The sequence below is a fragment of the Paenibacillus wenxiniae genome (genome assembly GCF_039822605.1).
Lineage (GTDB): Bacteria > Bacillota > Bacilli > Paenibacillales > Paenibacillaceae > Saccharibacillus > Saccharibacillus wenxiniae.
On the sequence record NZ_JBCGUH010000001.1, the window covers coordinates 1 to 57671 of the forward strand.

General features: G+C 44.9%; 42 protein-coding genes and 1 pseudogene (1 of these 43 running past the window's edge). 9 read left to right on the top strand and 34 right to left on the bottom strand.

Annotation, left to right across the window (positions count from 1 at the left end):
- The 6 genes from AAHF22_RS00005 to AAHF22_RS00030 form a co-directional block, all read right to left on the bottom strand.
- Positions 1 to 367: SWIM zinc finger family protein (locus tag AAHF22_RS00005; RefSeq protein WP_347323529.1), on the bottom strand; the 367-nt coding region annotated here is incomplete at its 3' end.
- A gap of 24 nt (positions 368 to 391) precedes the next feature.
- Positions 392 to 3952 (bottom strand): DUF4132 domain-containing protein, encoded by a 3561-nt coding sequence (locus AAHF22_RS00010; protein WP_347322920.1) that lies wholly within the window; start codon positions 3950 to 3952, stop codon positions 392 to 394.
- A gap of 151 nt (positions 3953 to 4103) precedes the next feature.
- Entirely contained in the window at positions 4104 to 5348 is a 1245-nt protein-coding gene (locus AAHF22_RS00015) for a VWA domain-containing protein (protein ID WP_347322921.1), read from the bottom strand.
- Between the two features lie 144 nt (positions 5349 to 5492).
- Positions 5493 to 8090 carry a DUF5682 family protein gene (locus tag AAHF22_RS00020; RefSeq protein ID WP_347322922.1) on the bottom strand — a complete coding sequence of 866 codons (2598 nt, stop codon included), beginning with the start codon at positions 8088 to 8090 and terminating at the stop codon, positions 5493 to 5495.
- Between the two features lie 211 nt (positions 8091 to 8301).
- Positions 8302 to 9402, bottom strand: a complete 1101-nt coding sequence (locus tag AAHF22_RS00025) for an ATP-binding protein (RefSeq protein ID WP_347322923.1) — start codon at positions 9400 to 9402, stop codon at positions 8302 to 8304.
- Between the two features lie 429 nt (positions 9403 to 9831).
- Positions 9832 to 11184, bottom strand: coding sequence for an MATE family efflux transporter (locus AAHF22_RS00030; protein WP_347322924.1), 1353 nt, complete (start codon positions 11182 to 11184; stop codon positions 9832 to 9834).
- Between the two features lie 372 nt (positions 11185 to 11556).
- Between AAHF22_RS00030 and AAHF22_RS00035 the strand changes: the two genes are divergently transcribed.
- Positions 11557 to 13257: a methyl-accepting chemotaxis protein gene (locus tag AAHF22_RS00035; protein ID WP_347322925.1), complete on the top strand. Its 1701-nt coding sequence runs from the start codon at positions 11557 to 11559 to the stop codon at positions 13255 to 13257.
- A gap of 396 nt (positions 13258 to 13653) precedes the next feature.
- Positions 13654 to 13845, top strand: coding sequence for a hypothetical protein (locus tag AAHF22_RS00040; RefSeq protein ID WP_347322926.1), 192 nt, complete (start codon positions 13654 to 13656; stop codon positions 13843 to 13845).
- On the opposite strand, the gene AAHF22_RS00045 is transcribed toward AAHF22_RS00040, so the two are convergent.
- The 11 genes and pseudogenes from AAHF22_RS00045 to AAHF22_RS00095 all read right to left on the bottom strand — a co-directional run bounded on the left by AAHF22_RS00045 (position 13839) and on the right by AAHF22_RS00095 (position 29303).
- The gene (locus AAHF22_RS00045) at positions 13839 to 15458 is read right to left on the bottom strand and encodes a sensor domain-containing diguanylate cyclase (protein ID WP_347322927.1); all 1620 of its coding nucleotides are present in this window, start codon (positions 15456 to 15458) and stop codon (positions 13839 to 13841) included. The genes AAHF22_RS00040 and AAHF22_RS00045 overlap by 7 nt on opposite strands.
- A gap of 257 nt (positions 15459 to 15715) precedes the next feature.
- Positions 15716 to 17230 carry an efflux RND transporter periplasmic adaptor subunit gene (locus AAHF22_RS00050; RefSeq protein ID WP_347322928.1) on the bottom strand — a complete coding sequence of 505 codons (1515 nt, stop codon included), beginning with the start codon at positions 17228 to 17230 and terminating at the stop codon, positions 15716 to 15718.
- A 60-nt stretch (positions 17231 to 17290) separates the two neighbouring features.
- Positions 17291 to 18814 carry a DHA2 family efflux MFS transporter permease subunit gene (locus tag AAHF22_RS00055; protein ID WP_347322929.1) on the bottom strand — a complete coding sequence of 508 codons (1524 nt, stop codon included), beginning with the start codon at positions 18812 to 18814 and terminating at the stop codon, positions 17291 to 17293.
- A gap of 18 nt (positions 18815 to 18832) precedes the next feature.
- On the bottom strand, positions 18833 to 19486 hold the full coding sequence (locus AAHF22_RS00060) for an HlyD family secretion protein (RefSeq protein WP_347322930.1): 654 nt from the start codon (positions 19484 to 19486) through the stop codon (positions 18833 to 18835).
- 212 nt (positions 19487 to 19698) lie between these two features.
- Positions 19699 to 20349, bottom strand: coding sequence for a TetR/AcrR family transcriptional regulator (locus AAHF22_RS00065; protein ID WP_347322931.1), 651 nt, complete (start codon positions 20347 to 20349; stop codon positions 19699 to 19701).
- A gap of 493 nt (positions 20350 to 20842) precedes the next feature.
- The gene (locus AAHF22_RS00070; RefSeq protein ID WP_347322932.1) at positions 20843 to 22420 is read right to left on the bottom strand and encodes a GGDEF domain-containing protein; all 1578 of its coding nucleotides are present in this window, start codon (positions 22418 to 22420) and stop codon (positions 20843 to 20845) included.
- Positions 22421 to 22861: 441 nt separating this feature from the next.
- A complete protein-coding gene (gene dhaK, locus AAHF22_RS00075) occupies positions 22862 to 24628 on the bottom strand; it encodes a dihydroxyacetone kinase subunit DhaK (protein WP_347322933.1) in 1767 nt (588 codons plus the stop codon).
- A gap of 125 nt (positions 24629 to 24753) precedes the next feature.
- Positions 24754 to 25410: a M48 family metallopeptidase gene (locus AAHF22_RS00080; RefSeq protein ID WP_347322934.1), complete on the bottom strand. Its 657-nt coding sequence runs from the start codon at positions 25408 to 25410 to the stop codon at positions 24754 to 24756.
- Between the two features lie 692 nt (positions 25411 to 26102).
- Positions 26103 to 27389, bottom strand: a complete 1287-nt coding sequence (locus AAHF22_RS00085) for an NAD-dependent epimerase/dehydratase family protein (protein WP_347322935.1) — start codon at positions 27387 to 27389, stop codon at positions 26103 to 26105.
- Positions 27390 to 27593: 204 nt separating this feature from the next.
- Positions 27594 to 28697: an NADH:flavin oxidoreductase gene (locus tag AAHF22_RS00090; RefSeq protein ID WP_347322936.1), complete on the bottom strand. Its 1104-nt coding sequence runs from the start codon at positions 28695 to 28697 to the stop codon at positions 27594 to 27596.
- A gap of 79 nt (positions 28698 to 28776) precedes the next feature.
- Positions 28777 to 29303: pseudogene (locus AAHF22_RS00095) on the bottom strand (histidine phosphatase family protein).
- Between the two features lie 456 nt (positions 29304 to 29759).
- Between AAHF22_RS00095 and AAHF22_RS00100 the strand changes: the two are divergent.
- A complete protein-coding gene (locus AAHF22_RS00100) occupies positions 29760 to 30242 on the top strand; it encodes a DinB family protein (protein ID WP_347322937.1) in 483 nt (160 codons plus the stop codon).
- A 263-nt stretch (positions 30243 to 30505) separates the two neighbouring features.
- Here the strand turns inward: AAHF22_RS00100 and AAHF22_RS00105 are convergent, their stop codons facing one another.
- Together AAHF22_RS00105 and AAHF22_RS00110 are read right to left on the bottom strand one after the other, a co-directional pair.
- Complete coding sequence (locus tag AAHF22_RS00105) at positions 30506 to 31402, bottom strand: SDR family oxidoreductase (protein ID WP_347322938.1); 897 nt, start codon at positions 31400 to 31402, stop codon at positions 30506 to 30508.
- A 260-nt stretch (positions 31403 to 31662) separates the two neighbouring features.
- Entirely contained in the window at positions 31663 to 31827 is a 165-nt protein-coding gene (locus tag AAHF22_RS00110; RefSeq protein WP_188775005.1) for a hypothetical protein, read from the bottom strand.
- Between the two features lie 289 nt (positions 31828 to 32116).
- Between AAHF22_RS00110 and AAHF22_RS00115 the strand changes: the two genes are divergently transcribed.
- A complete protein-coding gene (locus AAHF22_RS00115; RefSeq protein WP_347322939.1) occupies positions 32117 to 32848 on the top strand; it encodes an aminoglycoside 3'-phosphotransferase in 732 nt (243 codons plus the stop codon).
- Between the two features lie 161 nt (positions 32849 to 33009).
- Here the strand turns inward: AAHF22_RS00115 and AAHF22_RS00120 are convergent, their stop codons facing one another.
- From AAHF22_RS00120 to AAHF22_RS00175, 12 genes are all read right to left on the bottom strand, one after another.
- A complete protein-coding gene (locus AAHF22_RS00120; protein WP_347322940.1) occupies positions 33010 to 33630 on the bottom strand; it encodes a hypothetical protein in 621 nt (206 codons plus the stop codon).
- A 276-nt stretch (positions 33631 to 33906) separates the two neighbouring features.
- On the bottom strand, positions 33907 to 34659 hold the full coding sequence (gene truA / locus AAHF22_RS00125) for a tRNA pseudouridine(38-40) synthase TruA (RefSeq protein ID WP_347322941.1): 753 nt from the start codon (positions 34657 to 34659) through the stop codon (positions 33907 to 33909).
- A 395-nt stretch (positions 34660 to 35054) separates the two neighbouring features.
- On the bottom strand, positions 35055 to 36443 hold the full coding sequence (locus AAHF22_RS00130; RefSeq protein ID WP_347322942.1) for an amino acid permease: 1389 nt from the start codon (positions 36441 to 36443) through the stop codon (positions 35055 to 35057).
- 922 nt (positions 36444 to 37365) lie between these two features.
- Positions 37366 to 38319: a hypothetical protein gene (locus tag AAHF22_RS00135; RefSeq protein ID WP_347322943.1), complete on the bottom strand. Its 954-nt coding sequence runs from the start codon at positions 38317 to 38319 to the stop codon at positions 37366 to 37368.
- Positions 38319 to 39914: an ArnT family glycosyltransferase gene (locus AAHF22_RS00140; RefSeq protein WP_347322944.1), complete on the bottom strand. Its 1596-nt coding sequence runs from the start codon at positions 39912 to 39914 to the stop codon at positions 38319 to 38321. Before AAHF22_RS00140 ends, AAHF22_RS00135 begins: the two co-directional genes overlap by 1 nt.
- Positions 39915 to 40302: 388 nt before the next feature.
- Positions 40303 to 41073, bottom strand: a complete 771-nt coding sequence (locus AAHF22_RS00145; RefSeq protein ID WP_347322945.1) for a hypothetical protein — start codon at positions 41071 to 41073, stop codon at positions 40303 to 40305.
- Positions 41057 to 41725 (bottom strand): RNA polymerase sigma factor, encoded by a 669-nt coding sequence (locus tag AAHF22_RS00150; RefSeq protein WP_347322946.1) that lies wholly within the window; start codon positions 41723 to 41725, stop codon positions 41057 to 41059. The genes AAHF22_RS00145 and AAHF22_RS00150 overlap by 17 nt, the downstream gene beginning before the upstream one ends.
- Positions 41726 to 42244: 519 nt before the next feature.
- Positions 42245 to 43063, bottom strand: a complete 819-nt coding sequence (locus tag AAHF22_RS00155) for a protease inhibitor I42 family protein (protein WP_347322947.1) — start codon at positions 43061 to 43063, stop codon at positions 42245 to 42247.
- A 235-nt stretch (positions 43064 to 43298) separates the two neighbouring features.
- Complete coding sequence (locus tag AAHF22_RS00160; RefSeq protein ID WP_347322948.1) at positions 43299 to 44117, bottom strand: protease inhibitor I42 family protein; 819 nt, start codon at positions 44115 to 44117, stop codon at positions 43299 to 43301.
- Positions 44118 to 44352: 235 nt separating this feature from the next.
- Positions 44353 to 45231, bottom strand: a complete 879-nt coding sequence (locus tag AAHF22_RS00165) for a protease inhibitor I42 family protein (protein ID WP_347322949.1) — start codon at positions 45229 to 45231, stop codon at positions 44353 to 44355.
- 509 nt (positions 45232 to 45740) lie between these two features.
- Positions 45741 to 46892 carry a carboxynorspermidine decarboxylase gene (gene nspC / locus AAHF22_RS00170; RefSeq protein WP_347322950.1) on the bottom strand — a complete coding sequence of 384 codons (1152 nt, stop codon included), beginning with the start codon at positions 46890 to 46892 and terminating at the stop codon, positions 45741 to 45743.
- Positions 46893 to 46909: 17 nt separating this feature from the next.
- Positions 46910 to 48109 (bottom strand): saccharopine dehydrogenase family protein, encoded by a 1200-nt coding sequence (locus AAHF22_RS00175; RefSeq protein ID WP_188775015.1) that lies wholly within the window; start codon positions 48107 to 48109, stop codon positions 46910 to 46912.
- A gap of 972 nt (positions 48110 to 49081) precedes the next feature.
- Between AAHF22_RS00175 and AAHF22_RS00180 the strand changes: the two genes are divergently transcribed.
- The 5 genes from AAHF22_RS00180 (at position 49082) to AAHF22_RS00200 (ending at position 55953) form a co-directional block, all read left to right on the top strand.
- The gene (locus AAHF22_RS00180; protein ID WP_347322951.1) at positions 49082 to 50692 is read left to right on the top strand and encodes a phospholipase C; all 1611 of its coding nucleotides are present in this window, start codon (positions 49082 to 49084) and stop codon (positions 50690 to 50692) included.
- A gap of 161 nt (positions 50693 to 50853) precedes the next feature.
- Positions 50854 to 52182: a multicopper oxidase family protein gene (locus AAHF22_RS00185; RefSeq protein ID WP_347322952.1), complete on the top strand. Its 1329-nt coding sequence runs from the start codon at positions 50854 to 50856 to the stop codon at positions 52180 to 52182.
- A gap of 14 nt (positions 52183 to 52196) precedes the next feature.
- Positions 52197 to 53537 (top strand): multicopper oxidase family protein, encoded by a 1341-nt coding sequence (locus tag AAHF22_RS00190; RefSeq protein WP_347322953.1) that lies wholly within the window; start codon positions 52197 to 52199, stop codon positions 53535 to 53537.
- Positions 53538 to 54412: 875 nt separating this feature from the next.
- Positions 54413 to 55006 carry a GNAT family N-acetyltransferase gene (locus tag AAHF22_RS00195; protein ID WP_347322954.1) on the top strand — a complete coding sequence of 198 codons (594 nt, stop codon included), beginning with the start codon at positions 54413 to 54415 and terminating at the stop codon, positions 55004 to 55006.
- A gap of 188 nt (positions 55007 to 55194) precedes the next feature.
- The gene (locus AAHF22_RS00200; protein WP_347322955.1) at positions 55195 to 55953 is read left to right on the top strand and encodes an SDR family oxidoreductase; all 759 of its coding nucleotides are present in this window, start codon (positions 55195 to 55197) and stop codon (positions 55951 to 55953) included.
- A 164-nt stretch (positions 55954 to 56117) separates the two neighbouring features.
- Here AAHF22_RS00200 and AAHF22_RS00205 read toward each other — a convergent pair whose 3' ends face one another.
- The 3 genes from AAHF22_RS00205 to AAHF22_RS00215 form a co-directional block, all read right to left on the bottom strand.
- The gene (locus AAHF22_RS00205) at positions 56118 to 56351 is read right to left on the bottom strand and encodes a ferredoxin (RefSeq protein WP_347322956.1); all 234 of its coding nucleotides are present in this window, start codon (positions 56349 to 56351) and stop codon (positions 56118 to 56120) included.
- An 83-nt stretch (positions 56352 to 56434) separates the two neighbouring features.
- Positions 56435 to 57004: an SF0329 family protein gene (locus AAHF22_RS00210; protein WP_347322957.1), complete on the bottom strand. Its 570-nt coding sequence runs from the start codon at positions 57002 to 57004 to the stop codon at positions 56435 to 56437.
- A gap of 293 nt (positions 57005 to 57297) precedes the next feature.
- Positions 57298 to 57671, bottom strand: partial view of an NRAMP family divalent metal transporter gene (locus tag AAHF22_RS00215; protein WP_347322958.1) — the final stretch only. It continues 1261 nt past the right edge of the window; only the last 374 of its 1635 coding nucleotides appear in the window; the start codon falls outside the window, past its right edge — the gene reads right to left on this strand; the stop codon is at positions 57298 to 57300.

Below are 57671 nucleotides of genomic sequence, written 5' to 3' on the forward strand. Positions count from 1 at the left end.
AACCAGAACCAGAACCAGAACCAGAACCAGAACCAGAACCAGAACCAGAACCAGAACCAGAACCAGAACCAGAACCAATCAAATGGTGACGTTGTTCATATATAATAGCAATCAATATATGTTTGCATAGCTGCTCGGCTGGGCACGTACAGGTGCATTGCTCGATGTCATCGGCTAGATGAACGATATGGTCATCGCTGAGTGTACATGTTACAGTTCCCTGCTCTGTCCACTCGTATTGTGCAGTTATGCCTTTGTCGATATCTTTGTTTGCCCGATTATAAAGCCCTTTGTTAGCATACCGGATCAGATAATCCTCTGTACAACCAGCGATAAAAGCGCTCAGACGTGTCGCAAAGGACTCCATTTTCACATCCACCTCCAGCGTCGATTACTCTGTCTGTCCAGCTGCGCGCAAAATATCATAGATCGTTTCACTGAACATACGTGCAGGCACGTCTTTTAAAAGCAGGCCGGTATCGTTGGAATAGTCTTTATACCATGTTCCTTTATCTGTGGTACGAATAAATCGTAGTGCTTCCAGCGTAATATCGTCCAGTTCTCCATAATAAGAAATGCTTGTACCGCTGAACTGCAATTCGGCAACGATACCATCATACTGCTTAAACAGCTCGTAATAAAAGCCGCCATCCTCTGCGCGCCCTTTATACCAGCCATAGCGCTCCAGCGCACTCGGGAAACCTGTAGGCGAGTATTCTTCCTGTGGCAATGCTGCCCATTCTCGCTGATTCTCTTCTTCGTCGCTTGGCTTATACATGCGGCGCTCTAACTGCTTGAACGGTTGTACAACCTCATAATCTTCCAGCTGCGTTTTCCAAGCAGTAATTTGCTCCGTCGACAGCTCTAGCGGATGCACCAGACTAATCTGCGCCCCATCCATGAATGCATATTCATCTTCATCAACGGTATTAAACGTTCCATCTTCCATGTAGCGGAATGTATCTGTAAGCTCACCATTTGCATATACACCCCATACCAGACCAATCGCAAACTGACGCATAATGATATTATCGACAAACAGCGTCTTCCACTCTGCTCCCGTCCACAATCTGCGTTTGGATAGCGACTCTTCCAAACGCTGCGATTGCAATGCGACCATCGTTTTCAAATCTTTTTTAAGCTGTGTGAAGGTAGCCTTTGCTGCTTTTGCCAGGCTAGCATCATCTTTTTGATTGGCAGCAGGCAGACTTTTCGCTGGTTTGCCTGTTTCATCATTAATGACTTGCAGTTGCAGATCCATCCCTACTTTTACGGTAAACGAACGCTCGCCATAGCTTAACTGCATTTCGCCCTTTTCATCCAGACCAAGCGTAGTCACAAGACGATCGGCAAGCTGCTCTGGCGTTAGGTTCATATTTTCCGCCGCAAGCTGAAGCGATTCAGTCGCCGCCGTTTTGACCTGACGGTTTTTGATCGTGCGGGACAGCTTATCGATAACCATTAAGGCAGCAGGATCATTTAAATAGGCGAGTACACGCACCGATTCTGCGGCAATCGCACCACGACTATTCTCCGTCCATTCCTTAATCTGACCACCTAGCAGATTAATGATGCGGCGGTCGCCGAACATGCTCGCCAGATAGAGCACCCATTTCTCCTTCGCTGATGCGCCTTGCTGTAACCATAGTTCTACCAGTGCGGCAGACAGATCTGCCAGCGATTGTGCTGACGCATACTGCTCCACCTCGCGCAGTCGTTCATTAGGCGAGCTATTATAATCAATCGATTGCAGCAATAGATAGCGCTTCAGATCGTCATTGTTCGCCAGCGTTTCACCGCTGGTAGAGCTCAGCTGAGGTAGCTGTTCCACTGGCAACCACTCGATCTGTTTCAACTTTTTGGCATCTGCACGTTCTGCCAGCGCAGCATGAGCGATTTCTGGACGTTGATCAGCTGTATGGATCAACACTTCCAGCAACGAACGGAAAGCGTCAGATTTTTCTTTTTTCAATAATTCTTCAAATAGAGGACGTGCATCCGGCAAGCTACGAATCGCATTCAGCACCATTTCTTTGATGCCTGCTTTCTTTTCCTGCGTATAAATAGCGGTATATAGCTCTGCATTAGCAAGACGGGCAAATTCCGTCCGGGCAAGGCTGCTGATGCGCTTAGAACTGTCGCCCATACCCAGACTGAGCACCTGAGCCAACCGCTTTGTGTCGAGCGACTCGTTCAACAATGTTTCGATAACGAGTGCACGTCCATCTACCATCAGCTTATTGTACTGCTTCAGCACCTGATCAACATCACCTCGAATCAACGCACGATATTCCAGCTCTGGAATCGAAATATAGTAATATTCCTGATGCCCTTGTAGCAGTAGCATTTCATTTAGCATATGCTCCGTATTGATCTCTGGATCATCCCCATACACTTCCAGCACCTGACTTCCTTTGAAAAAGGGAGAGCGGTACAGATTGGAGAGTACATTCATCGTGCCGAGATCCAGCTGTGCCACCAGCATGAGAAAACGACGCATGAACTCGGATTCTATCGGCAAATACGAAAGCACATACATCATTTTGAACAGCTTTGGGTCCGAGTTTTTACCCGACCAGATCGAATGCATTTGTTGATCACGACGCATACTGTCTACCCTAAATTCGCCGCGCAAGTACTTCGCCAGCTTATGAGCAGTACCATTGCTCTCATACTTGTCTTCCAGCACGTCCAACACATATTGTTCCAGCAATGCGTCATTGCGCTCTATCTCACCGCTATCCATTAATATTTTGACAATCAATACACGGATAAAAGAGCTTTTACTAATCTCATAAGCACGTTTAGCATGTTCAGGATGGGCTGCAATCGCAGATTGAATCGTTCCCCAGGCAACACTACGACCGAATTGCGAACGAATCAGCTCGATTAACCCAAATGGTTCATCCAATGGTAAAATGCCTTCTACAGCCGTATCCGCATTTCGGTTACTTGAATCTAGCTGTGTCAACGATTCCCGAATTTCTAATGGCAATGCTTCATGCAACGCTCGTAAGGTGTTCAATACAGCCGTTACTATACGATTATTCTGTTCCAACAGCTCTGTTTTACCGCCATATAATTTAAGCAAATAGAAAAAAGCGATATTGACATAAGCAAGCTCACGATAACGATCATCACGGCTAATACGCCCGGTCGCCTGGGCAAACGGCTGATCGGGAAAGGTTTTATTCCAGATTGCTTCACGCCTTGCAAGCAACCAGTCTTCTTTCAGGTCAAGCTCGCTGGCATTGTCCTTCGTTTGTGTCGTTGTTGGCAAAAGGAACTGCAAAATGTTACGGAGTTCATGTTCTAATGCATCCCCATCATGTTTTAGTAAGGCTTGCAGTAGTGGGGGGAGTGTATCTATTAATGTGTTTATGTAAACCGGATCATGCTTGCTGTAAAAGCGCATCATTAGCAGTAACTGTATGGAATGATCCAATCTTGCTGCTGTCTCGGATCGATGCTTGGGCTTCGCTCCAGATGGCTGTAGATAACTGCTAGATAGCAGTGCTTGAAATGCGCGATGTATAACGTCCTCACCGCTATAACGAGAGATCAGCCCTAGCACCTGTTCGGCATGCTGTTCATTTAATTCGGAAGAAGTGCGACTACTTAAAGTCATCTTTTCAATGCTAGATCCGAGCATCTGCTCCATCACATACCAGTTACCAAAATAATATTGCGTCCAATTGTTCGATACGTACAGGATAAGGGAAGCAGCGCGATAAAAAGCGTCTGTATGTTTCTTTTGAGCAAGCTTATCCAATGTATCCATCGTGCGATACGAACGGTCGTTAGAACCACGCAGCACATCAGGCAGTTGATCGGTCACACCTGTAATAAAATCAAGCACTTGCTTAGAACGGTCGGTCGTTTTGGAATATTCATCCGAGAAGTGGGTAGCAAAGCGTTCTAACAAAGGATCAATCGTTTGGCTAATAGACATTATAATTCCTCCTGTCGTTGCTAAAATAAGGGGCAAGCACAGTTAGCATCATTACATCGTATCGATATGGTATTTAAGTTAGGATAGCGATATCGCCCATACAGCTACACATGTAAACAGCTACTTATTCCGTTCAAGACAATTGTTCTCACTAACGAATAATCTCGCCAATCCAGTCCGCTAACCGATGAGGTGTAATCGCCGCTACATCGGCACCCATATCCGTCAGTCTGCGAGCAGCGTTACGATCATAGACCGCTGTACCTTCATAATTTAAAGCGGGCAATACGATCAGACGGCTTCCGGCATCAAGAATATCTTTGCATGCTGCATACATGCTCTGAATCGGATAGCCCTCTTCCAGATCACTCACGAGCACGACGATCGTTCGTGCCGGATGGTCGATCAATTTTTCGCTATAGCGCAGCGCTTTGGCGATATGGGTACCGCCGCCAAGCTGAACACTCATAAGCAGATCTACTGGATCTTCCAGGCGTCCGCTCAGATCGACCACCTCGGTATCAAACAAAATCAAATGCGTGCGCAGCGTCTCCAATCGGTAGAAAATACTCGCCATGACCGCGCTATAAATGACAGAATCAAGCATACTGCCGCTCTCATCGACTAGAATCACAATATTCCAACGATTATGCTGCTGTAGATTGCCGTCAAAATAAAGCTTGTCGATGACCAGCTTGCGCCGCTCACGGTCATAATTTTTCAGATTGCGCTGAATCGTTTTTTTGAAATTCAGATTGCGGATCGAGCGTGTCCGGCTCGCTGTGTAGCGATGACGCTTACCGATAACGCTAACTCGTACATCCTGCTCCAGCTGACGACGCAGTTGCTCCACCACCTGTCGCACAATCTCGCGTGCGCTACGCAGCACGTCGCCTTTCATCCGACCTTTGAATTGCATAATATTTTTGAGCAATGCCATATTCGGCTCCAGTGATTCCAGCACTTTTTTATCGAATAAAATCTGACTCAGTCCGTACCGATCGAGTGCCTGCTTTTCCAAAATTTCGACCGTTTCGGCTGGAAAAAGATGCCGTACACGATCCAACCAGCGAGGGACCGTTAATTGGGATGCACCGCGTCCACCGCCACTTCCCCGTTCTCGATAACCTTGATCTTCTCCATATTCACGGTCGTACAGATAACCAAGCACTTCATCCAGCTCCTGATATTGAAAATGATCGGCATCAGAACGACTTCCACCCGCCCCGCTTAACGATTGCTCTGCTGCTTCACCAAGCAATAACCGCCAGCGATTCAATGTTTGGCGATCATGCTGTGCATCCCCCTCCTGATGTGATCGGGTATCCTGCTGGTCAGCTTTATGCTCTACTCCATCATGCTGTTTATCCGTTTCATGATCTGCTTCATTATCCATCTTGTGCCTCCTTTCCCCCGGAATCGACTACTATCACGAATCGACTGTTCACGGATCGGCAGTTCATACAATGACTGTTCATGGATCGACTATTAATTGTTCGACGCACGTTCATTGTTCTCGATATCATGCTCATTATCGCATCTACATCAATCCCCAGCGTACTAGTTCTTGGCGAATCGCTTCATCTGTCGCTCGCGCATGCAGCAATACCGATTCATCAACGCCTTGCTCATCCAATACGTCCTGCGCGGAACCGAATAAATCGGCTGCGCGCGTTGCAATCGTCCTCGTCTCCGCTGGGGTGAAAAAAGTAAACGCCATTCGCAGCTCCGGAATCATACGCACAAAATCTTCATGCGACAAACGAGACAGCATACCATTCAGCTCACTCAACAACTCTCGATCATACAAAAAAGCGTCCCGTGCTGCGGCAAATACGCCTTGCAAATATGCTGCTGTATACGCCATCTGTTGCGGTGTTCCGCGCATATAGCCTTTTGCGCGCTCTGTAATTTCCGACATAGGCAGTATACCTGCTCGCGATAAAATAGCTACCGATACGCCTTCTAAGGCAGCTGGTAATCCAGTGCGCTCCAGCAATTCTTGCAACCGATCATATAACGGTTCCGTTGCAAAGCTGGCTGAGCCTGTCATCGCAAGCATATGCAACTGCTTCAGCGCCTGCACAACTCCTGCCTGATCATCTGGATGCACATGTTCCAGCGTGTCCATTGCAGCTACCGTATGTACATAAGCTTCTTCCAGTAGATCCGGTAAGCCTGCATCTCCATCTAAACCTAATAAACGTCGATGCTGGGTCATGCGTTCTAATAATACAAGCGCCCCTGCAAGCGACAAAAAGCTACCATCCTGACGCAGTGCATGCCGTGTATGCTGAATCAACTCGTCCGCACTGTGCTCTAAACCCATCAGCAATGCTCGTAATAACCAGCGAGCCGCCTCTCCGCTATGTTGCTCTGGTAACTCTGCCGCAATCTTTTCCAATCGTCTCGTCGCTGCCGCTACAATGGTACCGCCGTAGATCGAATTTTCAATCAGACGGGCTTCGGTAAACGAAGAATACGAGTAAGTCCACGTTTCACGCATCAGATTCATATCACGATAAGCGACCCAATCCGGGCCAGATTCAAACACGGCAAGTTCCGTCCCAAGAAAAGTCATACAATGAAACAAGCGGCTCATCTGCCGATGCTGTGGACGTGTATACAGATCAAGCATCTTCTTATGGCGTCCGGTAAATTGTAGTTTTAATTTACAAGCGTTTGCCTGCTGTTTAAAGTCCTCGACAATCGGTACAGCAAATGGATTGCTTGCCACCTCGCCGATTTGATTACCGGTTAACAGCTGTTGCAGTCGCTCCACCGGTTGCACCGATGTAAGCGTACTTTCTCCTTTGATAAAGCAGGATGTTACACCATCCAGCAGTTCATACACACTACCTTCTGATTTACCGCGAAGTACAGCCAGACCTTGCAACATGCTATATGCCTCAATCGCATCACTGGTCGATACTTCCGCTTCTGCACGGCGCAGCTCTCGCGTTAATACAGATAACAAGCGAATCGCTGCCTGCTGGCCAGGCTGCTGAATACCCTTTTGCATCATCGTCCAGACCTCGTCGTAATAAGCAACATATGGCATTCCGCTTGCATATCCATTAAGCCGATCCGCTTCTTCAAACGTGTACACCATCGGATAAATTTGCTCCTTGAGCGGCTTTTCTGCCTTGTTGCGCTGCATACCTTGCTTATGTGATGCTCCAGTAAATATCGCTTCGTTCGCCCACTCCTTTGATCCGGCTGCACTAGCTTTAGACAGGGTACTAGGTTCCTGCTGAAGCTCAAGCAAACCTAGTGTATGAAAGCCACCAGTAATCACAAGCACACGGCTATATTGCTGACGCGCCGCTTCGATATGCTTCAGCATATGACGCTCGCGCGCCAGCGTCCCATCCCGCTCCAGTTGCTCGGTCGTATAACAACGTCTGGACAGCGAGCAATACAAAAAGATTTCTTCGACATAGCGCTCTGTCACCGCATCCACAGCTCCTGCTTCAAACCAGCGATCCCATAATTCATCAAAGCTGCGACAATGAAGCGCAGCGCACAGCCGATTCATAAACGAAGAACCGGTTAACAGCGTCTCATCCTGATAAGAGCTTCCCTGTTCAGTTCCCTGTTCGTTCGGTTGATCCTCCTCTGATGATCGCTTCTTATGTACCGCTTGTGGGGCACGATAATTCAGATCGATAAACGATGCAGGTATGCCGCGCCTTACTGCTTCACAGATGGCAATATATTCTGGTGAATACGCAAGCAATGGAAAATAAAATGCACCTCGTTCTTCTCCCTGCTCATATGTATAGTATAAACTGACAGGTGTACGAGTCGCTGGATCAGCCAGTACAGAGAGGAGTGGATTCCCCGCTTCCGGGCCTTCAATCAAAATCACCTCTGGCTTATAATCGGCAATCGTGCGTAGCAGATGGTACGCACAGCCCGGACTATGGTGGCGAATCGGCATATACAGCACACCTGCATCTGCATTAAACACCTGTTGCCGAAACAACGCCTCCAAACGTTTTCGTTCATCCGCAGAAGTGAGATCATGATCGATCATGTCCTGTTTCGACTGTAGCTTGTCAGGGGCATCTTTCACCGATTCCAAACGATCATCCCGTACAGACTTATAGACCTGCTGAGATTGTAAGCCATCCATTCGCATTCACCTCCACCTTACGATCCATGATCATAATGTACATTTTTCCCACTACGATTGTATTTTCCGAAGACGTAGTTTCAGATATATAGCTGTCTGCTTATGATGATTAGATCATCCAATCATCTAATCAAACGATACATCGTTTATATATCTGTTCCATATGGATACATGAGATCCATTTCGATATATTCGATCCATATTTGATACATCAAATCCACTTTTTCGCTTCATAATAAGCAGCCCACATGGTATCCTGTCCGGCACGTTCCTTCACAACTCTGGAAAAATACGTTTTAAGTGCGCCCAGATCCTTTTCATCTTCTTTAGCTACTGTACCGAGCATATTTTGCACAAGCCGATCCATCGTTACTCCGCCATCCTCATAATAGTAAGAAGTCATAGCGCTCTGCACATAAACGGATACCGCTTCCGCTGTACTCATTACCGATTGTGGAATATCGATCTTATAACCTTCTTTTGTTTTACCTGTACGTAGCTCCATAAAAGTGGTTGCCAGTAACTCCACCACTTCACGTTCAATCGGAATATCGATACCGCTATGCAGTAGTAAATTATGCGCCTGTGCTGCGATAATCTGCGCTTCCATTTTCACATTGCCAATCGGCTTAATCGTCTCAAAGTTAAAGCGGCGCTTAAGCGCGCTACTCATCTCATTGACACCTTTATCCCGAATATTAGCTGTGCCGATCACATTAAAGCCCGGCTTCGCAAATAATACGCCGCCTTCCAGCTCGGGAATATTCATCACTTTATCACTTAACATACTAATCAGACTGTCCTGTGCTTCAGATGGACAGCGTGTAATTTCCTCAAATCGGGTGATGACACCATGTTTCATACCGTGATACAGGGGAGAGGGCACAAGCGCCTGTTCAGAAGGTCCTTTGTCCAGCAGTAATGCGTAATTCCACGAATACTTGATCATATCTTCGGTCGTCCCGGCTGTGCCTTGAATCGTATTCGTGCTTGTACCGGAAATTGCCGCTGACAATAGCTCACTTAACATCGTCTTCGCTGTACCGGGTTCACCGACCAGCATTAATCCGCGATTACCCGCCAGCGTAACAATCGCGCGTTCAATCAAAATATCGTTACCGTAAAACTTACGTGTGATCGGCACCTGCTCGCCATTCAGCAGCGCAGGTCGATCTCGTCCAATAATAAAATCTCGTATGTATGGGGGCGATAACTGCCAGTTCGGTGGACGCTTCCCCTTATCTTCCTGACGTAATGCGTGTAATTCCTGTTCATACAGCACCTCTGCCGGCGGCTTCATCATCTCGTTCATGATCACATTCCCCTCCAGTAACAAGATCATATGTTCCCTTTTTTGTTCTTATTTTATCATATCTAACATGGCAAAGCGAATAACCGTCCGCAGTCATGGCAAAAATAAGCCGAAAGACCTGAGCTATTTTTTTATTTTATGTTCCTATTAGCTGTTCACCTCTCATGATTCATTGCTCATGGCTTACTTCTAATGGTTTACTTTTTACTTTTTACTTCTTACCTGTCACTTCTACTTTTCCCCATTCATCCTCATTTCCTGCTTCATTAACCTCAGCGCTTACTATGACCCGTATCGACGATTTAGCTCGCCCGCTCCAAAATCAATTATTTGCACTACGCAACATACTTAACTCAAAAAGGCTATCGAGCGCTCCCGATAGCCTTTCCCATATTTACATCATTTTGTACTGTCTTTCCAAACGCTATATCATCCCGTTGATTCGGCACGCTCTGCTGTATGTCCAGCAAATCGTTTCTCCAAACCAGGCACATACATAACGAGAAACAGAGACCGCCCAACCGCAAACAGTAGAAAGCTTACCCACAACCCATGATTACCATACAACGGCACCAGAATCAGACAGGCTACGATATACAGCAGCAAAGCGAGCAGCATCGAGTTACGGACGGGCGCTGTTAACGTCATACCTGTAAATATTCCGTAAAATACTAGACCGAAACCGGCACAGATCGGAAATAGCAACAGCCACCCATTATAAGCAAGCGCCAGACGAATCACAGCCTCATTATCGCTAAATAAACGAACAAATAATTCACGGCCTGCACCATAAATGAGCGTAAGGAGCAGCGCTGTTAACAACGTCCATGTTCGAGCAAGTTGCACGCTCCGACGCAACAAACGTATATTTCCAGCCCCTTTGGCACGCCCCGCAAAAATCGAGCTTGCATTAGCAAAACCGTCATAGAAATAAGCCATCATATAATGAAGCTGAATCAAAATTGAATTGGCTGCCAGTAGCTCCGGTCCAAAAGCGGTACTTTGTGCAGTGAAAATATTAAACATCGCCAGCAAGCAGATCGTTCGCACAAGTAGATCGCGATTCGCGCGGAACATAGGCAGCAAACTGCTCCATGCAAATAACCCTTTCCAGCGTACAAATGCCAGCTGCATATATGGAGAACGCCATACAAACCATAATCCTACCAGCAACGCAATGCCTTCAGCAAATAACGTCGCCGCCGCTACCCCTGCTACGCCAAAATGTAAGCCCTGCGCAAACCAGATCGCCATTAGCATATTCAGCACATTCATCGAAATCTGTGTAATGAGTGTTTGACGAATATGCGCCATGCCCATCAACCAGCCGATTAACACATAGTTAAGTAGTGTAATCGGTGCGCCCCAGATACGAATGTGGAAATATACCCCTGCCCAGTGTGCCACATCAGCATCCGGACGCATTAACAGTAAAGCCCCTTTAAAGATCGGCACCTGCAATGCAATAAACATCAATCCAATGACGAGCGCAATCGCCAGCGGTCTTAGCAAATCATCTGCTCCTGCTCGAAGATCATCCTTGCCTCGTGCCTGTGCCGCAAACCCGGATGTACTCACACGCAAAAAGCCGAATAGCCAGTACATCGTATTAAAAATTAACGCCCCAATCGCAGTCCCACCTAGATAAGCAGGATCAAACAGATGTCCAACTACAGCGGTATCGACCAAACCGAGCAACGGTGTCGTAATGGTCGATACGATCAGCGGTAAGCTAAGCAGCAAATAATCACGATGTGACGGTAATTGGTGTGTAGTTATCATATCCAGCTCCTTTTTTTATATCTATGTAAACAAACAATCCATATCGAGTATACCTGATTCATTTTCATTCGACAAAAGTATATGTCATACTTTAAAAATTAGACATGGATATACAAAATGTTACAATTTGTTAACTAAAACTATACACTTTCTTTCCGCCACACCGAAATATAAACTAATCGTAAACTGCATTCCATAATAAATAGTTATAAAGTCTTGATTCTTATTAACTAGTGTCGTTTAATAATTATGGCTACATCTTCAATTATTTAGGATATTTTAGACATAACAACGAATGGATAACACCGATCTATATCCAGAAAGGAGTTTAATGATATTGCTTTTTTATTCTAAAACTGGAGTTGATCATCATTGAAAAATATATCCGTCCGAACAAAAATCGTAACCTTTATCGTTATCAATCTACTCATTATGGCAGTGTTAGGTGTCAACAGCTTTACTTCCACAAGTCGTATGGCTAATCTTGCCTCCGATATGTATACCAAGCATTTATCTTCGATCGTGCTGTTTGATCAAAACATTACTAATTATGGTCTAAATGAAGTTCGTCTTTTGCGGATGCTGGATGGTTCCTTTGATGAAGATCAGTCGGCGTTAATCCAGAGAATTAATTCAACTACTCAAAACACGGACCAAACATTCGCGATTCTGGACAGTATGTCTTTTGATGCAACCAATAAAGCTCTTTACGACATAGTAAAAGCAGAAGATGCGCGCTTTGATGCCGCTCAACAAGCTATAGTGGACGCAATCAACAACAATCAGATCGCAACCGCACGTCAAGCCTATGCTGAGCTGCGCAAAATTCGTATGGAACTGAGTACAACTACAGATAAACTTCGCCAAAATATGGTAAATGGAGCAAGTGAAAGCAAGGCAGATGCGGATGCTACCTTTGAACGTTCTCTGATTGTAGCAGGTATTATTGTGGCAGCAGGCATTATTCTCGCACTAATTATTGGAATCCGGATCATCCAATTGATCGCCAAGCCGCTTCGTCATATTCAGGAACTAATGGCGCGTGCTGCCGATCGAGACTTTACCGTGATGTCTACGTACCAGTCCAGAGACGAAATTGGTAAAGTATCCGCTGCATTTAATATATTAATGACTAACATTCGTAACTTGATCAAAAATATCGATGAAAGCGCAATGACATTATCTGCTTCCTCAGAAGAACTAACGGCTAGTGCCGATCAGACAGCACGTGCTTCTTCGCATATCGCTTCCTCATCCGGCGAGTTGTCTACTGGCTTTAATTCGCAAACAACTACCGTTATTCAGGTGAATGAAGCGATCACACAGATGGCTACCCGTATGAACAATATCGCTGGAGCGGCTTCCCGTGTAGAAAGATTGACCGATACGATGAAGCAGACTGCTGCTCATGGACAGCAGGAAGTTAGTGGGATTCAAACGCGTATTCAGCAGTTATCCAGCGATATTCATGATACACTGCACGTGCTGACCAATCTGAATGGCAAATCGGAACAGATTGGTCTCGCTTCCTCTACGATCCAACAAATCGCTCGCCAAACGAATTTACTTGCACTCAATGCCTCGATCGAAGCTGCACGTGCAGGCGAATCCGGTCGTGGTTTTGCCGTCGTGGCTGATGAAATCCGTAAACTTGCTGAAAGTGCGGCTGATGCTTCGACCATGATCAGCGGACTGGTGGAAGATGTACAGGTAGAAAGTAAGCAGGCGGTAGGGCAAATTCAGGAATCGGTAGAAAGTGTACAGGCAAGTGTCCACAGCAGTCAGCAGGTGAGCGAAGCATTCACAGCGATTGAACAATCGGTTCTGCATACCGCAGAGCAGGTAAATACAGCAGGCAAACTTATTCACGATACGAACTATCAATCCCAATCGATTGCCGAAGCGATGGAACATCTGAGTGCACTGTCCCAGCAGGGCGCTGCTGGTATTGAGGAGATGAATGCGGCGAGTGAGGAGCAACTGTCCACGATGGAGGATGTAGCTTCGTCTGCGCGTCATTTATCTACACTGGCTGAACAGCTGCAACAACTTGTAGCTAATTGTAAAATATAATAGTATGAACCCCTTCATGCAGACGATATTTTTTTCAATAACGATGCTTAAAGTTAAAAGCCTGCTTTTAACTTATTTACAAGTAAAAGCAAGCTTTATCTTTATATTATATTGAATATCCATTCAGCTTCGCTCGTATTTGTAGGCGTTTTATACGTGCCTTTGCATATTCATGTAAATGAATTTAGATAGAGATTAACGCAACTCCCCTATACTATTAATTATATGTAAAAATAATTAGTTAAAATTTAGTAACCCCTGTTTACTATCTCGTCAAACGGGTAATAAACAGGGAAATCATGTTTCTTATTGATGAAAAATGTAGAATTTTGTCGTATCAACAGAGCATATCAACTAGAGCGATAACTCAACTTAATGAAGTAAGGAGAATGTCAAGTGAAACCAGCCATTCAGGAAGCGATGCATAATCAAACTCCGTTACATGTTCATTTAATTAGTGGGGAAACGTATATCGGCATTTGTGAAACTCATGATAATCCAAACTTCTTCGTTATTCATACCGATTGCGGTGATCTTACTTTTCCATATTGGACCATTAAACGTATTAAAACCGCAATGACTCATTGATCACCGGCGGAAGCAACATCCAGTCCTTCATAGACAATCATTCGATTTCTGCCGGTTTTTTTTGCATGATATAAGGCGGAATCCGCCTGCTCCAACAGCTCCTCCATACTACTCTCATCCCCATCGTACAGCGTCATGCCAAGCGACACCGTTACCGACTCACCAAATGGAGTAGGGGATTGTTCAGACACCCTCCTGATCTGCTCACCTGTCTTCATCGTCATCATTAGATCCGTTTCAAACAGTAAAATGACAAATTCCTCTCCACCGTAACGAAAGCACAAATCTGCCGATTGAATTTGTCCTTCAATTAGCGTGGCTGCTCTTCGAAGCATTTCATCACCCATCGCATGCCCATACGTATCATTGATTTTTTTAAAATAATCAATATCCAGCATAATGATCGCAAATGGATACCGATTGTTCAGCCAGTTTTGCATAATCGCTCGGAGCGCACGTCGATTTAACACGCCGGTTAATGCATCATAATGAGCTTCCTGCTGTAACTTCCGTTCCTTTTCCCGCGTTTGCTGTTCCAGTGTCATAATTGCATAGTGCAGTTCGTACGCTTCATAATTCCACATATTTTGCTCCGGTCGAAAAGAACCCTTCGATTCGCCTGCGATACTATGTGCATAATCCGCCAGTTCTTCTAACGGACGAGATAAGCGGATCGACAGCTGATATATAATCATCAACATTAAAATAATGACCGGGATCAGGTAAAAGAGCATACTTTTAATCAATTGTGCCGAAAAGATCGTTGTATTGTACACTGGCGTCTGAAAAATTACCCCCCAGCGAATACCCGGTATCGACGCAAAGCCCGCCAGCATCTCTTGATGTTCCAAATTGATGACTAATCGTTTGCCACTTTTGCCATCATGCAGCTCCCCAATAATCGGGTTATCTGCATCGGTAAGATGTCGCCCGATTCGTTTAGCGACAGGATGATAGACGATATTACCTTCATTATCAACCACATAAAAGTATGAACCGTCTTCCTTTTTGCTTCCTTCTCCAAACAACTCGCTCAGGCGGTTCGCTTCTTCCAAATATAAAATACCTGCCAGAATGCCGCGATAATTCCCTTGATCCGTAAACAGTGGATAACTAATCATCAGTACAAGACGATGGTTCGTATCCCGATACGGTTTTGAAATATACGCTTCACGCTTTTGCAATGCCGTCTCAATTTGAATCGTTGTTGGCACTGCACCACGTTGATAACTACGGAGTGGTGATGCCATCCGTACAGTGCCTTTTTCATTCACAATTACTACCGCATTAAAAAAGCTATTCGATTGGCGAAAATAATCCAATACCTGTTGACCAGCCTCCTCGCTCGCTTGATCCTGATTAGCCATTATGTATTTTGATGTGCGTGCAAGCGAGGACTGCATCGAATAGATAAGCGTTTGAGCGATTCTGCTCAGTTCCTTCGCATGAATTTCATTTAATTTTAGTGTCTGTTGTTCGATCGATTCCTTTTGACTCACATAGCTAATCAACAGACAAGCAGTAAGAATTAGAAAAAAACCACAAAAAGCCAGGCCACAGGTTAATGTCGACAGCTTGTATTTACTAGCTTTGTGTTTCAAAAAAAACTGCATCGCATACTCCCCTTGCTTTACGTCGTCGATTTATATATCGGTTAGTGTAACTTAGTTTATAAGTTATTGGACATGTAATACAATATTGTAATTTTTGCCCTTTTCCAAAATTATTATAATTATACAGTATACGACACCAATTCTTATATTATCGCTCATATACAGGCGCAAGTCAGCCCTTGATTGTAACCATTTTATGTACAACAATAGCTCCGGTAGAAGATACCGGAGCTATTGTACGTATAACGTATTACATTTTAGTATTGGGACACGGTAACAGGTGAGTTGTCGCCGAGCAGGGCGAGATTGTTCTCCGCTACACGATCACCGCTTTTCAGACCGCCTGTGATCAGTGCTTCTGAGCCTGCTTCTGAACCGATCGTCACTTCTTTACGAACAGCGTGACCATTCGTCACAACATATACATAGTTTTTGTCGCCCTCTTTTTGAATTGCTTTGCTTGGGACGATTAATCCTTGCTTCGCATCTTTGCCTACAAAGCTAATATCAGCCAGCATACCCGATTTTAATTTACCATCCGTATTGGATACGGTCACTTTGACCGGATACCCATTACCGCTAGAATCCATTGGACTGATACTTTTTACTTTGCCGCTCGTTACGATATCAGACGATGCTACACGTACCTGTATTTGATCCCCTGTTTTCACCTGGTTGATCTCGTTAGCCGGTACATAAATCAGCATGTTGACCGTACTCAGATTAGCGATCACGATCGATGCGGCGGATGGACCTGCCATCTCGCCCACTTCTGCATTTTTCGTTGTCACAATACCGTTGATGGGCGATTTCACTACCGCATCATCCAGCGCATTTTGAGCAATTTGTACGTTCAACTTCGCTTGCTCCAGCTTTTGCTGACTTGCCTGGATGCCTGCTGTACTTTGAGACACTTCAAGCTGACGTTGTGCATTACTATAACCCGAATTTGCATTGTCATAGCTGCTTGTTGCATTGCTGTATGCTTCTTTGGCTGTGGACAATGCCGTTTGTGCTGTTTGCAGTGACTTTTGCGCGCCTGCCAGTTGATCTTGCGCATTAGCTCTGGCATTCACTGCATTTTCATAAGCTGTTTTCGCATTAACAGTAGCCGCTTGCGCCTGTTCCAGCTCTGCCTGTGTCGCAAGTGAATTGTCGAACAGCGATTGTGTACGAGTCAATGTTTTTTGGGCATTGGACATTGCTTCCTGTGTTTGTTTAATCGTATTGGTAGCTGTCGACACAGCCGTTTGTGCTTGTTTGACACCAGTTTGCGCCTGATTCACTGCGCCCTGTGCAGAGTTAATATTGCCTTTTGCCTGTGTGATCGCGCTCTGGGACGAAATAATTCCGTTTTTCGAGCTAACGACACCAGAGTTGGCAGATACCATACCAGATTCACGGGAATCTTTCGCTGTATTCACACCGGCAGAAGCTGCATCCACATTCGATTTGGCAATATCCAGATTGTCGCGAATATCGCTATCTTCCAGCTTGAGCAGTACCTGTCCTTTTTTCACTTCGGTGCCGACATCGACAGCGATAGCGGATACTTTACCAGAGATTTTCGGCATAATGTTCACCGTTTCAGACGGTGTAACCGTACCGGTATAAATATCGCCCTGACCGATCATGCCCTGTTGCGCACTGGCGACTTTTACATTTACGCTCATTTCCTGAGCAGCTTCACTGCCTGCTGTAGAGCAGCCGGCCAGCATAACCGAACTGAGCAGCAAAGCGCTGGCGGTAACTTCCCATTTTCTAATTTTCATTGCATGTTCCCTTTCTTTCATGAGAATTTCGATTCGTCGCGTTTGTCTAGCGAAGAAGGCTTAGACTTTCGTTTCCTGTAATACTTGCTTTTTGCGTCTAGTAATAAACAGGAATACAAACGGAATGGAGCAGAATAACGGGATCGAGGATACAAGGAATGTATCGGCGATACCACGTGAGTAAGCATCGAGTGTGATCAGACCGGACACCGTCGATGTCCATGAACCGCCCAGCATCGCTTGAAACGATTGTGCCGCATCCGGCGTGATCGATTCCGAAATTTGCTGGCTGTGCAGTGCTGTACGACTTTGCATCAGGAAGGTTAGAATCGCAATCGCCATCGAACCGGCAATGGTACGCACTAGATTGGATGCGGTCGAAGCTTTACCGACCTTTTCCTTAGGTACAGCGTTCATGCCGACCGTCGATAATGGCATCATACAGATCCCGATTCCCATCCCACGGAACATAAGCACAATTTGCAGCCACAGATGCGGCGTTTGTGGTGTCAGTGTGTGCAGATGATACGTCATCACACTGGTGAGTGTCAGACCGACCAGACCGATCGGCACAATACCAATTTTGTCAAACAGCTTACCGGCAAATGGCATCATGACCGCCATCGCAATCGCCTGTGGCAATAGGATAATCCCGGTGTGTACCGGAGATACGGACTGGATGTTTTGCAGGAATAACGGCGACAGGAATGTACCCCCGTACAACCCCATCATGACAAAACTGGACGTGATCACACTGATCGCAAATTTATAATTTTTAAATAGTGAAATATCGATAACCGGATTTTCCTGTCCGCTCTCTACAAAGATCAGGAATACGAGCGCCCAGAAAGCGATGAAGAATAGTCCGACAATTTTGAACGAACCCCAGCCATCCGTCGAGCCACTGGACAGTGCGTATAGCAGTGTACCCGCACAGGTTGCTGCTAACAGGAAGCCGAGTAAGTCGAACTTGACCTTAATACCTGGAGGCGGCTCTTTAATTAGCAAAATCACCATCAAAATCGCAAACAGAGCAACCGGCACACAGACGATAAACAGGAAGCGCCAGTCAAACCATTCGATCAGATAACCACTCAGTGTCGGTCCAATCGCTGGTGCGGCCATAGCGGCAATCCCCCAGATGCCGAGTGCCATCCCGATTTGCTCACGCGGGATAATTTTGTACACGATCGTCATACTTAGTGGCATAATTACGCCACCGCCCAGACCGGCGACAATACGTGCAGCGATCAACGATGTATCACTCCACGCAAAAATGCAAAAAACGGTTCCGAGCGTAAACACGCTCAGTGCGGCAATCAGAAACTTTTTGTACCCGATGCGCTGTTCCATAAATCCCGTAATCGGTACGATAATACCGGAAGCGAGCGTATAGCCAGTAATGACCCACTGGATGCGCGACGTTGTCGAGCCCAGATCGGTCGTCAACTGCGGAATCGCCACATTGATCAGACTGTTATTCAGGATCGCCACGAAGGCGCCCAATACAATGGCGAAAAAGGCAAGCCATTTCTCGCGGGGCGAATCAGCAGGAGGAGCAGCGGCAATAACTTCGGAAGCCACCATCGACCCCTCCTTTAATTAAGATGTGTGAATTTTCACTTCAACGTTCGTACCTGGAATAAGCGTCATGCCGTCTGGCACGTTCAGCGCAATTTCTACTGGAATCCGCTGTGTAACTTTGTTAAAGTTACCGCTTGTATTTGTTGCTGCAATCAAAGCAAAGACGGAGTTAGACGCCTGTCCGACTTTACGAACTTTACCTTGAATGACATGATCTCCGTCTGCATCCAGCGTAACGTCGACCAGCTCGCCTGGTTTGATTCGGTTAATGTCTGTTTCTTCAATATTCGTCGATACATACAAATTTTTCATATCTGCCACAATTGCAACCGCAGAGCTTGGTGCAGCAATTTCATGTTCTTTGGAATAAATTTTGATCACCGTACCATCAATCGGCGCACGCAGGACGGATTTGCTAATCACACTAGAGTCGAGACCGGATACGTTTTGCTCCGCAATCGGCTCATTGCGCTTCAGCACATCGCCTTCCTCGACATCGATATGATCAATCTCAGCTGTAATTTGCGGCATCACTTTATATTGATCCGCAGTGATGCGTGCATCGTCACTTTTCACATAATGAGCGCCTTGATACCAATAGTAGTAACCGATCGTTCCGCCGCTTACGACGAGCAGCACAACCAGTATCGACAAAATAATCTTTCTTTTCAACGTACTCCACCTCTGCAGTTCTAATAAAATGGGCCAACCGGTAAAACCATATTGCTGTTGCAACTTCACATATAGATAGCTGCACAAAATAATACAATGCCAATTTCTCAAGTTCGAGAGATCAGGCACAAAAAAAGTAAGGAACGGTACGCAGACACATGGCAGTTAGGGGACGCTTGGATCGCGCGCAATAGCCGCCGGTCTTTCGCTCCTTACGTTTCGTTACTCTTTGAGGTATATAAGCCTCTTTTTAACAATTCCAGTTCCAGCCTGAAGCTATGCAGCACTTCTTGCTCATCCGCTTCTCCGGCGAAAAACTGAATAAAGTTCTGAATTAGAATCGCACGTAAAATTTTGATCAAGTGCAGTAGCTCTTCCTCACTCTGGATATTCAGACCGCTTGTATCGATCACACCCATATAGTTGCGGTAAAACTCACGAATCCGTTCTCTCGTCGTGGGGTTTTTCACATCGAGAATCAGCTTGTACTCAATCTTGTAATTCATATTGAGAAAAATGTTACGTGCAAACTCGCGGGTCTCGCTACGCTCATCATGGATATAGCGATGCAGCGTAGTTTCAAAAAATTCTGCCGATGAGGTGAACAGATCGCCTTGATGCTTAATCGCTAGCACCATCATTTGCTCACGATTACGGGCGCTGTGCTCCTCCAGAATGTAGAAAAACAAATCCGCCTTATCCTCAAAGTACTGATAAAAGCTGCCTCTTGGAATGCAAGCATCCTTGATAATATTCGCGATCGACGCATCTGCAAGCGAAGCACGCGAAAACTCGCGTAACGCTGCATCAATCAAGTTTTGCCGCTTTTCCTCGGGCAGGTTAAAAAAGGTTTTTGTTGGCATACATTCACTCCATTGCCCTCCTGCAACCTCGGGCTATTGATTGACGTTGAGATGTGAGTATGAACGCTAGTACGAATAAAATACAGCTCTCAGATGTAGGCAGGCTTGATTCGTTGTCAAAAGTTACATAGAGAATTATATGTGACACGGTGTCATGTGTCAATCTTATTATTAAAATTTATACATATTTAGTTTCAGTCTATTGTTAGTTGAAACGTAAGCCACTACCGAAATGACGACTTGAAACGCAAAATAGGCCTGTACGCGTCTCCTTGAAAGGATAAAGCGACAGACCTAAAGGGATAGGGTTAGCAGTTATTCATAGCAGTCATTCATAGCAGTCATTCATAGTCGTTATTTATAGTAGTCATTTATAGTCGTTTTTTCACTCCGCGATCTTCAGACTTTTTCGTCCCATGACTTTCAGACTTTTACATACATGCACTTGGATATTTGATACGTATGAGCATGATGTAGTATGGCAAACATATATTTATAGTTCCCGAATAAGCAGCTCGTGCTTCTGGCGCTGTTCACGTTTACGACGATACATATCCTCATCTGCCAAACGCAGCAAGGTGTTGCCATTTTCGCCATTCGCAGTGTACACACTCATCCCAGCAGCAAACGATACCGTAATATCGCGATCGCCATACCAGAACATCTGACCATCTAGTAAAGTCAGGCGATTCTCCACCAGCTCAGCCGCGCCAACATAATCTGGAATGCTGAGCAGTAAAATGAACTCATCGCCCCCGATGCGTCCGACCACATCGCCCGGCTTGTGCATCAGTCCTTGCAACAATTCGGCAATAAACTTCAAGTACATATCTCCGACTGCATGTCCATACGTATCATTGATCGGCTTAAAATGATTTAGATCGATCATAATGACAGCAAACGGCTCGGTGCCTTCTGTCCGTACACGTAGCTCTTCTTCCAGTGCAGTGCGATTATACAATCCAGTTAACGGATCATGGTAAGCACTATGCTTGTAGTTTTGCTCTGATTCTATCAATCGCCGCTCCGTGTCTTTGAGTGAAGTGATATTGGTTAAATGCAATACAAACAAATCCTCATTCGCTCCCTCAATCCGATCGATGCCTACGATCAAATCCAGATGCTCTTGGCGTGAATCATGCATGCGTACTTCCCAGTGCGACTGTTTACGAGGCTGAGCAATATAAGATGAAAGCAAGCCTTGCAGCCCCTTGACCTGCTTGAACTCAAATTGCTTGGGAATGTCTGCGGCGGGTATGCCTTCAAACCAGCTCTGCGTCCGTGGATTCATCTCTTTGACCTCTCCATGCGCATCCAGCAGTAAAATAGCGTTGGGCGCTGTCTCAAACAACAATTGAAACAGCTTACGATAATCCGGCATAATATTATATTTTCCAATCAAATGACGCAGTCGTACTGCCCAGATCAAATATCCAATAAAATAGCAGATCATCGCCACTCGCGTTACGATCACACCCGCTTGCAGCAATGTCGTAATCAGCGCAAAGCTGCCAAACAGCAAAAAACCGCTGGCGAGCAATGAACGTAAAATCGTCCGTTGCCTGCGTTCTCTAGCGCGCAACCAACCGAAAGCGAGCAATACGACCGCCAGCAAAATATACCCGATCACAAACACAATCGTGGCCAGCAAATAGGTCGGATGCAGCGGACTTCGTCCATCTGTAATATGCACATCATACAGTATATTATGATCCCATGTGACGATAAACCATAACCACAGTGTATAAGGTGCCACATAAACGAATGGCAGTAGCCGTTTAAACGGACGGGTGACCTCCCCACCGAACAATGTACACAAATGAACGAGCGTACTAATAAACAGCAGCAACGATGGTGCACTTCCATATAGAACGAGCTGCATCTGATATTCCGGCAGCAATGATGTTTTCAAATATTCAAACATAAAATAAAGCACAAGTGAACCCATGAGCAATGCCGCTATACGATTAATCATGCTGCGTCGATTGCGATAAATCAACGTGATGGCCATATAGAAGAAAAAATAAGTGGGCAACTGGATCGTTATAAAATCCATAAAAAGTGCATTCATCGGCAAGGTCCTCTCCAAATTCAGGTACATTCCACGTAAAGCCTATACCACTTTCCGATTTACACCTTAATTGATGCCACTCGTAACAACGACAGTATAAGTTCCAGTACTCTTATCGTAAGAAAATGCGCCTCATTTGACAACAGAAAATAGCGAAAAATGACGAAATTTGAAATATTTTTTATGTAAACTTATGATTTTGACCTCTTGTAGCAAGGAATAAACGTTTTTAGAGTCTATTTTCACACAATATAAACCCCCTATTTCTCTACTGTAGAAGAGAAATAGGGGGTTGTAAATAAGCGATTATACTTACATATAATTATTTTTTAAGAATTTTGTGGAATATGTTACAATATTGACCATTTCACGCTATCGGAATGGTTTTCGGTTGCCTATTATTTTAGTTGCTGCATGATCATCTCTTGTATACAGGCTCCATTAGCTCTGCTGGCGCAAGCTATCAGATAATGCGGTGAAAATAACACCCAGTGCATGCGCCCCAGCATCAGGATAGCCGAGACTACGTTCGCCCACCGCTCCAGCTCGGCCCATACGAGCTACAATATCGGCTGTGCCTTTCGCTCCTGCAACGGCTGCCTCTGCACCTTTACGGAATGCAGTCCGCACATCATCACCAGCCTGCGCACTTGCTGTCCAGCTATCTGCACACGGAACAAGTGCATCGATCAATGTTTTGTCCCCGACGACGGCACCACGTCCGAAGGAACGTTCGCCCGTTGACTGAATGCCTGCTACTGCCGCTTGCAGCATATCGGCAAATTCACGTACCTTCACTTCGGTACGCTCCCCTGCCTCTTTGCCTGCGGCACGGAATGCCGAACCCCAGATTGGTCCGGATGCACCGCCACACGATTCCATAATGATCAGCGACACATCATGCAGGAAACTACCTATCGTCAGCGGTTCATGCGCCAGCATCGTCTTCCATTCACGCTTCAATTGTCGGAAGCCTTTTGCAACACTCATGCCAAAGTCGCCATCACCAGCATGTGAATCCAGTTCACAAAACGGAACTTCATTTTCAATAATGACTTCGCTCATGCGATCAATCAAATAGATCAGATTGTCGAGTGTAATCGTTTCGCCGCTCACAACAGCCGCTGCTTCATCGGTCTCCACCGTATAGGATACGTCTGCCTGTGCCTCTGTTTCCTCCGTAATCTCGCGATATGGAACGGATTCAACTGGACCGGAAACTTTAAATGCAGGTGTATCGCTCTCACGAGATAGCAATTCTTTTAATTCATCATCCAGCTTCATCAAAGTTACTGACAATCCGGCCATGTCGATACTCGTCATATAGTTACCGACAAAGCTACGATGCACGACAATACGGTGCTCGGCTAGCTCACGACTAACCGCATGATGGAACAAATACAATTCTTGCTGCGGTGTCGCGCCAAAGCCGTTAATGAGTACAGCTACTTCGGCATGATCGCCCTCCAGCTTCATATCTCGCCGCAAGTCGGCAATCATACGATGGGCAAGTTCATCTGCTGATATCAATTCGATACGTTCTATACCTGGCTCACCATGAATGCCTACACCATACTCCATCTCATTTGCACCGAGCGAAAAGGTCGGCGTTCCTTTAGCTGGCACTGTACAGGAGGTGAGCGCAAAACCGATACTGCGTACGCTAGCAGCTGCCTTTTCGGCGGCGGCTTTTACGCTTTGCAGGTCGCGTCCTTCCGCTGCGGCTGCACCCGCAATTTTATGTACCAGAACCGTTCCAGCTACACCACGACGTCCTACCGTGTACAGGCTGTCTTCCACTGCAATGTCATCATCAACTTTCACATAATCTACTTCAATGCCATCCTCACTGGCAAGATGGGCGGCGTTTTTGAAATTCATCATATCCCCGCTGTAATTTTTGATGATCAACAGCGCCCCTTTTGACCCAGCGGTTGCCTTGATCGCCTGATACACTTGAATCTGCGAAGGTGATGCAAAAACATCACCACATACAGCAGCGTCCAGCATCCCTTTGCCGATATAACCAGCATGCGCAGGTTCATGTCCGCTACCGCCGCCGCTAATGAGTGCTACTTTGTTAGGATCGATATGCTTGCTTTTAATAATTTTATATTTCGGAATCAGCTCTAATTCAGGATGGGCAAGCACCATACCCTTCGCCATTTCCAGCACCATATCTTCCGCACGATTCATTACTTTTTTCATCCGTCTTCCTCCTGTTCGCAAGGTATAGGATTGTTCGGTTACATCCCGTAGTTAACCATATTGATGCTTGCGCTAATCAGGTTTGATGATCACGGCGACTTTATCAGGCAGGCGAACGGTATAGGTTATAACGTCATATAACGTCCGTATTGCGCCAAATATCGCTCCTTTTCCTTGTAATCCGGCATCAAGCTACCGACCTTACGCCAGAATGAACGATCGTGATTCATATGCAGCAAATGGCACAGCTCATGCACAATCACATAATCGATCACTTCGACCGGTGCCATCGCCAGACGATAATTAAACGTCAGCTTTTTGTTGGAGCTACAGCTTCCCCAGCGTGTAGTTGACTCCACAATCTCGATACTGGCAGGCTTCACGCGTAGCTGTTGCTGATACGAAACGATACGCTCATGGATAATACGCTTGCATGTTGTAAAATAGTAGCGTTTCAACCGTGCACGCAGCTCCTGTTCATCTGCATCGTTCACATCGATCAGCTGTTGCAACGGTTGCTCTTTGCCCAGCAGCATAAACGTACCATAATCGTCGTATGCTCTCGTTTCTGGTACAGAGCGACGATTGGCAAGACGTTGCTGTTGCTCGGTGATCCAGTTACGATGGCGCTGGACAAGGCGTATAATATCTTCTTCTGTCGTTCCATTAGGCGCTTTGATCGTAAGCAGTCCATTGCTTTCCAGCTGGATCGATACTTTACCGCGGCGCGAATATTCGATATGACAGGCGATAGTGTGATCGCCGAGTTGGATGTTCATCATCGTTGTGGGATCTCCTTGAGTTCAATAAGTGTTAAGTGTTGATTTAATTATACTACAATACTCTATACTACCTACTGCTTACCTGCTGTTTACCTACCGCTTACCAACCGCTTCCCTAACACTTACCTGCTGCTCAAAAACCTGCGTTTCAATGATCAAAGCCGCTCAAGCGTTCTATTGGATTTTATTGGATCGTAAATGTATAAACGGATGAATAAGCGAATTGTAATGAAGTAGTTTATATAAAGCTGCATGTTTGTTTAGTCTTACAACCGTTCCAATAGCCCATCGTATACATAAAAACCGTATACATAAAAAATCACTTTTACTATGAATAAAAAAGGCAGCTTTGCTCGTAGGATCGCGAGTAAAGCTGCCTTTGTACTATATTTTACCGACATGACTTTGCAAATATTCTATCTAGGACAGCATGAAATTACATTCGTATACGTGTACGCAGTACAGGACAGAGGGAAAGAAATAAAGATAAGGGTGACCTATAATCTTAGCGGTCTTCTCACACGATGTTCAATAAAAAGTAATTTTTACGAAATAAAATATTGTACGGGTTACGAGCATGGTAATCTAGCCTGTATTCCGACTCTGTAGATTTCTGTACGAAACTAGAGTCCATCCTCTTATTTCTTTCTGGAGTGGAATATGCGCCAGCAAAAACCGTTTAAATACATGCCCTAGCGCACAGATTGTTCTTGTTTGTCTGCTGTTGGCTCGATCGATGGAGCTGAAATCGGTAGGATTGGAATGCCTGGTTGATGGTTGCGTGTCCATGTGCTGCGGGCTGGGATTTTGCTCCAGTCGGCACGATGGGCGTAACCTTTGGCGATGCGAGTCACTTCTTGCAACAAGCCTTCGTTTAGTGTAATCGGCTGTAAGCCGTGGGACAGAAACAATTCATTTCGTACATGCAGATCATTTTCCGCTGCTTCTTTGCGCGGATTGGATACATAGGCAATCTCGGCGCCGGTCAGCTGACTGACGAGTGCGGCGAGATCACGGATACGATGGGTTTCAGTCATCTGATTGAAGATCATCACACGATCTCCATGCACAGGCGGATGCTCCAGTGCCAGCTGGATACAGCGCACAGTATCTTGAATATGGATAAAGGCACGTGTTTGTCCGCCTGTACCGTGCACAACGATCGGATGTCCAACAGCTGCCTGCATTAGAAAACGATTTAGCACCGTTCCATAATCGCCATCATAATCAAAACGATTAATTAGTCGCTCATCTAGCATCGTTTCATGCGTATTCGTGCCCCAGACGATGCCCTGATGCAAATCGGTAATGCGTAATCCATCATTTTTATTATAATAATGAAATAATAGTTGATCCTGTGATTTGGTCATATGATAGATCGAGCCAGGGTTAGTCGGATACAAAATTTGCTGTTGTACACGTTCGCCTTGCTCGGTCTGCACTTCGATATCCAGATAACCCTCTGGTATTTTCATACCGGATGTGCCATAGCCATACACGCCCATCGTACCTAGATGCAATAGATGAATGTCCAGTCCAGATTCAGCGATGGCGCACAGTACATGATGAGTCGCATTCAGATTGTTGTTTACCGTATAACGCTTATGACGTGACGATTTCATTGAATACGGGGCAGAGCGCTGCTCGGCAAAATGGATAATCGCATCCGGCTTTTCCTGTAGGATCAGTTGCAAAAAGCGTTCATATTCCAGCGCCAGATCCAGTCGTTCAAAGTTAATGTTGCGCCCACTCCACTGCTTCCATACGTCCAAACGAATGCCAAGCGGTTGAATAGGTGTTAAGGAGTCTGCTTCCAGTTCAATATCGATTGTACGGCGGGACAAGTTATCGATAATGGTCACCTGATGACCGAGACGGGACAGATGCAAACTCGTTGGCCAGCCACAAAAACCATCTCCGCCCAATACAAAAATCTTCTTTTCCTGCCCGTTCCACGCCTGTCCAGATGTAGTGTTCAATAGAAACCCACCTTTTCCGTAATGTGATGCTGTCCATCGATACGTCATTGTTATACTGAACAGCAAACCCATTTCTATTGTAAAACTACACTGTCAACGCAATCGTAATCTATAGCCCTATCTTATGTAAAAATAAGCCAGCGTGCACAATGGGATCAATCCCATTGTGCACGCTGGCTTTGTTTAATTGTTGGTTCATACGATTTATACGAGTGTCTGCAATGCTTCACGACTGAACATCTGGATATCATCGCTACGCTGATCACGGACTTTGTTCGGCCATTCTGGATCGCTAAGCAGTGCACGACCGACTGCAATCAGATCAAACTCATTTTGCTCCAACTTGTGAATCAGCTCCTCCAGATGAGCCGTTGGATCGGTTTCCTCCGTCTGACGCGCACCTGGTGTAAATTCAGCTTGCAGTCCAACCGAACCGACTGAGATGGTTGGTTTGCCTGTCAGCTTTTGTGTCCAGCCGGCTAAGTTTAGCTCAGAGCCTTCAAATTCCGGCTCCCAGAAACGACGTGTCGACGCATGGAAAATGTCCACGCCTGCATCAACGAGCAGACCAAGCAATTGTTCAAGCTCTTCCGGTGTTTGAGCCAGACGCGCCTCATAATCGTACATTTTCCATTGCGAATAGCGGAAAATGATCGGATAGTCTTCACCGACAGCGGCACGGCATGCACGAACGACCTCTACAGCAAATGTAGCCCGTCCTGCCAGATCACCGCCGTAACGATCAGTACGCTGATTCGTCCGTTCCCATAGGAACTGATCGATCAGGTAGCCATGAGCACCATGTAGCTCGATCGCATCAAAGCCAAGCTTTTTCGCATCGGAAGCTGCCTGTGCATACGCTTGAATCAGATCAGCAATTTCACTTTCGGTCAGCGGCTCACCGATCTTCTCGCCTTTTAGATCCAGACCGGAAGGGCCTACAGGCTGAGCGTCCACATTCGGCTCATCTCCAACTTTGCGTGCCATACCGACATGCCATAGCTGAGGAGCAATTTTGCCTCCTTCAGCATGTACAGCATCGACAACCTTTTTCCAGCCAGCAAGTGCTTCCTCACCGTGAAAAACAGGAATGGTCGCACCGCTAATCGATGCCGGATGATCAATTCCTGTTCCTTCGGTGACGATCAAGCCTACGCCACCAGCCGCACGGCGGCGATAATATTGTGCCACATCGTCGCCTGGAACATTACCTGGAGAAAACCCACGTGTCATCGGTGCCATCACGACACGATTATCAAGCTTCAACTTATCGCTATGAAACGGTTGGAACAAAGGTGCAGTATTCATAAATGAGCCTCCTCGTATATGATGTACTATTTAATTATTATTCGTAACGACAATACTTTAACATAGTAGTCTGTTCAAATCAAACTGGCACCCGTTCCATTGCAGTACCGGTCTTGTTGAACGTCAACCGATACACGTCCGGATTGGTTAGTCTCTCCCATTCTGTAAAGCCGATCCGTGTGTCATATGCACGCAGCAATAAAGAGATCAGATTTCCGTGAGAGACGAGTGCAGCATGTTCTGCCTCACTTGCTTGTAATTCATAAATAACAGCAAGGACGCGCTCGGTTGCCTGTCGACTTGATTCTCCTCCTGTATAGCATAGTTCCATATCGTCAGCATGTCGCGCCATTCTGGTTCATTCGTATTGCATAGTACGCGTTCTATCAAGCGTTCATCGGTATGTATAGGGATCTGAATCTGATGCGCTAGCGGTTCAATCGTCTTGATCGCTCGTACATACGGGCTGGAAACGATCCGATCCAGCGGAATCGAAGACAATTGCGTAGCAAGACGCTCTGCCTGTTGCCGTCCCAGCTCGGTCAATGGTGCATTCGGTTCCTGCCCTTCGGCCTGGCAGTGACGGATGATGTATAGCTCTTTCATATGGATGTGCTCCTTTCTACATTCGTGATACTAAAATATGTACACAAACGATTTGGCTGGAACAGACCCAGCTCCGAATTACAACTATACGAGTTTTCGTACAGGCTCTAAATGGCTATAGCTAAAAAAAGCCTTGCTAAATTGTCTCATGATTTACACGTTAACTGCAAACTTGGAGCCGAGCAAACTCAGTACTACTAACGCTATCGCTATCACTATCACTATCACTATCACTATCACTATCACTATCACTATCACTATCACTACTAAAATTATCTACAACTCATCTGCCTGCAATACATGTAAATATTCGGATAAGCTTTTACTTACCATATAAGTAACTTTTACATCAAGACAGGATTACGTTATGATCAAACATAACTTAAGATGTTCCAACATAACCATCCGCTTCACAACAAAAACAGATAACTATCACTGGAAGTTGGAGGAGATATAATGGATCAACACGAATACGAATGGATCAGGCAGACACGCGCCATTCTACTTGATTTTTGCAGTGAGCTAAGCCCACACGATTTCACTCGTTCGCATGGATTTGGATTTCAAAGTATTCGAGATACGCTCGTTCATATAGCAGACTGTTATTGTGCGTGGATAGGCTCCTATCTATTATTACAAACCAGGACACCGATTACTGCAAAAGAACACTTATCAACAATGGACATAGACCGTATCAAGCATCGCTTTGCACAAGTCGATCTTTATGTAGCTGAGGCATTGAATAGACTACAACAGCAGATGGATGAACCTATTGAACGACCAATTCCCTGGAGAACAGGCGGAGAACCGATATCGATGACACCTCGTAAATTGCTCTTACATACGATCACTCATGAATTTCATCATAAAGGACAAATTATGGCTATGGCACGGCAAACGGGACACGAACCGCCAAATACAGATGTATTAGGTGTATGAGATGACATCGTATGAGATGATATTAAATGAAAAAGCCCGAACCATGCAGCTTATGCTGCTCCTGATCCGGGCTTGATTTGATCCGATGTTAGTTCGTTCAAGTCTAGTATGCTTGACTAATAATGAGCACAAATTCAACAATTGAAGTGAATTTCACATCGTATCGTTCTATTAAAGTTAGCGCATCAGCCTGCACATATGCTTGCACTCACACTCTTATGGATGATCGTACACGATCACCGATGTGATGCCAGATATGCTCGTTACGGTGTTGGCATACCACCGTTAGCATTCAGCGTTTCGCCGCTCACGTAGCTCGACTCCTGACTTGCCAGATATACGTATGCGGAAGCCATTTCAACCGGTTGACCCGGGCGACCAAGCGGTGTTTGCTCGCCAAATTCTGGCAGTACATCCGCAGGTTGTCCGCCGACGATTTGCAGCGGTGTCCAGATCGGTCCTGGTGCTACAACGTTAACGCGGATACCTTTTGGTGCTACCTGTTGAGCCAGTGCTTTACTGAATGTGTTAATTGCCGACTTCGTTGTCGCATAATCCAGCAAAATTTCAGATGGGCTATATGCTTGAATGGACGACGTGTTTACAATGCTGCTACCCGGTTTCATATGCGGAATAGCTGCTTTGCACACCCAGAATAGTCCATATACATTCGTTTTAAATGTGTGGTCAAATTGTTCTGTCGTCAGATCGGCGATATCTTCTACATATTGCTGTTTACCCGCAACATTAGCCAGAATATCAATACCGCCCAGCTCACGAACTGCCGTTTCAACGAGCTGGATGCAGTATTGCTCGTCTTTCAGATCGCCTGGTACGGCTACCGCCTTACGGCCTTCTGCTTCGATTAATTGAACTACTTCACGTGCATCTTCTTCTTCCTCAGGAAGATACGCCAGCACAACGTCTGCGCCTTCACGTGCATAAGCGATCGCTGCTGCGCGTCCGATCCCGCTATCTGCACCAGTTACGATTGCTTTACGCCCTGTAAGTCTGCCTGTGCCTTTGTACGACTCCTCGCCGCAATCCGGTACAGGTGTCATTTTCGTTTGCAAACCCGGCTCGGGTTGTTGTTGCTTGAATTCCGGACCTGCCTTTGTAAATTGTGTTGTTGGATCTTGCATTGTGTATTGATCTGCCATGATGAATATCCTCCTCTTGTGTAGATGGATGTGTACATGCTGTTCTTGCATCAGTCCCAACTCTTTTTATGTAACCGAGATTTGTGCATTTTAAACGAACATGCTTTATAGGACATCTTATCGTTCCATATGAGCACATTATGTTCTGTAACTATCCAATATCAAAAACACCAAAAAGCCTAATCTACCGAATACGCTGTAGATCAGGCTTTTCGTGTTCTTTTCCATTGTTAAGTCGTTACTATCTTGGAATATGACGATCAGAACATTGGCAACAGATATTTGATCACAAACCACAATACGATGGCCAGAATAATAATATAAGCTGCATATTTAATAAATGTCGAAGCTACCATGCCGGAATCCGATTTGCGTTCTACCCGTACTTCCCGTTTATCGACATCGACATTACGATTTTCGTTCATGATCTTTCGCTCCCTTTCAGGCATTATGCCTCTGGTTGTTAAGTGATTTGAGTGTTATTAAACGGTTTTATTACTTGTGAATCGCCTGGAATCTGGAATGGGCTAATTATTAAAATAGAGCTTAAACCGTGCATAATGGAACGATACCTATGCTTCCAAGTTGATGCTACACGTAAAATCTATTATGCTTATCGCAAGACTGCACATATAGATGATGAAACCATTTACTACACTAAGTTAGACGATGGAGTACAACCAAACTACATATTATTGCACAGGAGCATCGAACATGAAACAAACCCAAATCGAATACGATCTTTCTACATTACCGTCTTCATTATTAGCCTATTTGGATGGAGCAACTATCTACGATAGCAGTTCATCAGCACAGGCCAAAACGCTTTTTATCGATGGTGCTCAGCGCTTATTTCTGAAAATCGCTGCCGCGCATACACTGGAACGCGAGTATCGGATGAATGCCTTTTTGCATAAACATGAACTTGCACCTTTATCACTAGTGTACACTACCTACGGTGAGCAAGATTATCTGCTCACCGTTGCGGTGTCCGGCGATGATGGGATTGCTGAGTCGTTCTTACAGCAACCTGAACGTCTTGCCACAGCATTGGGTCAGCATCTGCGCAAATTGCATTCGTTACCATTGCATGGATGTCCTTATCGTGAGCGGAGTTCAGAAATTCTGCTTGAAGCCTCTCCTTCAGTGCAGATCGAGCTACAAACGGACACACGGTATCAGCCTGTAGATAAAACGATTATTCACGGCGATTATTGTCTACCTAATGTGATGATGAACGATTTTGAGCTGTGCGGCTTTATTGATAATGGCGATGGGGGTATCGGTGATCGGCATTATGATCTTGCATGGGGGCTATGGTCGTTGCAGTTCAATTTGGAGACCGATCGCTATCATGATTATTTTCTAAATGGGTATGGAAGAGACGATGTCGACCCAAATGGGATCGTCTATTTCCGTCAAATTATTGATAGTCTCGATTTCTAGCTACTGCTAGTCTCGATTTTTAACTACTGCCCCGTTGCTACCTTGCTACAACAAAAAGCTATACTAAAAAAGACAAGCCGTGTGATACAGACACAGCTTGCCTTTTTTTAATTCGAATAGGCTACTTCCTATTACTGAACTACTCGCTCCTGCTGCTTCACTCAAGCGAGCGGATACCTAATCTCTGCAATATCTTCCTGTAGTTCTGCCCACTCTAGCTCATTATTCAACTGCTCTGCCAGTTCACGTGTAAGCGGCTCCTGCTGAAATATACGTTCTACGAGCGTATAATCCAGCTCTATTTCATAATATTCCTTTGCCCATGTATGATAATAGGCAGCACCTTCCAGCAACAGTCGGAACCATTCACTGCCCGCCTCCTCCTCTGCCCCTATGGCATGCCAGTGATTAGCCGTACGCTCACGCCAGAGCAGACAGGTCACTTCCTCGGTTATAAATGCAGGCTCGCTCAGAAAATGGGTCATGGATTCCGGTATTTGTTCCGCCGCAGCTTGCATTCCCTGCTGCATATGCGGATGGATGATTCCACCCTCAAATATTTTGATCATCAAACCATTAATCGTAAACAGCGCAAAATAATGATCACCTTCGCCATCTCGCATCGATGCCATTTCTTCTCCAGCATCCCAGTGCGCATTGTACGAGTAATAACGATATTCCCATTCGGGCATAATCATCGCATCCAGCATGGCTGCTGCTCGCAACCGTTGCTGACATTGCTGGATAGATGGTAATTGAGGCAGTAATGTTGTTGCATTCATACTGTATCGCTCCTTGTCTATACTTCATATTCGCTAGCGTTGGTATACAATACTTGTGTAGATGTGTAGATGATATGTATAGAGTCGATTGGAGCAGAATGTCCAGACTTTACTCCTCATATGGACATTCATTCCATTTGTTTAGAAATTCTAATAGATTAGAAATTATAATAGAAATGTTGGTTTAAAAGTAATTTAGAAACGATACAAAAGTAATGAACTAAACATATTGAAAAGGCTCCGCTAACGGAGCCTTACTTGAACTGCTCCCATTGCTCAACCCATTTCATTTTTAAAACGAATACTTTCCAAATACAAGCCTTCTGCATCTGCCATACCGCCAGTTTGTGAGCGATCTTTGCCCAGAATCAGACCGGGCACGTCATGAGGTTGCTTGTCGCCAAGTCCTACCGCGATCAGTGTACCGACCATTTTCCGCACCATATTGTAGAGGAAACCGTTGCCTGTTACACGCAGCTCAATGATCCCATCCTGTTCGCGCAATTCCAGCTGATGAATCGTGCGTACCGAATCTTTTTTCTTCGACTTCGCATTCGCATAGGCGGTAAAATCATGTTCCCCAATAAAATGAGCTGCTGCCTGCTTCATTTTCTCCATATCCAGCGGCTTCACCACATGCATACTGTATTTGCGCAGAAAAGGCTGGCTGTATTCACGATTCCATATTTTATACAGGTACGTCTTATCAGTCGCATGGAAACGCGCATGAAAACGCTCGTCTACCTGCTCCACCTCGATCACGCTAAGATCTGGCGGCAAATAATGATTCAAAAAGCTCATGATACGTTCAGTCGATAGCTCTTGTGATGTTTTAAAATTGGCTACCTGTTGCAATGCATGCACACCAGCATCCGTGCGACTGGAACCGATAATCTCGATCTGCTCGCCGGTCAGCACAGAGATCGCTTTTTCAATTTTACCTTGAATCGTGCTGTCACTATCGCCTAGACGCTGCCAACCTTTATACCGGTTGCCATCATATTGGATCGTTAATTTGTAATTGTTCATCTACTTTGCTCCCGAATTGGTAAATTAAGCGGTGGTACTGAAATGAATTGGAGGTTCGTGCTTGTCGTTATATCACTATGGACGAAGTTGCCAATTCTTTGAGTGGACTGCCTGTTTCTTAGCTTAACAAAAATGGGATTTGAATGATAGCGTAAGGGTAGAAAATATACTTCATTGGGATAGGAATAGTACAGCTTTGTTAAAAAGCTCAACGGTTTGGCTAAACAAAAAGCCAGCCTTGTAATAAATTACAAGAAACTGGCTTAAGTTTATTTATATTGCTGGTGTAGAAACTTATTCCTTGCCTTCGCTATGTGCTCCTCGCAGTAGTGTATATCCGAATCACCCTATATGCCTGCTTCCATACATCTCTGCACCTTAGCTCTCTCCCCGTTTCACTTCTGCACTGTCATCCGTTCATCTCGCTTTTCACCTTTGCCGATACGGAAAGTAAAGTAGCCGATTATCACGATGCCGATAAATACCGCTCCTACGATCAGCGGAACACGGGTGTCTGGATTGAAGCACATGCCGATTAGCACGCAGATCAGATAGATAATAACGATATAATTGCTGACCGGGAAGAAGAAAGATTTGAAGGTATGTCCGCTGAGTTCTTCGCGGTTTTGGCGACGGAATTTAAACTGGCTGATCGCGAGTGCAAACCAGGGAATCATCCCTGGCAATATGCTGGCGCTGTAGATGTACAGGAACAGCTTGGAATCCGGGAACAAATAATTGAAAAGTACGCCGATGAGCAATAGCGCAATTGTAGTAATGATACTGTTGCGTGGCACACCCGTCTCAGCCGATACTTTGGCGAAAAATTTCGGTGCCTGTCCATTTTCCGCCAGTGTATACAGCATGCGTCCGGCGCTATAAATACCGCTGTTACAGCCTGACATCGCGGCAGTGAGCACGACAAAGTTAATAATACCTGCGGCGGCTACGATGCCGACTTTGGCAAAGGTGAGCACGAAGGGGCTACCATTTTGCCCAACTTCATTCCACGGATAGATGGTCACGATCACGAAAATTGCACCCGCGTAAAAAATAAGAATACGCCAAATAATATTTTTGATCGAACGGCGTAGTGTTTGCTTTGGATTTTCGGCTTCACCGGCTGTAATTCCGATCATCTCAATGCCCTGATAGGCAGCGGTGACGATACAGAGCGCAAACAGGAAGCCTTTTAATCCTCCGGCGAAAAATCCGCCGTGACTGTAAAGGTTCGACAATCCAATCGGTACGCCCCCATTACCAAGACCGAAGAAGATCATAGCGGTACCGAGCACAAGCATCGCTACAATCGCGACGATTTTGATCATAGCGAACCAGAATTCGAATTCACCATAAAATTTAACTGCCGCTAGATTAGCAGCAGCAATGATCGCTACGCCTGCCAGCGCAGGTAACCATTGTGGAATATCCGGGAACCAGTAGTTCACATAAATTCCGATAGCTGTCACTTCGGCCATGCCGACCGTTACCCACAGAAACCAGTAACTCCATGCAGTGACAAATCCAGCCAGCGGCCCGATATACCGATGGGCAAATGTAGCAAAAGAGCCTGTGACCGGCTGCACAATCAACATTTCCCCCATAATACGCATAACAAACAGCATAATGATTCCAGCCAGCAAATAAGCGAGCAATACCGATGGCCCTGCCCATTGAATCGTGCTGGATGAACCCATGAACAGACCGACGCCAATCGTTCCGCCCAATGCGATTAGCTCAATATGCCGCGATTTTAATCCCCTGTTTAATTGCTTTTGTTCCACAACAAGCTCCCCTTTATACGAACAACTTTCGTTCTGACAATCAACCGCGTTAATGTAATGCAGAACGACACTGTGCCAGTGTAATGTAAACGTTATGTAATTTCAATAGTATGCGATACACTCCACTGGAGACGGATGTACCAGCTGTTCGGACACTGTTTTTATGGGGTGGACATCGTATTTTCTTTTTATACGTTACTATATATTAGATACCAGAGCATCGTTTGAGTTGAGTATTCATTCCATTCTGTATTTTTACATTTTTTAGCGTATATTAGAACAATACTCAGATTAAAATAGACCCTTTTTTATTCTTAATTGTCATATTATTTGTAGTGAAAATATTTCGTAGTTACAAAATCGTATGTTCCGAAAGGAACTTGTCCACTACATACGGACTTTTTGAACAAATTGTGACAGAGTTCATTAAAGCGTTTTACTACATTTGTCTATCTTGTATGAACAACCTGCCATCGTGATGTTGGTTTTATGCTTACATTGCTTTAGTCTGTACATGTCATTCGATATGTATCATGTTTTGTTAACGTAACGAAGGTGTGTACGCAAACTTTTTTGATGGCACATACACTACGGTGGCTTGCATATGTATACGAGTTGGCATCCATGTCCTAATACTTTGATGGGATTAAATATTAATTGTAATCGTGTAATGATATCGCTATAGTTTAGCTTGGATTACCCGACTCACCAATCTGTACAATGCAAAAAAGGATGCATCCGCAGATACATCCTTTGCTTCTATACCGATCCACTTTACCTATCTGTTTTCTACTTTACCTATCCATTTGCTGCTTATTTTGCTGTCACACCTGTCTACTTTAAAAGTAAATGATAACATTCCATACAGCCTCAGCTTCGTATCCTGCATCATGTTCATTATACACTGATCATCTTCATCAACTTATTGCAGCGGTAAAATCACAATACGCTTAGCCAGCGCTACGCCTTCTTCATACCAGATCATCACAATATCGCCTGCTTTAAGTTCTGCCTCGTTTGCAGCCATATCGCTACCTGCTGCACCTTGTTCATGTTGCGTGCGATCTGATAAAGAACCGTCACCAGACGTATTGCCAGGCACGCCACCCGTCGGATCACCTGGCGTAGCTGGATTGCCGGTACTCCCCATCACTCCCGTACTAGCTGGATCGTTGGCATTTCCCTGCTGACTCGTTCCTGTAGCTGATCGGTCAGAGCGAGAACCTCCACCGATCCAGTTACCGCCACCTGCACCGTCCGCACTTCGATCCATGCTGCCGCCACGACTCGAACGTTCCATTAACGTGGACATTTGAGTGATACGAACGCTATCTGCCATTGTGATCGTCTTACGCTCACCTGTTGCGGTATAGTCTGATCCATTTGTTCCTCTGGTAGCTGTATCGGATGAACCTGGCGTTCCTGTAATAGTCGTATCACTGTTCCTATTCGGTGTCGTTGAGTTGTTATTCGGTGTCGCCGAGCGTGCCTTATTGGTGCTCGACTCCAGCAGTTCTACTTTCACCTTTTTACCATCGACCGATACCACGCGACCGATCAGATCGGGATTGGCCAGCTCGCGCATGCCTGCATCACGTATTCCATTCATTGGTCTCATCATGCCAGCACCCGTACCTGAAGCGGCTGCGGCACTTAATTTAATATTTTGTGATGTGATCGGGTTACACGCACTAAGCAGGACTACACTTCCGAGCAGCACCGTTATCATTGCGAGTGTACGCCTGCGAGCATGCACAATAGTAGAACAAGCTGGCCGAATAGACTTTTCGCCACAGCTACTTTTACCTGTGCCATGATGATAAGGTGAAGGATTTTTCATGTCTGGTTGTGAGCGATCGCTTTGGTGTGGATACATCATTGTTCACCTCTCTTCGTAGGCTGCGTTACGGCAAGAAATGACCATCCTTTACGATGCAGCAGCCATTCGTACACATCCCGAAAGCCCATATACGACAGTATAATAAGCAGCGGATACACCGGGAATACATACCGTGATTTAATTTCCCATAATAGATAAAAACCGATAAAGCCCAGAATCACAAGCACCAGCGATACCTCTTCATAACGCTTTGCACGGAAGCTGCCAATTAATCGAATTAGCATAAACACATACATCAGGAAACTGATCGTATAGGCGATCCAGAGTACGCCCAGACGATAAGGCGAATTGCCAGCAAATAGCTCGGTAATCGGATTGGTATAGCTGTAGCTACCCATAATGCCACGCATACGAAGTCCATCCGCATTCGTGCCATCTGTACCTATGCCATAACGTTCCAGCTGATACGTGCCTTCTGTCCATGTCCAGATGAGCTTTTTGTAATACATTTCCGCCAGCTGTTTAGGTGTAGCGTCAGACAGCTTCTGTTCGATCGATTGCTTGTACAGTTCCGCACTTTCTGCCTTATTATAATCGGCCTCGCGCTGATAAATAATATAGCTCTCCATATTGTCCCAAAAGCCAAATCGCTGCAAATTGATCCCCATATTCAGCCACATATAAACAGGTGCCGAATTCGCAGTGACCGAGCCGGACACTTTACCGCTACTCTGTAACCAGGCATTTTGTGCCCATGACGGTACATTGAACAGCGCACCCAGGATCACGATACTGAGGATGAGCTTTTTCCACCCTATACTCCGCAATCGCAACAGCAGTGTAATGACAATCGCAATCAGGAAAATAACGCCGATTCCGCGTAAATAATTGCCCAATGCTAGCAAAATCGCCGCCAACACAATATGCTTCACTTTCGGTTCTCTCATAAATCGTAGCGCAAAATAAAATCCACTGATCAACAGCGATGTTCCCACCACATCGTTGTAGATCAAATTGTTCATAAACAGTGCTGGAATAAATGTCGCTGCAAACACAAGCACACCATAATCTCTACGTGGACGCTGTGGATTTAATTGCTTATAGATCAGGTAGATCATACACGTCGTCAGCAGCATAAATAAAATATTAAATAGCTTAATCACAATATAATTATCCGGGAAGATCGCCAGTAGTGCTTCCAAATAGAGCACAATCGAATAATTAAACGGGAACATATGCAAATAGCCACCTGGTTGGAAACTGGAATAGTCACCTTTATACAGCATACTGAGCGCCAGTCCTACTACAGTTTGCGAATCATCGGTTGGCTGACGCGGGAAAATAAAAATAATTGCCAGCTGAATGATAAAAGAACCGAGCAGGACAAGTGGAATAATCGTGCGCGGTCGGTAAGCTTCCAGCTTCAGACAAAGCCGATACAGTACAACAGCTAACACGACCAGTACAATGATAAGCGGCAAGAAAACGAGCCACTGCTGCTGTTCCAATAGCGGATTATCCGCATACACCGCATAAATATACTCTGCTCGTATAAAAAAGCAGGACACAATAAAGAGAGCTGTAAAAAAGATCAGCAGCCCATATAGCATTTTCTGAAACCAGGTTTGCATGCAAAAACCCCTTTGCGTAGTATAATGTTTGCCAGCTGTGCAAGGAACCGTATATCGATGATGTGAGATCGTAAAATCGGGGCAGATCGCTTATTTTCTATCGTCTCTGTCGATCTATCGCCGCTATTATAAAGGGTAAACATGAAAAATGCCTGAAAATCAGCACAGAAATGTATAAATTTTATCGCTAGCTTGCTTCAAGTCGCTGAACCAATCGTATTATTCACATCAAAAATCCCTTATGTGTAAGGCAAGTGGCATTCTCTACTCGTTGCTAGAAAATGCTGCCATCACATAAGGGACACTGTATCAAATTATCGTTTTAAGGTGTTGCGATCCAGCTTTATTTCGATACAACTCATTCCATACAAACCGTTCATGAAATCGATTATTTTACCGAATGAACAGCAGCCAGCAATTGCTCACTGCTAATCGGTTGTTGTACCGACATCGAGTACGTATAACCGTTCTGCTCCCATGTTGCCAGTGTGAACCGTTTATCATTACCTTTAATCGTAATCGAAGCGCCATTCTCCGTCATGATACGTGTATCGCTATAATCTCCATAATCGCCGCTAATATCGCCGCTACCTGGCTGCATACGGAAGGTTAGCACGTTATTGCTGCCTGTATAAACTAGTTCTGCCAGCTTGTCGCTTAATGAATATTGCGTTTGTTCAGACTTGAATGGCAGTGCGTTAACCTGTTTCACATGATAGCCTGCTGCCTTCGTCAGCGCTGCCAGCGAATCATAGCTCTGTGCACCTGTAATGATCATAGCACGATCAGATGGGGCATTTGTGCTATAAGGTGTTTTCATATCAGATGCTTGGGGTGGTACAGAAGTTCCTGATCTAGGCGCGGTTTGGTTCGTTTCTGGGGCATTCAAGCTTGTACCAGCTTCCTGCCCTGTACCCGGCGCAAAACCATGCTGTGCCGCCAGCACACCTGCCAGTACGACAATCATACTGGCTGCGGCAACCATATATTTTTGATAACGTGTCCACAGCGATGGCTTCGCCGGCGCAGTATTTGCTTTGGTGATGTCCGCTGTGCGAATGCGTTCCATAATGCGCTCATGCATCTCAGGCGTGACCTGAATCCGCTCCATAATCTCATTGTATTTGTTGCGCTTACGCGGCTCACTCGTCAAAGTCATACTCCTCCTTCAATACTTGCTTTAGCTTTTCCCGTGCACGATGCAGTAAAGAACGCACGGTCGTTTCCTTTTTGCCAATCATTTCTGCGATATCCGCTGTAGGATAGCCTTCCTGATAAAACAGGTGCATCACCTCGCTGTACATTTCCGGCAAGCGCTGAACCGCTTCCCATACAAATTGAAGTTGCTGCTCCCCATCGGCGATCAGTCCTTCATCCAGCTCGCTCGTCTGGCGGATCCGATTATAACGAATTTTATTTTTACATAGATTAATAGCTACCCGTAGTAACCACGCCTTCTCATGACTTGGACTGTTAAATGCCGGAGCGGATCGCATATAACGAATGATCGTATCCTGCACCATATCTTCCGCTTCCATCATATTGTGCAAGTACGAATACGCCAGCCGTAAAATAGAATTACCGTATTGCTCTAACACCCGTTCTGCCTGAAGATTCATTTCTTCTCGCCCGCTATGCGAACGATCCAGCGTAGCTACATTGTCACGAGTCGACTCATGACGCAAGCTATCGGATTGTTGCTCTTTATCAGTCACTGCTTTCCAAACCGACGCAAGCTTTGCGACCATCTGCTTCACTTTACCTTTTAGCGCTTGAAAAGGATTATATATAGAAGTACCTGTCTCAAACAAAAAATGACCCCCTACACGACAAATTAAGGATTGATGTAACACTCGAAATGGAATTACCAGGGAATATAGCAGTAGATCCAACATCCGGTCTGTACAAACCGCCTGTTTGTTGCTTTTACAACTCCCTTCATTATACGTGATTATACGGATACTGTCGTCATCGTTTTGGATGTAAGGTACTGTACCTAGTACACAATGACAGAGGAATTATTGTTGCGCTATACCTCGGATTTATACTTAAAAAGAGTCTAACCGATCTGGCCGTTTTTCCTGTAAAATAGGGCCTGAATGCCGTATAGATACATGTTTTATGCCTATGTGCTCTATAAGTACTGCACCTACGGATTCTGCATGTATATGCTTTTTGAGAGCGGACTGTAAAACATTACTAGTTCAAAACATGAGCCACTACAGACAGGCAAAAAACATCCCGAAATAAGGTTCGGAATGCTTTTTGCCTGATACTAGCATCATCTTAGTCCGATAATTCGTCCTATGATCGGCTGCTGATGTCAGCTTTTATTTTACATGAACGGTATAGATGATCGTTTGCACCGGTTTGTCGCCTTTTTCCCATTCACGCTCATACGTAAACGTGATTTTGTATGTTCCTGGCTTGGTCGCTTTAAATGTCCATGTTTTGTTTGTAGGTGCACCAACGATTGGATCGCCATCTTTGCTTTTACTGTTGGAAGCGGTCGCCTGTTCTGCTGCTTTGACCAGTTCAAGCTGTGCATCGGCTTTGTACGTCCAGGAATAGCCAGTCGAATCGTTTTGTTCCAGCTTAATATTGAATGTTTTACCTGCGACAGCTTCGATCGTTTTGTCCACTACAGTCGATTGATCGGCTGCTTTTTTATCGCTTACTTTGATCGTGTAGATGACGGTTTCGGCTGGCTTCGCATCTTTTTTCCATGCTGGGCCATAATTAAACGTTACTTTATACGTACCTGCCTTATCCGCTTTGAATTTCCATGTTTTGATCGTTGGTTTGGTCATTCCGTCCTGTCCTTTTGGAGCTTTTTCAGACTTGGACACGAATGTGATGCCTTTGTCGGTAGTGTATGTCCAGGAATAACCGTTTGATCCAATCTCTTCGTGATTGATCGTAAATGTTTGACCTGCTGCGACTTCGATCGTTTTGTTGGTGACTTTGGATGTCGTAGTTTTTTGCTGTTCTGTAGTAACTTTCGTCATTGTCACTGGTGCTGCATGGATAACATTTGCTCCTACACCGGTTCCAAGCAATCCGAGGCAACCTGCTGTAAGTGCGATTGCTTTCCATGCTTGACGACGTGCTGTTTTTTGTACAGGTTGGTTATTTGTCATTTTTTTCATTTAAATACACTCCTTGTCAACCTGCTGTTACAGGTTGTTGATTGGGTTTGTTTGACTTCATTGTAAGTTGATCTTGTTGCTCTCTTGCTTCTATCCTATATACACCAGCCGCTTAGCTATTGTTGCAATGTGGACAAATATTCTCATTATTTTATATTTCAATTGTTCATTGTTTACGCAGTGCATATGCGTAGCTTGTTAATTTTGTGCATGGGTGAATGGGGAAAGAAAAGAATTACTTGACCTGAACAGTGTAGACTACCGTTTCGGCTGGTTTGTCGCCTTTTTCCCATTCACGCTCATACGTAAATGTGATTTTGTATGTTCCTGGCTTGGTCGCTTTGAATGTCCATGTTTTGTTTGTAGGTGCACCAACGATTGCATCGCCATCTTTGCTTTTACTGTTGGAAGCGGTCGCCTGTTCTGCTGCTTTGAGCAGTTCAAGCTGTGCATCGGCTTTGTACGTCCAGGAATAGCCAGTTGAATCGTTTTGCTCCAGCTTGATATCGAATGTTTTGCCTGCGACAGCTTCGATCTTTTTGTCGACAACAGTCGATTGATCGGCTGCTTTTTTATCGCTTACTTTGATCGTATAGATGACAGTTTCGGCTGGTTTGGCATCTTTTTTCCATGCTGGGCCGTAATTAAACGTTACTTTATACGTACCTGCCTTATCCGCTTTGAATTTCCATGTTTTGGTCGTTGGTTTGGTCATTCCGTCCTGCCCTTTAGAAGCTTTTTCAGACTTGGACACGAATGTGATGCCTTTATCGGTAGTGTACGTCCAGGAATAACCGTTCGATCCGAGTTCTTCGCGATTGATCGTAAATGTTTCCCCTGCTGCGACTTCGATCGTTTTGTTGATGACTTTGGATGTCGCAGTTTTTTGCTGTTCTGTAGTAATTTTCGTCATTGTCACTGGTGCTGCATGGATGACATTTGCTCCTACACTAGTTCCAAGCAATCCGAGGCAACCTGCTGTAAGTGCGAGTACTTTCCATCCTTGACGACGTGCTGTTTTTTGTACGGGTTGGTTATTTGTCATTTTTTTCATTTAAATACACTCCTTGTCAACCTGCTGTTACAGGTTGTTGATTGGTTTTGTTTGACTTCATTGTAAGTTTGTCATGTTGTTTTCTTGCTTCTATCTTATATACACCAGTCGCTTAGCTATTGTTGCAATGTGAGTAACTATTTTTATCATTTTATATTTTAGTCGTTCAATGTTCACGCAGGGCATATGCTTGGCTTGTTAGTTTCCTGCATAGGTGAATCGTAAAAGATAAAGATTACTTGACCTGAACAGTGTAGACTACCGTTTCGGCTGGTTTGTCGCCTTTTTGCCATTCACGCTCATACGTAAACGTGATTTTGTATGTTCCTGGCTTGGTCGCTTTAAATGTCCATGTTTTGTTTGTAGGTGCGCCAACGATCATATCACCATCTTTGCTTTTACTGTTGGAAGCAGTCGTCTGTTCTGCTGCTTTGACCAGTTCAAGCTGTGCATCGGCTTTGTACGTCCAGGAATAGCCAGTCGAATCGTTTTGCTCCAGCTTGATATCGAATGTTTTGCCTGCGACAGCTTCGATCTTTTTGTCGACAACAGTCGATTGATCGGCTGCTTTTTTATCGCTCACTTTGATCGTATAGATGACGGTTTCGGCTGGTTTGGCATCTTTTTCAGTACGTTCATAGTTGAAGGTCACTTTATATGTGCCTGCCTTTGTCGCTTTGAACGTAAATATTTTATCATTTGGCATACCCACAATAGGAATATTCTGTTTGTCGACGCTAGCAGGTATTGGGGATACTTCAGCTTCCTTTATAAAATGAATATTCGGATCTGCTTTGTAACTCCATGCATAACCGGTTGATTCATTTTCTTGCAGCTTGATTGTAAATGGTTGACCTGTGACCGTGGTCATCGTTTTGTTCACTACTTTAGATTCATTCACTGCCGAGCCTCCTTCGCTCATCGAACTAATAGCTTGAATCGTAATCGGTTGTTTTGGAGTATAGGCATTCACTGGAGAAGCTGCGTAGATCATACCACTGCCTGCTCCAATCAATGAAAGACAACCTGCTGTTAATAAAATCGCTTTGAATCCTTGACGACGTGTTGCTTTTTCTGTTTTTGCAGTCTGCTTTTGATTCATTGGGTTTGTCATTTCGAATCTCTCCTCTGCTTAGTACGTTGTTACACGCGTTTAATATTTAGTGTAGTGCTGAGTTGGCTGTTTCTTAAATGTGCTGTTTCTTAGGTGCTGTAGGTTGTTGTCTCATGTAATGTGGTGTTGCTGTCTTGCTTTCTATCTCATATACACGGCTTATTTCGCAATTGTTGCAACTGTTCCGAATAATATTTAAAACAATACATAGTATCGCTTATCTTTGGTACGACCGACACGCTGTCTATGTATGCCTATTTTGTGAGCGATTCTATTTACTTCTGTTTTATCGATATCGACACAAACAAACGACAGGGAAAACAAAAAACCTCCCGATGCATGCATCGCATCGAGAGGTTGGAACAGTATACTTTTGTATGGCTTTAGTGATATGGGTTCAATAGTGCTTGATCATCAAGTAGACGCGCCTGTTAAGCGGGATCATCAACTGTCGACAAAGACTAACTCTGCCAAACCGAAGCACTCCATTCTTCATTCAAAAACACAGCTTACGACAAACGTCCGCTGAAATCTTCAAATTGGAATGTGCGAATGACACGGGCACCTTCTTCATCATTATAGCTTACGATTGAAGGCAAGTTTACACCGTTAAACATATGATTTTTTACCATGCTGTAGATCGCCATATCTGTAAATACGAGACGATCGCCAGGTTGCAGTGGCTCAGGGAACGAATAATCTCCGATCACATCGCCTGCTAGACAGGTCAGCCCGCCCAGACGGTATGTGTGTGGATGCTCGCCCGGTTTGCCAGAACCGATAATATGCGGGCGATATGGCATCGCCAGTACATCCGGCATATGGCACTCTGCCGACGTATCGAGAATCGCAATGTCCATGCCATTTTTCATCGTATCCAGTACGGTAGCGACGAGGTAGCCCGCATTCAGCGCAATCGCTTCGCCTGGCTCCAGATAGACTTCAACATTGTACGTTTCTTTAATATGCGTAATGCAGCGGCATAGCGTATCCAGATCGTAGTCTGCACGAGTAATATGGTGTCCCCCACCAAAGTTTACCCATTTCATTCCATGCATGTACTTGCCGAACTTCTCTTCTACGACCTGGAGTGTACGTTCCAGTGTATCGGAGTTTTGTTCACACATCGTATGGAAATGCAAACCATCGATGCCTTCCAGATCGCTTTCATCGAAATTATCGAGCGTTGTGCCCATGCGGGAATAGTTGTAGCAAGGATCATACAGTGGCACTTCGATTTCGGAATACTCCGGATTGATACGAATGCCGCAGCTGATCTTTTTGTCCGCGCTTTGTACACGGTCTTTGAAACGGTGCCATTGGGAAAACGAGTTGAATACGATATGATCGCTATATTTCATCATTTCATCGAATTCGGCATCGACATAAGCCGGTGCGTACACATGCGTTTCCTTGCCCATTTTCTCATAGCCGAGGCGTGCCTCAAACAGAGAACTGGACGTTACACCTTTCAAATATTGTCCTACCAACGGGTACAGTGCATGCATCGAGAAGCCCTTTTGAGCTAGCAGGATATGTGCACCTGTACGCTGTTGTACGGAATCCAGAATCTCCAGGTTTTTCACGAGTAGACGCTCGTCTACAACATAACTTGGAGAGGGAACAGTGCTATAATCAATCGGTTTAAGGTTATCGGTCATTTCCTTCTCCCTTACCCTTAGTCAAGCAGCGTTGGCGAGAAATCTTCTTGCCAAGGCAGACCTTGTTTGTTCAGTTGCTCCATGAATGGGTCCGGGTTCATTTCTTCTACGTTGTACACGCCGGCTTTCATCCACTCGCCTTTGATCATCAGCATCGCGCCGATCATCGCAGGTACACCTGTTGTATAAGAAATCGCCTGAGAACCTACTTCACGGTAACATTCCTGATGGTCACATACATTGTATACATAGTATGTTTTCTCTTCGCCATCTTTTGTACCTTGAGCGATAATACCGATGTTCGTTTTCCCTTTCGTTCTTGGACCGAGGGAAGCTGGATCAGGCAGGATCGCTTTTAGGAATTGCAGTGGAATGATTTGTTGGCCTTCAAACTCAATCGGCTCAATCGAAGTCATACCTACATTTTCCAGTACTTTCAGGTGAGTCAGGTAGTTTTGTGAGAATGTCATCCAGAAACGAATCTTTTTGATACCTGGAATGTTTTTCGCCAGGGACTCCAGCTCTTCATGGTACAGCAGGTAAATATCTTTCGGTCCGATTTCAGGCAGATCGTATACTTTTTTCTCGGACAATGGCGCTGTTTCGATCCATTCGCCGTTTTCGTAATAACGACCGTTTGCTGTAATTTCGCGGATATTGATCTCCGGGTTAAAGTTCGTTGCGAATGGATAGCCGTGGTCACCAGCATTCGCATCTACGATATCAATCGTATGGATTTCGTCAAAATAGTGCTTTACAGCATAAGCGGAGAATACGCCCGTTACGCCTGGATCAAAGCCGCATCCGAGCAGAGCCATAATGCCAGCTTCTTCGAATTTCTGTTTATAAGCCCACTGCCAGCTATACTCGAATTTTGCCGTTTCAGGCGGTTCGTAGTTTGCTGTATCCAGGTAGTGAGTCTTGGTCGCAAGACATGCGTCCATAATAGTCAAATCCTGGTACGGAAGCGCAACGTTGATTACAACGTCAGGACGGAAACTTTCGATCAGTGCGATGATCTCATCCGTATTGTCGGCATCGAGCTGCGCGGTACTAATCTTGGTCTTCCCTCCGTCCAATTTATTTTTCAAAGCTTCACATTTTTCAACTGTACGGCTTGCGATACAGATCTCCTCAAATACATCTGGATTCTGCACGCATTTGTGTACAACCACACTAGCCACGCCGCCGGCGCCGATAATTAACGCTTTTCCCAAAATATTGACCTCCCTAAAGTCCGTTTCGTTTTGCTCTAATTGTCAGGTTATACCTGAACATGCTAATGGACAGGTGTCAAAGTTCACCTGCCAATCAAAAACGCCAACGTTGATTATACATAACTATCCGCAGTTAATCAATAAAAATCGACAAATTCCGTTATGGCACATGTTTAGTCACCATTTTTCTTGAGAATGCTCTGAAATGCACGTGAATACTTAATTTTCCAAGCTTTAGCGCAGTAAATGATGTGGGTAAAAAGGCTGATTTTTGGATAGGATAAGATTTAATTTTTTAAAATGGATATTTATACGTTTGGTATGGATCGAATATATTTGCTTCCAATGTACAGCTTTTATTCGATCGTCTGAACGATGAAGATGCTAAATACAAATGAAATAAATGTGCACTCCCTGTATCTTCCATTTAGTGGTTATTGTATGTTTGAAGGAAATGGCTATAGCTCATTAGAATGTGCATGAACAATCATTAAACGGCTGTAAAATATAACGATAGTATGGAAAAAAGACAGATCGAAATAATGTACAATCAAAGCGGATTCTATTTATTCATATTAATTCAATTTTATGTAAAATTAACGGTTGTCTAAAATGTATATTTATAAATTTAAAATTATAAATAATCGATATTACCTTTTTCAAAAAACTATAGCTACTCGTTTAACTAGCTATGAATCTATTATATCGGTGTACGATCATTACGAATTCCTAACCGCTGATCGATCCTGTACAACAAAAATAACACTGCATTTACAATTAAAGCTCAGATGATCGGTATGAACGATTACATTTTTGCTATTTCAAGCTTATCATGCCAGGTTTGAACCGCAAGTAAGCCAATTAGCTTTATCGACACCATTTTACATTATGTACATAGTTACATTCATTATAGTTAATAAAACTATTCCATACTAGATATGCAATTACTTAAATATGTATGGAGGCTTTATCATGACCAAGAAACTGATGTCCACTCCGTTTAAGCTGTTCATGGTTACTACATTAAGCACTACACTTGCACTGACTACAACGTCAGCTCATCTTCTTCCGCTAACAGCTAAAGCGCAAGCAGCGACCAAGCAATCCGTTTCTGCTTCTCCAGCTACGATAACTCCGATCAAACATGTCGTTGTGTTATTTCAGGAAAATGTCGCGTTTGATCATTATTTTGGTACGTATCCTTATGCGCTTAATCCGAAAGGTGAACCTGCATTCCGCCCCGCCTCCAACACCCCTACAGTGAATGGATTAAGCAGCGTATTGTTGACGAAAAATCCGAATGGCGTTAATCCGCAGCGATTGGATCGCTCGCAGGCGTTAACCGCAGATATGGATCATAGCTACTCCGCAGAGCAAAGTGCATTCAATGGTGGCAAAATGGATCAATTTGTGAAATATGGTGGTAAAGGTTCAAGCGTTGTCATGGATTATTTTGATGGTAATACCGTAACGGCGATGTGGAATTATGCGCAGCATTATACGTTGAACGATAATTCATTTGGCACCGGATATGGTCCATCTACGCCGGGTGCTCTGAATCTGATCTCCGGTCAAACGCATGGGGTCAAACTATATAGTGCCAACGCAACCGCGCATGGCGAATTGTCTACCTCCCAACCAGATAGCCGTACAATCACCGATGATTACAATCCGTATTATGATAAAGATTCTACAGGAACGACCGCCGCTATGGATGATACGAACAAAAACGTCGGCGATCTGCTTAACCAAAAAGGCGTAACCTGGGGTTGGTTCCAGGGTGGTTTCCGCAATGCAAAAGAGCAGCATAAAAACATTGGCGGGCATACGTCGACAGATTACAGCCCACATCACCAGCCATTCCAATATTACAAATCCACTTCCAATCCAAACCATGTAGCCCCTTCATCCAATACCATGATTGGTAAAAGCGATCGTGCTAATCATCAATATGATATGACGGATTTCTGGACGGCAGCCGATGCGGGTCATCTGCCAGCAGTCAGCTTTTTGAAAGCACCGATGTATCAAGATGGACATGCTGGTTATTCCGATCCGATCGATGAGCAGGTGTTTTTAACGAACACAATTAACAAACTGCAACAATTACCAGAATGGAAAAATACAGCCGTGATCATTGCCTACGATGATTCTGATGGTTGGTATGATCATGTGATGCCACCACTCGTAAATGGTTCTAATGATCCAAAGTTAGATACGCTTAATGGTCAAGGCGATGCAGGAACACCTAAAATGGGCGATTATAAAGGTCGTGCTGGCTACGGACCACGGTTGCCGCTATTGATCATTTCGCCATATGCTAAGAAAAACTATGTCGACAATACGTTAACTGACCAATCCAGCATTTTAAAATTTATCGAGGACAACTGGCAGCTCGGTCGCATCGGTGACCACTCGATGGATGCAGTCGCAGGCACATTAACACATATGTTCGACTTCAACAGCAAAGTGAGAAATACGCCGTTGTTCCTGAATCCTCATACTGGTGAAGCTGAAAGTGAAAAAGAAGCCGCTGCTCAAGCGAAACAGTATATCGCGCAAATGTACATGGATGTGAAGTAATATCAGATACGCAGCAAATGAGGCACTTCAAGTGATGATGTAGTGAAGCTTATATCGGCTGGATACCCATTGCTGTAAACGATGAGGTATCCAGCTTTGTTTTCATAATATAGGCAGAAGTCAGCGATGTTTATTTTACTCACGCAAAGGATGATGGAATGATGATCGAACCGTTTTGGAGCGGATTGATGTTGATAGGTTCAGTATCGATAATGATGTTAGCCATAAAACCGATGACTTCGTTGCAACACAATGAACGACGCCCATTGAAGAAACGGCTCCACTATGCAGTGATAGGATCGCTGCTTGCCATAACTCTTGGATCGTGGCTGAGCGCGACAGATTGGACGCCAACGGCAAGCGCCGATCGTATGCCTGGTATGGATTCTAAATCTATGCCACAGATGTCGAAGGCTGCTTCTAGTTCCACCTCTAGCTCGTCTGCTACCTCCTCATACACATCTACTGCTGCGTCTAGCACGTCTAACGCATCTGGTACATCTGGTACATCTGGTACATCTGGTACATCTGGTACATCTGGTACATCTGGTACATCTGGTACAGATGATTTTAAGCTGACCGACAAACAAATTGACCAGCAAAATCAGACTGCCGTCCATATGATGAACGAGCAAGCACTACGCCCAACGATATTAGCCGATGGCACAAAACAATTCGTACTGAACGCTTCTACTTTTGCATGGAGCTTGTATCCGGGAAAAGTTATGGAAGGCTGGGGATTTAATGGGAGTATTCCTGGTTCGCTGATCCGTTTGACCGTTGGCGATCAGGTGGACATCGTTGTGCATAATCGACTGAGCGAGCCGATGACGGTTCACTGGCATGGCTTACAGGTGCCGAATGCGATGGATGGTGTGCCTGGTATGCCTAATCCAGACATTCAACCGAACGGAAGCTTCGATTACAAATTTACCGTCACCGAGCAAATGGTCGGTACGCACTGGTATCACAGTCATTATAATGATGATTTTCAGGTCGATGCAGGAATGTATGGAGCTATCATTGTAGACGATCAACCTGCTACCGATTCGAATAAGCAAACGACTACTGAGCAGCCAGCCTATGATGTGGACAAACTATTTATGTTAGGTGCTACCAAAGTGGACGGCGCCGATCCTGAAAATGTATTTACGATCAACGGTAGAGCCTATCCGTACACACCGCAAATGACCGTGCAAAAAGGACAGCGTGTACTGCTCCGTCTGGTTAATGCTAGCGCGGAAGATTACCATGCGATCACACTGGATGGCTACCCACTGACGATTGTCGCTGAAGATGGACAGCCATTACCCGATCCGCAACAGGTCAGCGTCGTATCGATTGCACCAAGTGAAACGCTGGATGTTGCTTTTACCGCCAATCGTGCCGGTGACTGGTGGTTTCACAGTACGATCGCAAGCGAGCTGTCCAATCCTGACGACACCGCGGACACGATGGGTGGTATGATGACGCTCATCCATGTGAAGTAAGGAGGCTTGATCATATGACAAATGACCAACTATGGACGAAAGCAGGCTGGATGATTGCGTTTATCATTGGAATGTATAGATACGATTTGCTCGTCTCCCCTACCGGGCTAGATACAAAAGCAAAACGAAATACAAAACGATGGTCTTCATTCAGCGCACACATACATCGCTACCGTACACCTGTGTATTTTAAAATAATGACACTGCTTTCACTCTGTCTGTTGCTGATATCGCTATCTGCGCCGCCGCTGCTGGCACAATCTGCTGCCGCTGCTGACCAAACGTCTGCGGATCATTCCTCTGTGAAAGATCTCATTATGAACGCGCCGCCGCTAGCGACCAATGCGGTCACGCCCGGTGTGATGGATGCGGATACCGATGCATTGACCAAAACGAATATACTCGCACAAAATCGAATGGCAGCTGACATTATGAACGAACAATCATTACAGCCACATCTCTTACCTAACGGAACGAAACAGTTTACATTAACCGCTGCTCCGCTAGTATGGAATTTATATGAGCAGAAAAATATTCAGGCATGGGGATATAACGGGCAAATTTCCGGGCCTTTATTGCGTGTGAAGGTAGGCGATACGGTCAGTATCGTGCTGAAAAATGAATTACCCGAGCCGACCAGCCTCGGCTTTAGCGGCATCTCCGTTCCAGCCACTATGGGCGGTCTGCCGCAGCCTACCGTTGCACCACATGCTTCGTTAACATACAGCTTTAAAATAACGAGCGATATGGTAGGTACTCATAGCTATTTCAGTACGACTGATATGGACAAGCAAATCAATCACGGGTTGCATGGTGTTTTGTTAGTCGATCCGGCACAGGGCAAAGAGTATCCCGATGCAGATGTGAATGCGCTATTCGATATCGGTTCCTTTGTAGTCGATCAGAAGGTAGAAGAAAATGTATTTACGTTAAATGGCAAACCTTACCCCAATTCGCCAGAGCTATCGATCCAGCAAGGTCAGCATGTACTTGTTCGGATCGTAAATAGCAGTGCAGAATCATTCCATGCGATGCATCTGCACGGGTATACGTTCAAACTGGTTGCACAGGATGGGCATCATCTGAACAAGCCTGTATCGATGAATGTGGTTTCCGTTGCACCGGAAGAAACGGTCGATATCGAATTTACCGCTAATGCGCCAGGTATATGGATGTTCCACTGTCATATTCTCGATCATACGATGAATCCCGATGATGATGACGATGAGATGGGCGGGTTGATGACGAATTTTGTAGTGCATAGTACAGGAGCGAATCAGTCGATGCCAGCTGGGTCGATGGATGATATGGGATCCATGGGTGATATGAATGCTATGGCCAATAGCAAATCGTAATACTATGGAAAGCATACAATCTATAAATGCAAGAGATGTTATCATGCAGTTCACTTTATAGATGGATGTTATCGTTACTTTACGATTGGAACATTAATAATTTCAGAAGCAAGTAAATATAGAATGACTCTGTTGTCTACATGTACAACGGGATATAACTAGCTTTATACAGGCTGATTGTATTCCGTTGTGTTTTGTTCTTTTCGTGTGTTAGGGCGTGTACGCAACCTGTTTTTGCTGGACAGGCCCTACTGCGGCAAGCAATAAGGAGGGTTTGTACAGGAATCTACAGAACAGGAGGTTAGGGTAGATCCCCGTGCTCAGAATTGTAAAATATTTTGCTTTGCAAAAATCATTTTTATCGAACCTCGTGTTAGGAAATCGCTAACTCTAGAACTTGTACGATATTTTGCTTCGCAAAATCACTTTTCATTGAACCTCGTGTTAGCAAATCACTAACACTATAGCTGTAAAATATTTTGCTCCGCAAAAATTACTTTTTCATTGCACCTCGTGTTAGAAGATCACTAACACTGGAACTGTACGATATTTCGCTTCGCAAAAATCACTTTTTATTGAACCTCGTGTTAGCAAATCACTAACACTATAGCTGTAAAATATTTTGCTCCGCAAAAATCACTTTTTCATTGCACCTCGTGTTAGCAAATCACTAACACTATAGCTGTAAAATATTTTGCTCCGCAAAAATTACTTTTTCATTGCACCTCGTGTTAGAAGATCACTAACACTATAGTTCATCCTGTCCCTTTATTTCCTTACTGGCATAATAGTCGCTCCTACATACAAGTTTACGTCCACTCCTTAATACATATACAATTACAATTAGAATCATGATCCCGAAAGGAGCGTCCCACATGCCCAATCGCCCCACTTCCACTCACCCGATCTTGCTCGACATTCCTAATCAACTCGAAAGTGAGCGTCTACTCATTCGTGCTCCTCAGGCTGGAGATGGAGCAGCTATGAACGAAGCGATTTGTGAAAGTATCCACGAATTACAGCCGTGGATGCCGTGGGCGCAGCAAATGCCAACCGTTTATGAATCCGAGGCGAATTTGCGACTTGCTGGAGTTAAATTTATGGAGCGGCAAGACTTACAGCTGTTACTTTTCCATAGACAAACCGGGCAGTTTGTTGGTAGCAGCGGTCTACATGCGATCGATTGGCAGGTACGCAAATTTGAGATCGGCTACTGGGTACGAACATCGTATGCCGGGCAGGGCTATATTAGCGAAGCCGTGCGGACGATTACTCATTTTGCAGTAGAGCGTCTTCAGGCGAATCGAATTGAGATTCATTGTGACGCGAGCAATACGCAAAGCGCCAGAGTGGCGGAACGTTGCGGCTATACACTGGAAGGAACACTTCGGAATCACAAGCTTAATATGCGTGGCTCACTACGAGATACGATGATATTTGCCAAGGTTCGTGGTGCCGAGTATGAATGAATTGCATCACCGTGTCGCCAAATCCCGAATTTATGGGTAATGGTTCTCAAGCTTTGTTTCTATCGCTATCTTGATAACGATTGCATGTGAGCATGGATGAAATTAACAGCTCTAGCAAAATAGTTGGCGTATACGTCCTACAATACGAACGCTTGTAGCAACAATAATCCAAGGAATGAGGGATCTCGATGAATATGTCAGGGAATACGATTTTAATTACAGGTGGCGCTTCAGGCATTGGACTTGCTTTTGCAGAACGATTTATAGCGGCTGGGAATCGAGTAATTGTGTGTGGACGACGTGAAACGGCGTTGCAGGAAGCGCAAGCGAAGCTATCCGGTCTTGAAATCAAAGTATGCGATCTGAGTGAAGCTTCGGAACGGGTAGCTCTGTTTGATTGGGTCAATGAGCATTGCCCTGAAGTGAATGTGCTGGTGAACAATGCCGGGATTCAGCAACGTTTTCATATGATGAAGGCAGATGCCAGTCGCAATTGGAATTATTTTAGCAAAGAGATTGAGACCAATCTGGATGCACCCCTGCATCTGTGTATGCTGTTCGCTCCATTTTTAGCCAAAAAAGAAACGGCTGCGATTATCAACGTAACATCCGGTCTTGCGTTCACCCCATTTGCCATTGCGCCGATCTATTCCGCAACCAAGGCAGCGCTGCATTCTTTTACAATGAGTCTGCGCCATCAGCTGTCTGAAACTTCGGTCGAAGTGATCGAGGTAGCACCACCAGCTGTAAATACCGATCTGGGAGGAGCAGGGCTGCATACACAGGGCGAGCCACTGGCTGAATTTGCCGATGGTATTTTTGAAGGGTTAAACGAAGGCAAGCTGGAGATCGGCTACGGCAGCTCGGCAGATCGGCTGCGTATGTCACGCGATGATATCGATAAATATACCGAGCAAATGTATGCCGCAACGAAAAATATGGTATAAGTGTGTCTATACCTCTATACCTCTATACCTCTATACCTCTATACCTCTATACCTCATTATTGTTGGACTTTATAAAAAATAAAAACAGCCCACCTTCCGATTCATCCGGAAAGTGGGCTATTCCTACTTCTATTCCTATACACCCGCATACTCAAAAAAACCATTTAAGCAAATGGATATTCCGATTGTCGAACAGCTTCTGTCGGACAACCGTCTACAGCATCCCACAAATCCAATTCCATATCCAAAGGGATACGTGTAATCCCGCGATTTCCATCGCCCCCATACACCGCTTCAGCATAGCCGCCTTCATCCGGCTGAAAAACTGCTGGCAATATAGCCATACAAGCTCCACAGGCAATACATCGTTCTTTCTCAATGCGTGTATACTGTTTCACTGGCGTTGCTCCTTTATAATAGAAGTGTATAGCTTATAGCGTGCTGAATATTGAGTTATTCTTTTCAAGTTATGCTGCCTTACTTAAAATGTACGCCGCCGCAATTCGTAGAAATATTGCACCGCTGGATGCTTGAGCTTAACGGTATCACTCATATTTTGCAAACGCTTCTTCCCCACACGGCGATCCACCAATGCGAGGATATTCAGCATAATATCCGGACTATCCAAACTTTCTTCAATTGGACGTGCTAGAAAGCGGTTAGCGACGGTATCGAAATTCGACTTACTGAGTGCTGTCTGTGCAGCTAAAATATCTTTGGCACACTCGGACAATTTGCGATTGCGAGCGATGACCTGTAAGCGCTCCTCTGGAATATTGCTATTACCACCTTCTCGAACAGCTTCAATGTCTGCTGCTGTCAGTGGAACATCGATATTCGGATTGTTTTTAATCTCCTGTTCTGTCTGATACCAGCGAATCGGTGTCGTCGTATCTTTCATATTTAGAATATTTTTCTTATCTACCGTAATATAACAGTTGCCTGATTTGTCAGGTGCATAGCGATAGCTTGTTGCCCGATATTCTACTTTTCCCTGTAGGGCAGGGGCAAGAAAGCTCTCTAAATTTTGCTTTAATTTACTCCAGGACATAAATCCTCCTATTTTCCGAACCCAGCACGATCTTTATCGTATGGGGATATATTTTAAAGTGTATAGGACCAGACTGTTCATGCAACGTCAAGCTGCCCATGCATCACCAGACAGTTCACGCAACAAAATAAAGACTGGTCGCTGCTATGCCTTCTCTTTAGATTATCATGGATACTGCGAGGAATATATAGCAAAGCCACCGAACGTGGTACATTCGGTGGCTTTGCAGGTAGGAAACCTGTTCGAACTGTAGACTCGATGAATACGATCACTCGGGCACATCTATCATAGGATTACATGCCTAGCACAAGCTGGATCGCTTTGACGATCATCATCAGCACAGCGATAAGCAGATACACACGCAGTGTGATCATACCGATTTTGCGTGTTTTGGACCATACTGGTTTGGACAGCTGTTGCAGTGGTGGCATCCGCCACATGCGTGGATCGATTTCGAGCTGATCTGCTGGTGTTGCAACTATATTTTTTCCACCTTTTTGCCGAATTAATATAACGATGCTCACCAGTAATCCAGCTGCAAAGACAGCCAGCAGTACGTCAATAAATGCATGGATATTCATAGTTGGAAACAGCGTTTGTGCTGCCAGAATAAAGGACAGCATCACGAGCACACCGACGATTAAGCTACTCACGATATTGAGCCACC

Coding starts and splice junctions, on each gene's coding strand:
- AAHF22_RS00010 (WP_347322920.1), bottom strand. CDS start 3,952: ATGTCTATTAGCCAAACGATTGATCCTTTGTTAGAACGCTTTGCTACC.
- AAHF22_RS00015 (WP_347322921.1), bottom strand. CDS start 5,348: ATGGATAATGAAGCAGATCATGAAACGGATAAACAGCATGATGGAGTA.
- AAHF22_RS00020 (WP_347322922.1), bottom strand. CDS start 8,090: ATGGATGGCTTACAATCTCAGCAGGTCTATAAGTCTGTACGGGATGAT.
- AAHF22_RS00025 (WP_347322923.1), bottom strand. CDS start 9,402: ATGAACGAGATGATGAAGCCGCCGGCAGAGGTGCTGTATGAACAGGAA.
- AAHF22_RS00030 (WP_347322924.1), bottom strand. CDS start 11,184: ATGATAACTACACACCAATTACCGTCACATCGTGATTATTTGCTGCTT.
- AAHF22_RS00045 (WP_347322927.1), bottom strand. CDS start 15,458: ATGCAGTTTTTTTTGAAACACAAAGCTAGTAAATACAAGCTGTCGACA.
- AAHF22_RS00050 (WP_347322928.1), bottom strand. CDS start 17,230: ATGAAAATTAGAAAATGGGAAGTTACCGCCAGCGCTTTGCTGCTCAGT.
- AAHF22_RS00065 (WP_347322931.1), bottom strand. CDS start 20,349: ATGCCAACAAAAACCTTTTTTAACCTGCCCGAGGAAAAGCGGCAAAAC.
- AAHF22_RS00070 (WP_347322932.1), bottom strand. CDS start 22,420: ATGAATGCACTTTTTATGGATTTTATAACGATCCAGTTGCCCACTTAT.
- dhaK (WP_347322933.1), bottom strand. CDS start 24,628: ATGAAAAAAGTAATGAATCGTGCGGAAGATATGGTGCTGGAAATGGCG.
- AAHF22_RS00080 (WP_347322934.1), bottom strand. CDS start 25,410: ATGATGAACATCCAACTCGGCGATCACACTATCGCCTGTCATATCGAA.
- AAHF22_RS00090 (WP_347322936.1), bottom strand. CDS start 28,697: ATGAATACTGCACCTTTGTTCCAACCGTTTCATAGCGATAAGTTGAAG.
- AAHF22_RS00100 (WP_347322937.1), top strand. CDS start 29,760: ATGGATCAACACGAATACGAATGGATCAGGCAGACACGCGCCATTCTA.
- AAHF22_RS00105 (WP_347322938.1), bottom strand. CDS start 31,402: ATGGCAGATCAATACACAATGCAAGATCCAACAACACAATTTACAAAG.
- AAHF22_RS00110 (WP_188775005.1), bottom strand. CDS start 31,827: ATGAACGAAAATCGTAATGTCGATGTCGATAAACGGGAAGTACGGGTA.
- AAHF22_RS00115 (WP_347322939.1), top strand. CDS start 32,117: ATGAAACAAACCCAAATCGAATACGATCTTTCTACATTACCGTCTTCA.
- AAHF22_RS00120 (WP_347322940.1), bottom strand. CDS start 33,630: ATGAATGCAACAACATTACTGCCTCAATTACCATCTATCCAGCAATGT.
- truA (WP_347322941.1), bottom strand. CDS start 34,659: ATGAACAATTACAAATTAACGATCCAATATGATGGCAACCGGTATAAA.
- AAHF22_RS00135 (WP_347322943.1), bottom strand. CDS start 38,319: ATGTATCCACACCAAAGCGATCGCTCACAACCAGACATGAAAAATCCT.
- AAHF22_RS00140 (WP_347322944.1), bottom strand. CDS start 39,914: ATGCAAACCTGGTTTCAGAAAATGCTATATGGGCTGCTGATCTTTTTT.
- AAHF22_RS00145 (WP_347322945.1), bottom strand. CDS start 41,073: ATGACTTTGACGAGTGAGCCGCGTAAGCGCAACAAATACAATGAGATT.
- AAHF22_RS00155 (WP_347322947.1), bottom strand. CDS start 43,063: ATGAAAAAAATGACAAATAACCAACCTGTACAAAAAACAGCACGTCGT.
- AAHF22_RS00160 (WP_347322948.1), bottom strand. CDS start 44,117: ATGAAAAAAATGACAAATAACCAACCCGTACAAAAAACAGCACGTCGT.
- AAHF22_RS00165 (WP_347322949.1), bottom strand. CDS start 45,231: ATGACAAACCCAATGAATCAAAAGCAGACTGCAAAAACAGAAAAAGCA.
- nspC (WP_347322950.1), bottom strand. CDS start 46,892: ATGACCGATAACCTTAAACCGATTGATTATAGCACTGTTCCCTCTCCA.
- AAHF22_RS00180 (WP_347322951.1), top strand. CDS start 49,082: ATGACCAAGAAACTGATGTCCACTCCGTTTAAGCTGTTCATGGTTACT.
- AAHF22_RS00185 (WP_347322952.1), top strand. CDS start 50,854: ATGATCGAACCGTTTTGGAGCGGATTGATGTTGATAGGTTCAGTATCG.
- AAHF22_RS00190 (WP_347322953.1), top strand. CDS start 52,197: ATGACAAATGACCAACTATGGACGAAAGCAGGCTGGATGATTGCGTTT.
- AAHF22_RS00195 (WP_347322954.1), top strand. CDS start 54,413: ATGCCCAATCGCCCCACTTCCACTCACCCGATCTTGCTCGACATTCCT.
- AAHF22_RS00200 (WP_347322955.1), top strand. CDS start 55,195: ATGAATATGTCAGGGAATACGATTTTAATTACAGGTGGCGCTTCAGGC.
- AAHF22_RS00210 (WP_347322957.1), bottom strand. CDS start 57,004: ATGTCCTGGAGTAAATTAAAGCAAAATTTAGAGAGCTTTCTTGCCCCT.